Origin of the sequence: Streptomyces cirratus (assembly GCF_014650775.1) — a bacterium.
Lineage (GTDB): Bacteria > Actinomycetota > Actinomycetes > Streptomycetales > Streptomycetaceae > Streptomyces > Streptomyces cirratus.
The window spans coordinates 1-57,671 of record NZ_BMVP01000022.1 but is presented as its reverse complement, the minus strand read 5'-3'; the positions used below and the strand labels follow the sequence as shown (position 1 = coordinate 57,671).

The 57,671-nt window shown below is 73.2% G+C and carries 42 protein-coding genes and 1 riboswitch (1 of these 43 running past the window's edge); of the genes, 24 read left to right on the top strand and 18 right to left on the bottom strand.

Going from position 1 to position 57,671, the window contains the following annotated elements; all coding sequences use genetic code 11:
• The 3 genes from IE207_RS30625 to IE207_RS30615 all read left to right on the top strand — a co-directional run.
• Positions 1 to 750, top strand: the 3' portion of a protein-coding gene (locus tag IE207_RS30625) for a protein phosphatase 2C domain-containing protein (protein ID WP_229874165.1). 546 nt of this gene lie to the left of the window's left edge; 750 of the gene's 1,296 nt are visible here — the last part of the coding sequence; the start codon falls outside the window, past its left edge; it ends in the stop codon at positions 748 to 750.
• A 66-nt stretch (positions 751 to 816) separates the two neighbouring features.
• Entirely contained in the window at positions 817 to 2,559 is a 1,743-nt protein-coding gene (locus IE207_RS30620; protein ID WP_190187595.1) for a pyruvate dehydrogenase, read from the top strand.
• Positions 2,560 to 2,707: 148 nt separating this feature from the next.
• Positions 2,708 to 3,130 (top strand): ATP-binding protein, encoded by a 423-nt coding sequence (locus IE207_RS30615; RefSeq protein ID WP_373304795.1) that lies wholly within the window; start codon positions 2,708 to 2,710, stop codon positions 3,128 to 3,130.
• A 55-nt stretch (positions 3,131 to 3,185) separates the two neighbouring features.
• On the opposite strand, the gene IE207_RS30610 is transcribed toward IE207_RS30615, so the two are convergent.
• Both IE207_RS30610 and IE207_RS30605 read right to left on the bottom strand, forming a co-directional pair.
• The gene (locus IE207_RS30610; RefSeq protein ID WP_190187593.1) at positions 3,186 to 4,244 is read right to left on the bottom strand and encodes a DUF2637 domain-containing protein; all 1,059 of its coding nucleotides are present in this window, start codon (positions 4,242 to 4,244) and stop codon (positions 3,186 to 3,188) included.
• A 251-nt stretch (positions 4,245 to 4,495) separates the two neighbouring features.
• On the bottom strand, positions 4,496 to 5,335 hold the full coding sequence (locus IE207_RS30605) for a (2Fe-2S)-binding protein (RefSeq protein ID WP_190187592.1): 840 nt from the start codon (positions 5,333 to 5,335) through the stop codon (positions 4,496 to 4,498).
• Positions 5,336 to 5,465: 130 nt separating this feature from the next.
• On the opposite strand from IE207_RS30605, the gene IE207_RS30600 reads away from it, so the two are divergent.
• Entirely contained in the window at positions 5,466 to 6,179 is a 714-nt protein-coding gene (locus tag IE207_RS30600) for a GntR family transcriptional regulator (RefSeq protein ID WP_190187591.1), read from the top strand.
• Positions 6,180 to 6,863: 684 nt separating this feature from the next.
• Here the strand turns inward: IE207_RS30600 and IE207_RS30595 are convergent.
• Complete coding sequence (locus tag IE207_RS30595; RefSeq protein WP_190187590.1) at positions 6,864 to 7,622, bottom strand: hypothetical protein; 759 nt, start codon at positions 7,620 to 7,622, stop codon at positions 6,864 to 6,866.
• 202 nt (positions 7,623 to 7,824) lie between these two features.
• A complete protein-coding gene (locus tag IE207_RS30590) occupies positions 7,825 to 9,510 on the bottom strand; it encodes a PucR family transcriptional regulator (protein ID WP_190187589.1) in 1,686 nt (561 codons plus the stop codon).
• 253 nt (positions 9,511 to 9,763) lie between these two features.
• Between IE207_RS30590 and IE207_RS30585 the strand changes: the two genes are divergently transcribed.
• The 8 genes from IE207_RS30585 to IE207_RS30550 all read left to right on the top strand — a co-directional run bounded on the left by IE207_RS30585 (position 9,764) and on the right by IE207_RS30550 (position 20,243).
• Entirely contained in the window at positions 9,764 to 10,660 is an 897-nt protein-coding gene (locus IE207_RS30585) for an FAD binding domain-containing protein (protein ID WP_190187588.1), read from the top strand.
• Between the two features lie 2 nt (positions 10,661 to 10,662).
• Complete coding sequence (locus IE207_RS30580) at positions 10,663 to 11,271, top strand: (2Fe-2S)-binding protein (protein ID WP_190187587.1); 609 nt, start codon at positions 10,663 to 10,665, stop codon at positions 11,269 to 11,271.
• 2 nt (positions 11,272 to 11,273) lie between these two features.
• Positions 11,274 to 13,679, top strand: a complete 2,406-nt coding sequence (locus IE207_RS30575; RefSeq protein ID WP_190187586.1) for a xanthine dehydrogenase family protein molybdopterin-binding subunit — start codon at positions 11,274 to 11,276, stop codon at positions 13,677 to 13,679.
• Positions 13,680 to 13,991: 312 nt separating this feature from the next.
• On the top strand, positions 13,992 to 15,455 hold the full coding sequence (locus IE207_RS30570; RefSeq protein ID WP_190187585.1) for an NCS2 family permease: 1,464 nt from the start codon (positions 13,992 to 13,994) through the stop codon (positions 15,453 to 15,455).
• A gap of 78 nt (positions 15,456 to 15,533) precedes the next feature.
• Positions 15,534 to 16,697, top strand: a complete 1,164-nt coding sequence (locus IE207_RS30565; RefSeq protein ID WP_190187584.1) for an XdhC family protein — start codon at positions 15,534 to 15,536, stop codon at positions 16,695 to 16,697.
• A gap of 204 nt (positions 16,698 to 16,901) precedes the next feature.
• The gene (locus tag IE207_RS30560) at positions 16,902 to 18,140 is read left to right on the top strand and encodes a YncE family protein (protein WP_190187583.1); all 1,239 of its coding nucleotides are present in this window, start codon (positions 16,902 to 16,904) and stop codon (positions 18,138 to 18,140) included.
• A 535-nt stretch (positions 18,141 to 18,675) separates the two neighbouring features.
• Complete coding sequence (locus tag IE207_RS34390; protein WP_268250216.1) at positions 18,676 to 18,978, top strand: glycoside hydrolase family 6 protein; 303 nt, start codon at positions 18,676 to 18,678, stop codon at positions 18,976 to 18,978.
• Positions 18,979 to 19,010: 32 nt separating this feature from the next.
• Positions 19,011 to 20,243 carry a GNAT family N-acetyltransferase gene (locus IE207_RS30550; protein WP_190187582.1) on the top strand — a complete coding sequence of 411 codons (1,233 nt, stop codon included), beginning with the start codon at positions 19,011 to 19,013 and terminating at the stop codon, positions 20,241 to 20,243.
• A 51-nt stretch (positions 20,244 to 20,294) separates the two neighbouring features.
• Here the strand turns inward: IE207_RS30550 and IE207_RS30545 are convergent, their stop codons facing one another.
• The gene (locus IE207_RS30545; protein ID WP_190187581.1) at positions 20,295 to 22,511 is read right to left on the bottom strand and encodes a terpene synthase family protein; all 2,217 of its coding nucleotides are present in this window, start codon (positions 22,509 to 22,511) and stop codon (positions 20,295 to 20,297) included.
• Positions 22,512 to 22,803: 292 nt separating this feature from the next.
• Complete coding sequence (cobN, locus tag IE207_RS30540; RefSeq protein ID WP_190187580.1) at positions 22,804 to 26,415, bottom strand: cobaltochelatase subunit CobN; 3,612 nt, start codon at positions 26,413 to 26,415, stop codon at positions 22,804 to 22,806.
• 53 nt (positions 26,416 to 26,468) lie between these two features.
• Positions 26,469 to 26,547: riboswitch (cobalamin riboswitch) on the bottom strand.
• Positions 26,548 to 27,069: 522 nt separating this feature from the next.
• Between cobN and cobG the strand changes: the two genes are divergently transcribed.
• Genes cobG through IE207_RS30525 form a run of 3 tightly spaced genes read left to right on the top strand, consistent with a single transcriptional unit; the run spans position 27,070 to position 30,538 of the window.
• Positions 27,070 to 28,392, top strand: a complete 1,323-nt coding sequence (cobG, locus tag IE207_RS30535; protein WP_190187579.1) for a precorrin-3B synthase — start codon at positions 27,070 to 27,072, stop codon at positions 28,390 to 28,392.
• Positions 28,389 to 29,036: a precorrin-8X methylmutase gene (locus IE207_RS30530; protein WP_190187578.1), complete on the top strand. Its 648-nt coding sequence runs from the start codon at positions 28,389 to 28,391 to the stop codon at positions 29,034 to 29,036. The genes cobG and IE207_RS30530 overlap by 4 nt, the downstream gene beginning before the upstream one ends.
• A complete protein-coding gene (locus IE207_RS30525) occupies positions 29,033 to 30,538 on the top strand; it encodes a precorrin-2 C(20)-methyltransferase (protein WP_190187577.1) in 1,506 nt (501 codons plus the stop codon). Before IE207_RS30530 ends, IE207_RS30525 begins: the two co-directional genes overlap by 4 nt.
• Positions 30,539 to 30,584: 46 nt before the next feature.
• Here the strand turns inward: IE207_RS30525 and IE207_RS30520 are convergent, their stop codons facing one another.
• The 4 genes from IE207_RS30520 to IE207_RS30505 form a co-directional block, all read right to left on the bottom strand.
• The gene (locus IE207_RS30520) at positions 30,585 to 31,397 is read right to left on the bottom strand and encodes a cobalt-precorrin-6A reductase (RefSeq protein ID WP_190187576.1); all 813 of its coding nucleotides are present in this window, start codon (positions 31,395 to 31,397) and stop codon (positions 30,585 to 30,587) included.
• The gene (cobM, locus tag IE207_RS30515) at positions 31,387 to 32,136 is read right to left on the bottom strand and encodes a precorrin-4 C(11)-methyltransferase (RefSeq protein WP_190187575.1); all 750 of its coding nucleotides are present in this window, start codon (positions 32,134 to 32,136) and stop codon (positions 31,387 to 31,389) included. The genes IE207_RS30520 and cobM overlap by 11 nt, the downstream gene beginning before the upstream one ends.
• Positions 32,133 to 33,401, bottom strand: a complete 1,269-nt coding sequence (gene cbiE, locus IE207_RS30510) for a precorrin-6y C5,15-methyltransferase (decarboxylating) subunit CbiE (protein ID WP_190187574.1) — start codon at positions 33,399 to 33,401, stop codon at positions 32,133 to 32,135. Before cbiE ends, cobM begins: the two co-directional genes overlap by 4 nt.
• Before the next feature lie 455 nt (positions 33,402 to 33,856).
• Positions 33,857 to 34,831 (bottom strand): trypsin-like serine peptidase, encoded by a 975-nt coding sequence (locus IE207_RS30505; RefSeq protein WP_229874164.1) that lies wholly within the window; start codon positions 34,829 to 34,831, stop codon positions 33,857 to 33,859.
• 199 nt (positions 34,832 to 35,030) lie between these two features.
• Here IE207_RS30505 and IE207_RS30500 point away from each other — a divergent pair, with 199 nt between their 5' ends.
• Positions 35,031 to 36,086, top strand: coding sequence for a phosphatidylinositol-specific phospholipase C domain-containing protein (locus IE207_RS30500; RefSeq protein WP_190187573.1), 1,056 nt, complete (start codon positions 35,031 to 35,033; stop codon positions 36,084 to 36,086).
• A gap of 36 nt (positions 36,087 to 36,122) precedes the next feature.
• On the opposite strand, the gene IE207_RS30495 is transcribed toward IE207_RS30500, so the two are convergent.
• Positions 36,123 to 38,444, bottom strand: coding sequence for an immune inhibitor A domain-containing protein (locus IE207_RS30495; RefSeq protein WP_190187572.1), 2,322 nt, complete (start codon positions 38,442 to 38,444; stop codon positions 36,123 to 36,125).
• A gap of 219 nt (positions 38,445 to 38,663) precedes the next feature.
• Here IE207_RS30495 and IE207_RS30490 point away from each other — a divergent pair, with 219 nt between their 5' ends.
• Both IE207_RS30490 and IE207_RS30485 read left to right on the top strand, forming a co-directional pair.
• Complete coding sequence (locus tag IE207_RS30490; protein WP_190187571.1) at positions 38,664 to 39,332, top strand: O-methyltransferase; 669 nt, start codon at positions 38,664 to 38,666, stop codon at positions 39,330 to 39,332.
• Between the two features lie 228 nt (positions 39,333 to 39,560).
• Complete coding sequence (locus IE207_RS30485) at positions 39,561 to 41,105, top strand: hypothetical protein (RefSeq protein WP_190187570.1); 1,545 nt, start codon at positions 39,561 to 39,563, stop codon at positions 41,103 to 41,105.
• A 125-nt stretch (positions 41,106 to 41,230) separates the two neighbouring features.
• Here the strand turns inward: IE207_RS30485 and IE207_RS30480 are convergent, their stop codons facing one another.
• From IE207_RS30480 to IE207_RS30465, 4 genes are all read right to left on the bottom strand, one after another.
• Positions 41,231 to 42,466, bottom strand: a complete 1,236-nt coding sequence (locus tag IE207_RS30480) for a cytochrome P450 (RefSeq protein ID WP_190187569.1) — start codon at positions 42,464 to 42,466, stop codon at positions 41,231 to 41,233.
• Between the two features lie 25 nt (positions 42,467 to 42,491).
• Positions 42,492 to 43,883, bottom strand: coding sequence for an NAD(P)/FAD-dependent oxidoreductase (locus IE207_RS30475; protein ID WP_190187568.1), 1,392 nt, complete (start codon positions 43,881 to 43,883; stop codon positions 42,492 to 42,494).
• Positions 43,876 to 44,106 (bottom strand): ferredoxin, encoded by a 231-nt coding sequence (locus tag IE207_RS30470; protein ID WP_190187609.1) that lies wholly within the window; start codon positions 44,104 to 44,106, stop codon positions 43,876 to 43,878. The genes IE207_RS30475 and IE207_RS30470 overlap by 8 nt, the downstream gene beginning before the upstream one ends.
• Before the next feature lie 115 nt (positions 44,107 to 44,221).
• Complete coding sequence (locus IE207_RS30465; RefSeq protein ID WP_190187567.1) at positions 44,222 to 44,854, bottom strand: hypothetical protein; 633 nt, start codon at positions 44,852 to 44,854, stop codon at positions 44,222 to 44,224.
• Between the two features lie 172 nt (positions 44,855 to 45,026).
• Here IE207_RS30465 and pqqA point away from each other — a divergent pair, with 172 nt between their 5' ends.
• The 5 genes from pqqA to pqqB all read left to right on the top strand — a co-directional run bounded on the left by pqqA (position 45,027) and on the right by pqqB (position 48,230).
• The gene (gene pqqA, locus IE207_RS30460) at positions 45,027 to 45,146 is read left to right on the top strand and encodes a pyrroloquinoline quinone precursor peptide PqqA (protein WP_190187566.1); all 120 of its coding nucleotides are present in this window, start codon (positions 45,027 to 45,029) and stop codon (positions 45,144 to 45,146) included.
• Between the two features lie 82 nt (positions 45,147 to 45,228).
• Entirely contained in the window at positions 45,229 to 45,927 is a 699-nt protein-coding gene (pqqC, locus tag IE207_RS30455) for a pyrroloquinoline-quinone synthase PqqC (protein ID WP_190187565.1), read from the top strand.
• A gap of 40 nt (positions 45,928 to 45,967) precedes the next feature.
• Positions 45,968 to 46,222 (top strand): pyrroloquinoline quinone biosynthesis peptide chaperone PqqD, encoded by a 255-nt coding sequence (pqqD, locus tag IE207_RS30450; protein ID WP_229874163.1) that lies wholly within the window; start codon positions 45,968 to 45,970, stop codon positions 46,220 to 46,222.
• On the top strand, positions 46,213 to 47,334 hold the full coding sequence (gene pqqE / locus IE207_RS30445; protein ID WP_190187563.1) for a pyrroloquinoline quinone biosynthesis protein PqqE: 1,122 nt from the start codon (positions 46,213 to 46,215) through the stop codon (positions 47,332 to 47,334). Before pqqD ends, pqqE begins: the two co-directional genes overlap by 10 nt.
• A complete protein-coding gene (pqqB, locus tag IE207_RS30440; protein WP_190187562.1) occupies positions 47,331 to 48,230 on the top strand; it encodes a pyrroloquinoline quinone biosynthesis protein PqqB in 900 nt (299 codons plus the stop codon). The genes pqqE and pqqB overlap by 4 nt, the downstream gene beginning before the upstream one ends.
• A gap of 55 nt (positions 48,231 to 48,285) precedes the next feature.
• On the opposite strand, the gene IE207_RS30435 is transcribed toward pqqB, so the two are convergent.
• From IE207_RS30435 to IE207_RS30425, 3 genes are read right to left on the bottom strand one after another with little or no spacing between them, the layout of a single operon-like run.
• Positions 48,286 to 49,038 (bottom strand): thioesterase II family protein, encoded by a 753-nt coding sequence (locus tag IE207_RS30435; RefSeq protein ID WP_190187561.1) that lies wholly within the window; start codon positions 49,036 to 49,038, stop codon positions 48,286 to 48,288.
• 58 nt (positions 49,039 to 49,096) lie between these two features.
• Complete coding sequence (locus IE207_RS30430; protein ID WP_190187560.1) at positions 49,097 to 49,315, bottom strand: acyl-CoA carboxylase epsilon subunit; 219 nt, start codon at positions 49,313 to 49,315, stop codon at positions 49,097 to 49,099.
• Between the two features lie 31 nt (positions 49,316 to 49,346).
• On the bottom strand, positions 49,347 to 50,906 hold the full coding sequence (locus tag IE207_RS30425) for an acyl-CoA carboxylase subunit beta (protein ID WP_190187559.1): 1,560 nt from the start codon (positions 50,904 to 50,906) through the stop codon (positions 49,347 to 49,349).
• A 319-nt stretch (positions 50,907 to 51,225) separates the two neighbouring features.
• Here IE207_RS30425 and IE207_RS33570 point away from each other — a divergent pair.
• Positions 51,226 to 57,671: SDR family NAD(P)-dependent oxidoreductase (locus tag IE207_RS33570; protein WP_444545002.1), on the top strand; the 6,446-nt coding region annotated here is incomplete at its 3' end.

Sequence of the window (57,671 nt, the reverse complement as noted above, 5' to 3'; positions counted from 1 at the left end):
CTGGAGGGCGCCCGCTACGGCACCTACACCCTGCGCGCCGCCTCGCTGCGCGGGGACTCCGCCCGGTTCCGCGGCGAAGCCCGCCGGGACTTCCTGCTGACCGCCCGCTTCGGCAGCGGCGACGACGCCCTGGTCCTCGTGGCGCTGGCGGGCGGCGACCGGGCCGCGCCCGGGGCCCGGGAGGCCGCGGCCGAGCTGTGCCACTCCGTCGCGGCGGCCGTCGGGCGGAGCCGGCAGCGGCTGGCCGAGGACATCCGGGCCGGCAGTCGCGAGGCCCTGCGCTCCGGGCTCCAGCGGCTCACCGACCGGGGCTACGGCCGGCTGCGGGCCCACGCGGCGGAACTGGGGCTGGCGGAGGAGGGCTACACCGCCGGGCTGCGGGGACTGCTGCTCCCGGTGGACCCGCAGTGCCGCACCCGGGTGTGCTTCGGCGCGGGCGCCGGCGGGTTCTTCCGGCTGCGGGGCGGCCAGTGGCAGGACCTGGAGCCCGAGGGCACCGAGCACCCTCCGGTGGACGCGGCCGGCGGCTTCCGCTTCCGCGCCTCCGTGGCCCGGCCCGGCGACACCCTGCTGCTCTGCTCGGGTGGTCTCGCGGCTCCCATGCGCGAGGAGGGGCTGCTCCCGGCCGAGCTGGCCGCGCGCTGGTCACAGGCTGAGCCGCCCGGCCTCGCGGCGTTCCTCGCGGACGCCCAGCTACGCCTCAAGGGTTACGCCGACGACCGGACGGCCGCCGCGGTCTGGGAGGCGTAACCCGGCGGTTCGTGCGTGGATGGAAGCCGCACCCGGCAGAGCCCAACCGGAGAGGGCGCACCTTCCATGGCCAAGCAGAACGTTGCGGAGCAGTTCGTCGACATCCTCGTACGCGCGGGCGTGCGGCGGATGTACGGGGTCGTGGGCGACAGCCTGAACCCGGTCGTGGACGCGATCCGCCGGACCGGCGGCATCGATTGGATCCAGGTCCGCCACGAGGAGACGGCCGCCTTCGCCGCCGGAGCCGAGGCCCAGATCACCGGCCGGCTCGCCGCCTGCGCCGGGTCCTGCGGTCCCGGAAACCTGCACCTGATCAACGGCCTGTACGACGCCCACCGCTCGATGGCCCCGGTGCTCGCGCTGGCCTCGCACATCCCTTCGAGCGAGATCGGGCTGGGGTATTTCCAGGAGACACACCCCGACCGGCTGTTCACCGAGTGCAGCCACTACAGCGAGCTGATCTCGAACCCCAAGCAGATGCCCCGGGTGCTGCAGAGCGCCATCCAGCACGCCGTCGGCCGCAGTGGTGTCGGCGTCATTTCACTGCCAGGAGACATCGCCTCCCTCCCCGCCCCGGAGAAGACGGTGGAGCACGCCCTGGTCACAGCGCGGCCGACGGTACGGCCCGGGGACGGCGAGATCGAGAAACTGGTCCGGCTGATCGACGAGGCGGACCGGGTCACCCTGTTCTGCGGCAGCGGCACCGCCGGGGCGCACGCCGAGGTCATGGAGTTCGCCGAGCGGGTGAAAGCCCCGGTCGGGCACGCCCTGCGCGGTAAGGAATTCATTCAATACGACAACAAGTTCGATGTCGGGATGAGCGGGCTGCTCGGCTACGGCGCCGCCTACGAAGCCACCCACGAGTGCGACCTGCTGATCCTGCTCGGCACCGACTTTCCGTACAACGCCTTCCTCCCCGACGACGTGAAGATCGTCCAGGTGGACATCCGCCCCGAACACCTCGGCCGCCGTTCACAGTTGGACCTGGCCGTCTGGGGCGACGTACGGGAGACCCTGCGGGTGCTGAACACCCGGGTGCGCGCCAAGACGGACCGCCGTTTCCTGGACCGGATGCTCAAGAAGCACGCGGACGCGCTGGAGGGCGTCGTCAAGGCGTACACGCGCAAGGTGGAGAAGCACACCCCCATCCACCCCGAGTACGTCGCCGCCGTCCTCGACGAAGTGGCGGACGACGACGCCGTCTTCACCGTGGACACGGGCATGTGCAACGTGTGGGCGGCACGCTATCTTTCCCCGAACGGCAAGCGGCGCATCATCGGCTCCTTCAGTCACGGCTCCATGGCGAACGCCCTTCCGCAGGCCATCGGCGCACAGTTCACCGACCGCGGCCGTCAAGTGGTGTCGATGTCGGGTGACGGCGGGTTCTCGATGCTGATGGGAGATTTCCTCACCCTGGTGCAGTACGAGCTGCCCGTCAAAGTGGTCCTGTTCAACAACTCGTCCCTCGGAATGGTCGAGCTGGAAATGATGGTTTCCGGCCTGCCCGCCTACGGAACCACGAACCGGAACCCGGATTTCTCCGCCATCGCCCGCGCGGCCGGCGCCTACGCCGTACGCGTGGAGAAGCCCAAGCAGCTCACAGGGGCTTTGAAGGACGCCTTCCGGCACAAGGGGCCTGCTCTGGTGGACATCGTGACCGACCCCAACGCCCTGTCGATTCCACCCAAGATCAGGGCCGAAATGGTGACGGGTTTCGCCCTTTCCGCCAGCAAGATCGTGCTGGACGGAGGAGTGGGCCGGATGGTTCAGATGGCGCGATCCAACCTGCGCAACCTGCCGCGTCCCTGAGCCCGCAGGAGTGCGGATTGCCCCGGGGGGCATGCATCCCGTAGACCTGTTCGAGAGTGCGGGTCGATTCGGAAAGGCGACACGGGGGAGGTACATCGCCGTGCGGGTGGGGGCGAAGACCGTAAAGCAGTGGAGAAGGGGGCGGCCGGTGCCGCGCGAGCCGTCCGTCGAGGGCGGCGGGGCGGTGGACACGCCGGAGATAGTGCACAGCGTCCGCCGGGCGGACTTGAAGGCCGTGGGGGAGGTCCGCAGGTCCCTGCGGGAGCTGATGCGCCACCGGTGCCGGGCGGAGGCCACCGAGGTGGCCGAGCTGCTGATCACCGAACTCGTCACCAACGCCCTCGTCCACACCGAACAGGGCGCGGAGGTGTCCGCGTGCATCGCCGACACCCGGCTGCGGGTCGAGGTCCGCGACTACGCCGCCCGCCGTCCCCGTCCGCACGTACCGACCGCCGACGACGGTACGCACGGCAGGGGGCTGGTCCTGGTGGAGACGCTGGCCGACGACTGGGGCGTGGACGCGCTCGTCCCCGGAGCGGGCAAGGTGGTCTGGTTCGAACTCGACGCATGAGGGCCGGCCCGGCCGCGCCCAAGCGCTTCCGGACCGGCCCTGCGGTCGTACCCGATCAGCCGAACTGCTGTTCAAGGTCCTTGAGTTTGCGTTCCAGTGAGTCGAGCCGGGGAATCGTCTGGGTGTCGTCCTCGGCGGTGAGGTCAACCGTGCGGGGACCGGCCGGATCAGCGGACTCGGTTCCGTTCACGGCCTGCAGGGAGGGCCGGCGTCGCAGGGGCAGCTGCTCCGCTTCCGATATGGCCGGCTCCGCGCCGACCGGCGCGGAGCCCGACCCGGGGGCCAGCCCCGGCAGTTCGACCTGGCGGCCGCGCGAACGCCCGAACGCCCTGTTCTGCCGGCCCAGCGCCTTGATGCGCGCCCGGTCCAGCCGGTTCTGATCGCGCCTGCGGTGCCGGTCCTGCTCCTTCTCGCGCTTGTCCTCCCGCACTTCGTCCACGGCCTCGTCGAGGGTGCGGACGCCCTCCAGCAGCATGAGCGACCACGCGCCGAAGGTCTCCCGGGGCGCCCGCATCCAGCGGACCATCCGGATCTGCGGCAACGGCCTCGGGATCAGGCCCTGTTCGCGCAGCGCGGCCCGGCGGGTCTGCTTGAGGGCGCGGTCGAACAGGACGGCCGCCGAGAGCGACATACCCGCGAAGAACTGCGGTGCGCCGTCGTGGCCGCTGCCGCGGGGGGCGTGCACCCAGTTGAACCAGGCCGCCGCGCCCGCGAACAGCCAGACCAGCATGCGCGAGCCGAGCGCCGCGTCGCCGTGGCTCGCCTCGCGGACCGCGAGCACCGAGCAGAACATGGCGGCGCCGTCGAGACCGAAGGGGACGAGGTACTCCCAGCCCCCGGACAGGTTCAGGTTCTGCCGGCCGAAGCCGACCAGCCCGTGGAAGGAGAGCGCGGCGGCGACGGCCGCACAGCAGAACAGCAGGACGTACGAGGCCGTGCCGTAGACGGCCTCCTTGCGCCGGCGCCGCTCCTCGCTGCGCTCCCACGTGTCCTCGGCCGCGGCCTTCTCGCTCTCGCGCTTGCCCCGGGCCAGTACCGCCACTGCCGCAAGCACGCCCAGGATCAACAGGCCGCCGGGCAGCAGCCAGTCCAGCGATATGTCGGTCAGTCTCATGCGGATGTCCTTGCCTCGCGAATGCGGCGTTCCGGCGCCATAGTGGCGCAGCCGGCCGGCCGTGCATGCGGGTTTCCGGGCAAGAGGACGCCTTCGGGGGGTGGCGCGCGCCGGATAGGGTGTTGTGGTTCGAACTGACGCGCATAGATGAGGAGTTTCGTTCGAATCGACATCACCCGCAAGGGTGGGTTGATGGGACGGGGGCACACGTGCGGGGTGCTCGGTGCTGCGAGGGTTACGGGGTGACGCGGTTACGAGGCGAGGACGCCGTCGGCCGTCGCCGCGAGGCGAGTGATGCGGTCCGCGTCGCAGGTGCGGGGGCAGGTCAGGCAGGTGTCTTCGGGGCGGATCGTGTAGAAGAGGCAGCAGCCGGCCCGGTCGCGGGTGGGCAGCGGGGAGCCGTCGGGGCGCGTGAGCGTACGGAAACCCGCGCCCGCCGGGTAGGGCGCGGTCGAGCCGGGCAGCAGCGCCTCCAGCTCGGCCCTGGCCCGCTCCTCCTCGCCGAGCAACTGGCCGACGTACCAGAGGCCCTCGACGACCTCGTCGGTCACCATCCCCCACAGGGCGCGGCGGCCGCGCCGCATGCGGGGGCCGAAACCTTCCAGCACGGGCCCGAGGTGCTCGGCCACCGCGTCCCGCACTTCCCGGCGCAGGGCGTCTTCGTCCGGGACGACCCGGGCTCCGGGGGAACCGGCCGCCGGGTCGTCGGGGAGGCAGGCGAAACCGTCGAGCCGGACGGCGAGGCGGCCCGTGGTGCGGTGGAACGCCACCGCGGCCAGGCGCGGGACGCGGCGGTGCGTGAACCACGGGACGGTGACCAGGAGGCAGGCGGGCCAGGCGTAGCGGTGGAAGCCGAAGCCGGCGACGACGTCGGGCCGGCCGGGGCGTCCGTAGTCGCGCAGCACCTGGGCGGTGTCCCAGGCGAGGTGGGCGTCGAGGCCCGGACCGCCGGTGGCGAGCTCGTCGGAGCCGGTCCACCCCGGCCCGCGGGGGAGCGGCTCGTGGGTGTCGAGCGCGGTGATTTCGAGCGCGGGGTAGACCTCGGCCAGGCGTCGGTAGGCGGCTGTGACGGCCGGGGTCTGGAGGGGCATGGCGGCACACCGATCGCTGATCGTTACAAGGTAAGCCTTACCTTACTGGATCGGTGCGGGTGGCGCGTCGGGGGCTGCGCCGGGCGTGTCACCTATTCTCGGAGCAGGTCGAGACCCGGAGGAGGACCGCATGCACGGAACGGCCCACGACCGGGTGCCGGCCGAGGAGACGATCCAGGTGGTTCCCGCGCAGAAGGCGCCGAGCGCGCGGCAGGCGCGGCAGGTGCGGCGGCATTCGGTGCGCGGGCAGGTGCTGGACGCGCTGCGCGCCGCGCTGGTCGACGGCGAGCTGGTGCCCGGGGAGATCTACTCGGGACCGGCGCTGGGGGAGCGGTTCGGGGTCTCCGCGACCCCCGTGCGCGAGGCGATGCAGCAGCTGGCGCTGGAAGGGGCGGTGGAGTGCCTCCCGAACCGGGGGTTCCGGGTGCTGAGCCGCAGCCCGCAGGGGCTGGCGGAACTGGCGGAGGTACGGGCGCTGCTGGAGGTTCCGGTGATGCTGCGGCTGGCGCGGGACGTTCCGGCGTCGGCATGGGCGGAGCTGCGGCCGGTGGCCGCGGCGACGGGGGAGGCGGCGCGGGCCGGTGACCTCGCGGCGTACGGGGAGGCGGACCGGGCGTTCCACCGGGCGGTGCTTTCGCTGGCGGGGAACGACCAGCTGGTGCGGCTGGCGGAGGAACTGCACCGCCGGGCGATGCTGCCACTGCCGGGCGCTCCGCGGGTTCGGCGGGCGCAGCTGGTGGCGGATGCGGCGGAGCACGGGGCGTTGCTGGAAGCGTTGATCGCCGGCGAGGTCGGCGTGGTCGAAGCCCTGGTCCGGGACCACTTCACGGGCGCCGACGCCTAACGCCCCCGCGGACCCGCCCGGGTTCCGGGCCGGCTCGCGGACCTGTCCGTGTGCGGCGCCGCGCGCGAAGCCTGCCGGCTGCGCCGGGCTCCCCACCCGGGGCTCCGCCCAGTGTCCGGGGCTGAGGCCTGACGCCCCGGCGGGCCCCGTCCGGGTTCCCGGGCACCGGCGGACCCGTCGGTGTGCGGCACCGCTGTGCTAGGCGTGCCGTCCGCCCCGCACCCGCACCCCGCGCCGCACTGCTGCGCGGAGCGTCCCCCGCTGTGTCGGGCTCCCCACCCGGGGCTCCGCCCAGTGTCCGGGGCTGAGGCCTGACGCCCCGGCGGGCCCCGTCCGGGTTCCCGGGCTCCGGCGGACCCGTCGGTGTGCGGCACCGCTGTGCTAGGCGTGCCGTCCGCCCCCACCCGCACCCCGCGCCGCACTGCTGCGCGGAGCGTCCCCCGCTGTGTCGGGCTTCGGTGGATTCGCCCAGTGTCCGGAGCCGACGCCCAACGCCCCCGCGGACCTGTCCGTGTGCGGCGCCGCGCGGGAAGCCTGCCGGCTGCGCCGGGTTCCCCGGAACCCAGTCCCGCAACACCCGCGCCGGGCTGGGGCCCTCGCGGGCCCGTCGGTGTGCGGCGGCGCTGCGCGAGCGCCCCGGCGGTGGCGGAGCCCCCCCGGGGGCGCGGGAAAGCGGGGCCAGGGTCAGGCCGGGGTGGGGTGGAGTTGGTCCGCCAGCCAGGTCGGGATGCCGCCCAGGAGGTGGAACAGGCGGCGGGCTTCCGCGCGCAGGCGGGCGGCTTCCGGTTCCGGTTCGGCTTCGGCCAGCGCTGCCAGCGCCGGGGCCGTGCCGATCAGGAAGCCGAGTTCCTCACGGATGCGCAGGGACTCCGCGAAGCCGTCCCTGGCCTCCGCCACCTCCCCGTCCCGCAGGGAGAGCGCTGCCAGGTGCCGCCACGTGAACGACAGGAGCAGGGTGTCCCCCTGGGTCAACGCCCCGGCATGCGCCCGGTGGTAGGCCGGCCGGGCCGCCTCCGGGGCGTCCGCCAGGTGTTCGGCGACCAGGCCACGCCTGAAGTCCAGCAGCGGCCGCGTCCGGGACCCGAGGGGCAGCAGCGCCGCCGCCCGCCCCAGCGCCGACCGCGCCTCGTCCGAGCGGTCCCGGACCCCGAGAACCGTGGCCGCGTACGCCAATTGGCCCCGCTCGCACGCCGCCGCGCCCCGCTCGTCGTCCTCCTGGGCCACCGCCTCCGCGATCCGCAGGGCGTCCTCCGCCTCCGCCCAGCCCTGGCCCGTGAACAGGCAGCGCTCGACCAGCAGCGCGGTCCGCTGCACGGCGGCCCGCGCACTGCCCGCGTGCGGCGTCAGCAGGGCCGCCGCGTCGGTCCAACAGCCGCGCGAACGCAGCCGCCATATCGCCCGCTGGAGGGGGTCGTCGCCCCCCGTCGATCCCGCACCGGACATGGCGGTATCCGCCACATTGCCCTCCCCGAAGCAATCGAGCAGCACGTCGTTGAGCCCTGGGGCGAAATGAGAGCACGGATCGGCGGCTCCGGCCAAGGGGTCGGGTGAACTCTTTCACAAAGTCCGGACGGCTCGTCAGCCGTCGCCCCGGCCCCCTGGCGCGTTTCGTTCGGCGGCCGCCCGGCGGTTCGGCGGCCACGGCTCAGCTCATGCGCAGTGCCAGGAAGAAGTCGAGCTTGTCCTCCAGCCGGGAGAGGTCACGCGACGTCAACTGCTCGATTCGCCCGACCCGGTAGCGCAGGGTGTTGACGTGCAGGTGCAGCCGGGTCGCGCACCTGGTCCAGGAGCCGTCGCAGTCCAAGAACGCCTCCAGGGTCGGGATCAGCTCGGCCCGGTGGCGCCGGTCGTAGTCCCGCAGCGGGTCCAGCAGCCGCGCCGTGAAGGCGCGCCGGACGTCGTCCGGGACGAACGGCAGCAGCAGGACGTGCGAGGCGAGCTCGTGGTGGCCGGCGGCGCACACCCGTCCGGGGCGGGCGGCGGCGACCCGGCGGGCGTGCCGGGCCTCCTCCAGCGCCCCGCGCAGCCCCTCGGCGGAGTGCACGGCCGCGCTGACGCCCAGCGTGAGCCTCCCGTCGTCGGCCAGGCCGGCGGCGAGGGGCTCCCGTACGGAGGCCAGCAGCTCGTCGGCGTGCAGCGCCCGGGCGGGGCCCTTGTCCTCGCCGGACTCCCCGGGCTCCCCCGGAAGCGCGGGCAGCGGTACGAGCGCGATCGCCTCGTCACCCGCATGGGCCACCGCGATCCGGTCGGACGGCTCCGGCCCCGACAGCGACGGGTCGACCAGGATCTCCTCCAGCAGCGACTGGGCCACCGGGCCGCCGGGGATGTCCCCGTTGTCCCAGTCCACCCGGGCCACGACCACCTGCCAGTGCGGGGCCGCCGCCAGCCCGGGCAGCAGCACCGGCGCGGCCACCCGCAGGCGGGCCGCGATTTCCGCCGGCGGGGCACCCGTCTGGACCAGCTCCAGCACCTCCTGCGCCAGTCGCCGGCGCACCGTGCGGGCCGCGTCCCGCCGGTCCCGCTCGACGGCGATCAGCTGGGTGACGCCCTGGAGCAGGTCGAGCCGCTCGGCGGGCCAGTCGCCCGCGTCGGCCTCGACGGCGAGCAGCCAGTCGGAGAGCACGCTCTCGCGCACGTCACGGCTGACGGCGCCGGGGCCGCGCCCGTGTCCCCTGATCGGGAACAGGGAGTAGGTAATACCCTGGAGCGAGATCCGGTGGGGCCCCCTGCGGCCCGTCCGGACCGCCGCGAGGTGCTCGCTCGCCAGTGCCGCGCAGACGCCCGGTGCCAGCGGCTCGCCCGCCCCGGCGATCTGCCGGCCGGTCGGCGAGAGCACCCAGGCCCGGAGATCGAGGTCCGTGGTGAGCAGATCCAGCACCACGTCGGGGCCGCCACCGGCCGGACCCGATGTCATCAGGCGGCGGTGCCGGTCGACGACGGCCGCCAGGTCCCCCGCGCGCTCCCCGGAGACCTGCCGCACCACGTATTCGGTGATGGTGGCGAACGCCACGTCTTCGTTCACGGCGAACAGCGGCAGCCGGTTGCGCAGACAGGCCGAGACCAGGTCGTCGGGGATGTCCCCCAGCTCCGCCTCGCCCGCCGCGAGGCCGGCGACACCCGCGCTCGCGAGGATTCGTACGAATGGCTCGGAGTCGGCTGAATTCTTTCGCCATGCCAGGCCGGTCAGGACAAGTTCGCCTCCGGAGAGGTATCGGCTGGGATCCCTCAGGTCGGTCGTCATGACCCCGCGGACCGTCCGGTCGAGTTCTTCCTCGCCGCCCAGCAGCCGCAGCCCCAGCGCCTCGGTTTCCAGCAGTGCGCGCAGCCGCATGATGTCGCCGCCGATCTGTCTCGATGTTGCCGTTGGAAAACGGGCAGGTCGTCGCATCCTGCCTTTCATACGAATCTACAAGACGAGGGAGGCCGTCAGCCAACTCCTTCATGGTTTCGGTGACTGCACCCGGAGGACGCGCGGCTTGTGTACTGACTCCACACCGCGTTAACAGCACATGAACGACCGGTCGAGGGGCTCCGGGCCGCCTGGCTTGAAGTGAACGTCACGATGAAGAGGAAGAGAGCCGCTCATGGACTTCCTTCGCCCCGCAAGCTGGGAGGAGGCGCTCGCCGCCAAGGCCGAGTTCCCCACGGCCGTGCCGATCGCCGGTGGCACCGACGTGATGGTCGAGATCAACTTCGACCACCGCCGGCCGGAGTACCTCCTCGACCTGAACCGCATCGCCCTGCTGCGTGAGTGGGAGGTCGCCGAGGACGTCGTACGCCTGGGCGCATCGGTCACGTACACGCAGATCATGGAGAACCTCCGTACGGAGCTGCCCGGCCTCGCGCTCGCCTCGCACACGGTCGCGTCCCCGCAGATCCGCAACCGCGGCGGTGTCGGCGGCAACCTGGGCTGCGCCTCGCCCGCCGGTGACTCCCACCCCGCGCTGCTGGCGGCCGGGGCGGAGGTCGAGGTGGAATCCGTACGCGGCTCCCGGCTGATCCCGATCGACGAGTTCTACACGGGCGTCAAGCGCAACGCGCTGGCCGCCGACGAGCTCATCAAGACCGTTCGCATCAAGAAGGCGGACGGCCCCCAGCAGTACTCCAAGGTCGGCTCCCGCAACGCGATGGTCATCGCCGTCTGCGCCTTCGGCCTGGCCCTGCACCCCGAGACCCGCAGCGTCCGTACCGGCATCGGATCGGCCGCGCCGACCCCCATCCGGGCGAAGACCGCCGAGGAATTCCTGAACGCCGCGCTCGACGAGGGCGGCTTCTGGGAGTCGGGCAAGGTCATCACCCCGTCGATCGCCAAGCAGTTCGGCGACCTCGCCTCCGGCGCGGCCAACCCGATCGACGACGTCCGCGGCACGGCGAAGTACCGCCGTCACGCGGTCGGCATCATGGCTCGCCGCCAGCTCGTCTGGACCTGGGAGCAGTACCGCGGATCCGGCAACGGCCGCTCGCTTGAAGGGGCTGCGTGACCATGCGCGTCAATTTCACCGTCAACGGCCGGCAGCAGGAAGCGGACGACGTCTGGGAGGGCGAGTCCCTCCTGTACGTCCTGCGCGAGCGCCTGGGCCTGCCGGGTTCGAAGAACGCCTGTGAGCAGGGCGAATGCGGTTCCTGCACCGTCCGTCTCGACGGCGTGCCGGTCTGTTCCTGTCTGGTGGCCGCCGGCCAGGTCGAGGGCCGCGACGTCGTGACCGTCGAGGGCCTGGCGGAGTTCGCCAAGCAGCGCGAGCAGCACGGCCACGGTGGTGCCTGCGGCACCGGCGGTGCCTGCGGGGGCAAGGGCGGCGTCACCCTGGACGAGGCCAGGCAGTGGTCCGCCAAGGGCGCCGACTCCCGCACCGGCGAGGGCGTGGAGCTTTCCGCCATCCAGCAGGCGTTCATCGACGCGGGCGCCGTGCAGTGCGGTTTCTGCACCCCGGGCCTGCTGGTACAGGCCGATGCGCTGCTGGAGGCGAACGCCTCCCCCTCCGACGAGGACATCCGTGAGGCCCTGTCCGGCAACCTCTGCCGCTGTACGGGCTACGAGAAGATCCTCGACGCGGTCCGCCTGGCGGCCGCCCGTCAGGGAGAGGCGGTCTGACCATGGCGCAGCACACGCGTACGGTCCCGGCGGGCACGCCGACCAACGTCACCCAGAAGCACAACCGGGGCGGCATCGGCGAGTCGACGCTGCGGCCGGACGGCATCCTCAAAGTCACCGGCGAGTTCGCGTACTCCTCGGACATGTGGCACGAGGACATGCTGTGGGGCCAGACCCTGCGCAGCACCGTCGCCCACGCCGAGATCGCCTCGATCGACATCTCCGAGGCGCTCGCGATGCCCGGCGTCTACTCGGTGCTGACCTACGACGACCTGCCGGCCGAGATGAAGAACTACGGCCTGGAGATCCGGGACACCCCGGTCCTCGCCAACGGCCGGGTGCGCCACCACGGCGAGCCGGTCGCCCTCGTCGCGGCCGACCACCCGGAGACCGCCCGCCGCGCGGCCGCCAAGATCAGGATCGACTACCGGGAGCTGCCGGTCGTCACGGACGAGGCCTCGGCCCTCGCCGAGGGCGCGCCCCTGATCCACGAGGGCCGCGACGACCACCACGCCGGTCACGTCCCGCACCCGAACATCGTGCACCGCCAGCCGATCGTCCGCGGCAACGTGGAAGAGGCCCGCACGCGCGCCGACGTCATCGTCGAGGGCGAGTACACCTTCGGCATGCAGGACCAGGCATTCCTCGGCCCCGAGTCCGGCCTCGCCGTTCCCGCCGAGGACGGCGGCGTCGACCTCTACGTCGCCACCCAGTGGCTGCACTCGGACCTCAGGCAGATCGCCCCCGTCCTCGGTCTGCCCGAGGAGAAGGTCCGCATGACGCTCTCCGGCGTCGGCGGAGCCTTCGGCGGCCGCGAGGACATCTCGATGCAGATCCACGCATGCCTGCTGGCCCTCGCCACGAACAAGCCGGTCAAGATCGTCTACAACCGCTTCGAGTCCTTCTTCGGCCACGTGCACCGCCACCCCGCGAAGCTGCACTACGAGCACGGCGCCACCAAGGACGGCAAGCTCACGCACATGAAGTGCAGGATCGTCCTGGACGGCGGCGCCTACGCGTCCGCTTCCCCGGCGGTCGTGGGCAACGCCTCCTCACTGTCGGTCGGACCGTACGTCCTGGACGACGTGGACATCGAGGCGATCGCCCTCTACACGAACAACCCGCCCTGCGGCGCGATGCGCGGCTTCGGCGCCGTCCAGGCCTGCTTCGCGTACGAGGCCCAGATGGACAAGCTCGCCGCGAAGCTGGGCATGGATCCGGTCGAGTTCCGCCGGCTCAACGCCATGGAGATGGGCACGATCATGCCCACGGGCCAGGTCGTGGACTCCCCGGCGCCCGTCGCCGAGCTGCTGCGCCGGGTCAAGGCCCGCCCGCTGCCGCCCGAGCGGCAGTGGGAGACCGCCGGCGAGGGCGCCGACGTCCGCGCGCTGCCCGGCGGCCTGTCGAACACCACCCACGGCGAGGGCGTCGTACGCGGCGTCGGCTACGCCGTCGGGATCAAGAACGTCGGCTTCTCCGAGGGCTTCGACGACTACTCCACCGCCCGCGTGCGGCTGGAGGTCATCAACGGCGAGCCCGTCGCGATGGTCCACACGGCCATGGCGGAGGTCGGCCAGGGCGGTGTCACCGTCCACGCGCAGATCGCCCGCACCGAGCTGGGCGTCACGCAGGTCACCATCCACCCGGCCGACACACGGGTCGGCTCCGCCGGTTCGACGTCCGCCTCACGGCAGACGTACATGACCGGCGGCGCGGTGAAGAACACCTGCGAGGCCGTGCGCGAGGCCGTCCTGGAGATCGGCCGCCGCAAGAACGGGTCCTACCACCCGGCGTGGGCGACCGCCGCACTGCTCCTGGAGGGCGGCAAGGTCGTCACCGACGGCGGCGAGGTCCTCGCGGACATCGCCGAGGTCCTGGAGGGCGAGGACGCCATCGACCTGGAGCTGGAGTTCCGGCACCGGCCGACCGTGCCCTTCGACCTCAAGACCGGTCAGGGCAACGGCCACGTCCAGTACAGCTTCGCCGCGCACCGCGCGGTCGTCGAGGTGGACACCGAACTCGGCCTCGTCAAGGTCGTCGAGCTCGCCACCGCCCAGGACGTCGGCAAGGCGCTGAACATGCTCTCCGTGGTCGGCCAGATCCAGGGTGGCACCATCCAGGGCCTGGGCGTCGCGATCATGGAGGAGATCATCGTCGACCCGAAGACCGCGAAGGTGCGCAACCCCTCCTTCACGGACTACCTGATCCCGACGATCCTCGACACGCCGACCATCCCGGTCGACGTCCTGGAGCTCGCCGACCCGAACGCGCCGTACGGCCTTCGCGGTATGGGCGAGGCCCCCACCCTGTCTTCCACTCCCGCCGTCCTCGCCGCGATCCGGCAGGCGACGGGCCTGGAGCTCAACAAGACGCCGATCCGTCCGGAGGCCCTCACCGGGACCCTCTAGGACGGCGTGGTCCGGGGCCGCGAGGCCCCGGGCCGAACCCCACGGATCCTCCGGGCGGTGTGACACGGGAACGTCACACTTCCAGCCGCACCGCCCGGAGTACCAAGTCCGGAACACGCAGGACCGACCGCACCGCTCGCGGCCCGTCCCACCGGCAGACCCCCCATGCAGTACCGCAGCACCGCATCACCGCAGTAACCATCGCGTCGCCTCGGGCCGTCACCCCGGGTCGTGCAGCCAAACGCACCATCCCAAATCCCGCGTCTCCAATCCCCATGCGGGTGCCCCTATGAACCTTGGGAGTTAGGCACCATGACCCAGTCGTCTGTGGAGCCCAAGACCACCGCGGAAGAGGCCGGCGACGGCTCTCGCACCCCCGCCGGGCGTTCTTGGCTCGACCGGTACTTTCACATAACCCACAGAGGGTCCAACGTCGGAAATGAGATTCGTGGCGGCGTCACGACCTTCATGGCCATGGCGTACATCCTCCTGCTCAACCCGCTGATCCTCTCCGGCAAGGACGCCGCCGGAGACACCATGAGCCAGAAGGCCCTGATCACGGCCACGGCCTTCGCCGCGGCCCTGACCACGCTCCTCATGGGCTTCGTCGGCAAGGTGCCGCTCGCCCTCGCGGCCGGCCTCTCGGTCTCGGGCGTGCTGTCCTCGCAGGTCGCGCCCCAGATGACCTGGCCGCAGGCCATGGGCATGTGCGTGATGTACGGCGTCGTGATCTGTCTCCTGGTCGTCACCGGCCTCCGAGAGATGATCATGAACGCGATCCCGCTCGCGCTCAAGCACGGCATCACGATGGGCATCGGCCTGTTCGTGGCCCTGATCGGCCTCTACAAGGCCGGCTTCGTCGGAAACGGCGCGGAGTTCGCTCCTCCCGTCACCCTGGGCGCCGCCGGTCAGCTCTCCGGCTGGCCCGTCTTCGTCTTCTGCCTGACCCTGCTGGCCATCTTCATGCTCCAGGCCCGCAAGGTCCGCGGCGCGATCCTGATCGGCATCGTCGGCGGAACCGTCGTGGCGGCGATCATCAACGCCGTCGCGAACGTCGACCCGAAGGCCTGGAAGAACGGCGCGCCCGAGCTCTCCGGCTCCGCGGTCTCCATGCCCGACTTCTCGCTCTTCGGCAAGGTCGAGTTCGGCGGCTGGGGCGACGTCGGCGTCATGACGGTCGGCATGATCGTCTTCACCCTCGTCCTCGCCGGCTTCTTCGACGCGATGGCCACCATCATCGGCGTCGGCACCGAGGCCAAGCTCGCCGACGACCAGGGCCGCATGCCGGGCCTGTCCAAGGCGCTGTTCATCGACGGTGCCGGTGGCGCCATCGGCGGCATCGCGGGCGGCTCCGGCCAGACCGTGTTCGTCGAGTCCGCGACCGGCGTCGGTGAAGGGGCCCGTACGGGTCTCGCCTCCGTCGTGACCGGCCTGTTCTTCGCCGCCTGCCTCTTCTTCACCCCGATCACGCAGATCGTCCCGGGTGAGGTCGCCTCCGCGGCCCTGGTCGTCATCGGCGCGATGATGATGCAGAACGCCCGCCACGTGGACTGGGCCGACAGCTCGACCGCCATCCCGGTCTTCCTGACCGTGGTGCTCATGCCGTTCACCTACTCGATCACGGCCGGTGTCGCCGCCGGTGTGATCTCCTACGTGGCGATCAAGGTCGCGCAAGGCAAGGCACGCGAGATCGGTGCGTTCATGTGGGCGCTGACCGTCATCTTCGTCGTCTTCTTCTCGCTCCACCCGATCGAGGGCTGGCTCGGCGTGAAGTAGTCGGGCCCGTGACCGGCACCTGACCTCCACGCATCCGATACTGGAACCGAATACGGGAACCCTCCGAGGAGGCCGAACATGCTGGACATCGCCGAAGAACTCAACCGGTGGGTCGAGCAGGGTCGTGACTTCGCCGTCGCCACGGTCGTGGCGGTCGGTGGCAGCGCGCCCCGGCAGCCCGGGGCGGCCCTCGCCGTCGACGGCGAGGGAACGGTGATCGGTTCGGTGTCCGGTGGATGCGTGGAGGGCGCGGTGTACGAGCTGTGCCGGCAGTCCCTGGAGGACGGCGAGAGCGTCACCGAGCGCTTCGGCTACAGCGACGACGACGCCTTCGCCGTGGGTCTGACCTGCGGCGGAGTCATCGACATCCTCGTCACCCCGGTTCCCGTGGGCTCTCCCGTACGGAAGGTGCTCGCGGCCGTGGTGGCCACCGCCGCCCGTGGGGAGGCGGCGGCGGTCGCCCGTATCGCCGAAGGCCCGGCGGAGCTGATGGGCCGGGCGCTGGCCGTCCTCGGCGACGGCTCGTACGAGGGCGGCTTCGGCGCCCACCCCGAGCTGGACCGCACCGTCGCCGAAGAGACCCGCGCCATGATGGACGCCGGCAGGACCGGCGTGCTGGAGATCGGCGCCGACGGCCGGCTCTGCGGAGAGCCGCTCAAGGTGCTCGTCGAGTCCAGCGTCCCGCCCCCGAGGATGATCGTCTTCGGCGCCATCGACTTCGCGTCCGCCCTGGTACGGATCGGCAAGTTCCTCGGCTACCACGTGACCCTGTGCGACGCCCGTCCGGTGTTCGCCACGAAGAATCGTTTCCCCGACGCGGACGAGGTCGTGGTCGACTGGCCGCACCGCTACCTGGAAGCCCAGGTGGAGACGGGCACCCTCGACACCCGGACCGTCCTGTGCGTGCTCACCCACGACGCCAAGTTCGACGTCCCGCTCCTGGAGACGGCCCTGAGGCTGCCCGTCGCGTACGTCGGGGCCATGGGCTCGCGCCGCACGCACGAGGACCGCAACAAGCGCCTGCGCGAGGCCGGCGTCACCGAACTGGAACTCGCCCGGCTGCGCTCCCCGATCGGCCTGGACCTCGGCGCCCGCTCCCCGGAGGAGACGGCGCTGTCCATTGCCGCCGAGATCGTCGCCAACCGGCGGGGCGGCTCCGGCACGGCCCTCACCGGTGGCTGGATACCGATCCACCGGGACGGTTCGCAGACGGTGGCGGGCCGGATCGGTTCCGTCGCCTGACCTGCGGACGCCGTACGGGCTCGCTCCGGCGTGCCCGGCGTGCCGCAAGAGGCGTGGCGCGAGGACGGACCCCGGCGCTGCGTGGTGGCTGTGTGGGGGTTGCGTGGAAGGTCGCGCGGTGGCTGCGTGGGGGTTGCGCCCTTCCGGGGTTGCACCTATTTTTACCGGCCGGTAACAGCGCCTTCCCGTAACGGAGTTGAGCGAATGCCCCGGTTCCCCGCACGTACCCTGCTCGCCGCCTGCGTACTGGCCGCGGCCACGCTCGGCGCGGCGCCCGCACCGCAGCCCGGCTCCGCGCCACGAGAGGTGCTGTTCGTCGGGAACAACTGGGAGGGCACCGCCGACGTGCTCGCCTCCACCGGCGACCTCGCCAAGGTCGGCCGGATCAACGTGATCCCCGACAAGGACGAGCGGCTGCGGGAGATCTACCTCAACCCGGTGAAGCTCGGCTTCTTCCTCGGGATCCGCGCCACGGCGGGCGAGGGCCACGACCAGTTCGTGGACGACATGTACACCACGCCGGACGGCTCCGCGGTCGTCGCCTCCCGGCCCAGCTTCGCCGACGTGGTCTCCATCGACGTCCGCACCGGACGGATCAACTGGCGCTTCCCCGTGGCCGGGTACCGCGCCGACCACATGGCGCTGTCTCCGGACGGCACCCGCGTCGCCGTCTCCGCCTCGACCGCCAACACCGTGCACGTGCTCGACATCGCCACCGGCCGGCAGGTCGGCTCCTTCACCACCGGGGACAAGCCGCACGAGAACACCTTCACGCAGGGCGGCCGTTACCTGTGGAACAGCTCCATCGGTGACGTGACCTCCGCCCTGGACGCGCCCTGGCTGGACTGGACGAAGGGCGACCGGAAGATCACGGTCGTCGACACCCAGACCTTCCGCACCGTCCGGGTGATCGACATGCGCGAGCGTCTGGACGCCTTCGGCCGCCCGGACCTCTCGGACGCCGTGCGGCCCATGTCGTTCAGCCCGGACGAGTCGAAGCTCTACTTCCAGGTGTCCTTCTTCAACGGGATGGTCGAGTACGACGTGGCCACGGACCGGATCACCCGGATCAAGGAACTGCCGGGCAACCCCGCCACCAGCACCGACCGCACCACCTGGGTCAACGACTCGCGCCACCACGGCCTGTCGATGAGCCCCGACGGCGCGAAGCTCTGCGTCGCCGGCACCATGGACGACTACGCGACGGTCGTGGACCGGGCCACGCTCACCGAAGCCCCGCCCGTGGCCGCCGTGAAGCCGTACTGGGCCACCGTCGACGGTGACGGAAGCGCCTGCGTGATCTCCGAGAGCGGCGCCGACCGGGTCACCGCCATCGACTTCGCCACCGGGACCAAGCGGGTCTCCGTCCCGGTCGGTGACCATCCGCAGCGGGTCAGGCTCGGGCACGTCCCGGCCGGCTGGAGCGGACCGGCGGCGCGCTGACGCGTACGTACCGCCGTACGCCCGTGCGCCCGTACGCGGAGCCGGGGCGGCACCCGGGCGGGTAGCGGTACTTGACCCGGCCTCGCCCGCCGAGCCGGCGTCCGAGTCATGCGCCGCCGACTGCTCGTACGTACGGCCCTGTTGGCGGCCGCGTGCGCCGCGCCGGCCGCCCCCACCGCCGTCATCGGGGCGGCCGCCATCGGGGCCGCCGCCGAGCCCGGCCCGCCCGGCGCCGAGCGGGCGCTGTTCGTACCCGCCGCCAACCCGGCCGCGGCCGTGCAGTGCCGGCGGCCGCCGGCCCGGGCGAGCGCCCGGGTGAGCTCGCCCGGGCGCGTACCGATGCCCGCTTCGCGGAGATCCGGTACGCGGTGGACGCGCCGGAGGCCGGCCCCGGCACCGACGTGTACCTCGACACCGGCCACGCCGGCCGGCGCACCGTCAACAGCATCGTGCCCCGCCTGCGCGACGCGGGGATCGACCGCGCCACCGGCTTCGCCGTCAACGTCTCCAGCCACCACCCCGACGGGGCGAACTCCTGGTTCGCCGTGCTCGTTTCGGCCCGTCTCGCCTCCACCGAGGCGGGTACCGCGAGCCGCAGGACCGGTGCAGCCCGCCCGGCCGGGGCCTCGGAGCCCGCCCCACCACCCCCACCGGTGACCGGCTGCACGACGCCAAGCCGTGGATCGAGACCCCCGGGGGAGTCCGACGGCGCCTGCCTGCGCGGAACGGCCGGTCCCCGGGACCCGGAGCGCGGCACCGTGGCCCCCCGGCCGGTACTGGGTTCCCCGAACAGGCACTGGAACTGGCCAGACCGGCGAATCCGGCCATTATGAGGTGAGCGGTCCCCGATGACCGATTAGTCTGCGGATCATGGTGGACATCCGTGCGGTACCCGAGGCCGACATCGACCGCGCGCTGGAGCTCGCGTACCTCGCCTTCCACGACCGTCCGGGGAAGGAGGCGCGCGAGCGCCACCACACGCTGCTGACCCGGTGCGGGCGGATCGGCGCCTACGACGGCGACGCCCTCGTCGGCTTCATGGCCGCGCACGACTTCCGGCTCTCGGTGCCCGGCGCGGACCTGCCCTGCCCCGGACTCACCTTCGTCGCCGTCGCCCCCACCCACCGCCGCCGCGGCGTGCTCAGCGCGCTCATGCACGAGCAACTGTCCCGTACCGCCGCCGAGGGCGCCCCCATCGCCGCGCTGTGGGCCTCGGAGGCAGCCATCTACGGCAGGTTCGGCTTCGGCAGCGCCACCCACGGCGCGACCGTCGAGATCGACTCGACGAGGCCGCTGGCCCTGCGCGTCGAGCCGGACCGGCGCCCGCTGCGGCTGGTCGACCCGGCCGACGCCCCCGACGTGATCGGCCCGTACCACGAGGCCGCCCGCGGGACCCGGGCCGGCCGCCCCAGCCGCAGCCCCGAGCGCTGGACGGACGGGTGGCTCTGCGAGGAGGACGAGGAGGACGAGGGGTTCAGCCCGCCCAGGATCATCGCCTCGGGCGCCCCCGGCGAACCGATCGCGGGCTACGTGCTCTACCGCACGAAGCCCGTGCAGGACGGCGGCCCGCTGCGCAGCCCGGGCGAGGTCCGCGTGGACGAGCTGGAAGCCGACTCCCCGCAGGTCGCCGCCGCCCTGTGGAGCTGCGTCGCCTCCCTCGACCTGACCGGCACGGTGCGGGCCTGGGGCCGCCCGCCGGACGACCCGCTGCTGCACTTCGCCGCCGACCGGGACCAGGTGCGGGTGACCGGCCTGTTCCCGGCGCTGTGGCTGCGCCTGGTCGACGTACGGGCCGCGCTGACCGCCCGGGCGTGGGCCGCCCCGGTGGAGGTGGTGCTGGAGCTGGCCGACGTACGGCTGCCCGCGAACGCCGGACGGTTCCGGCTCAAGGCGGGGCCGCAGGGGGCCGCCTACGAGCGGTCCGGATCCGGCCCGGACCTGACCCTGGACGTACGGGAGCTGGCCGCGGCCTACCTCGGCGGCACCCGGCTCACCGAACTGGTCGCGGCCGGGCTGGTGGGGGAACACACCCCGGGCGCCGCGGCGGCACTGGACGCGGCGCTGCGGACATCGCTGCTGCCGCACACCGCCGACGAGTTCTGACAGGGCCCGGGAGCGGGGGCGGGCGAGCGGTCCGCCCCCGCTCCGCGGGGGTCAGGCGGGCAGGGAGATCCGGGCCGCCGACATGCCGAACGCGGAGTCCCAGACCCCCGTGGACAGTGCGTCCGGCAGTCGCCGCAGGTCCTGCGGGCGGTAACGGCGGATCTTCCGGTGCCAGTTCAGGATGCCCGCGTGCCAGTCCTGCAGTTCACGTACGTACGCGTCCATGGCGGCCCGGGCCTCCTCGCCCAGCCTCCAGTCCTCGTAGAGCAGCGGCAGTTGGCCGGCGACGATGTGCTCGAACTCCTCCGTACGCCGGGTCATCAGCTGGTGGCAGATGTGCAGTGCCTCCGGATAGCCGATGCCGAAGAAGTTCCTGGTGATCACAATATAGTTGTGGGCCTCCCCCTCGAACTCCACTTCCTTCTGGTACGAGAAAATGTCGTTGATCAGGCACGCCGCGTCCGCGACGGCGTTCTCCAACGACCGGATGGTGCCCGAGGAGTAGATCTCTTCCGGGACGCCCCGCCCCTGGTGGCCGAGGCGGCACAGGTACATCGTGAGGTGCGAGCCGAAGGTGTGGCGGCGCATCTCGGCGTAGTCCACCGGGTCCGGGACGCGGTTCTGGATCTGGTTGTCCAGCTCCCACAGCCAGCCCTCCAGCATGTCCACGAGCGCCGCCCTGAACTCGGTGCGCTGTCCGGCGGACATGCCGGCGGCGGTGCGCACCCACAGGTCGGCGAGGCCGCGCTCGATGGCGGTGACCGGCTCGGGCTGCTCGACGAGGTCGACGGGGACCATGGAGATCAGACGGGCCGTCGTGGCTTTGGCGGCGGCCGGGTTCTTGCCGCGCCCGAACACCACCGGGTAGTAGTCGTCTCCGTACGTGCCCCAGGTCAGCCACGAGGCGTTCAGCGCCAGCGCCTCGGCGGTGGCGTCGGGGTCGATGCCGGCCGAGCACAGGGCGAAGTCGTAGCCGCGCAGCTTCTCCTCGGTCCAGATCGCCGAGCCGGGATCGCCCGGCTGGGGGTCCAGCAGGCCCGTGCGCCGCGCCCACGCCACCGACGCCTCCCGCGCGTGAGCCAGGTGGGGGCTGAGGCTGAGCCGGTGCGGCATGTAGATGTCCGGGATGACGGAAGGGCCCGTCCGCTCGTACGGGACACGGGTGAAGCTGCGCCGGCGCAGCTCCATCGCGCGGGGATCCAGCACCGAGCGGACGTCGAGGGCGGTGGTGCCGAGGCCGCTCGGGAGGAACGGCAGGGAGAGCGGGGCGGTGGCCCGGGCCTCCTTGTTCATGTAGCGGCTGGAGACCATGTGCCACTCGTGGCCGCCGGACTGCCAGTCCTGGAGGCCCTTGGCGTAGGCGAGTACGGCCGCGATCTCGGCGGGGTCCATGGCGTGGTCGGCGAAGAGCTGGGGGAGTTCGGTGAGTGCGGTCTGCTCGAACTGCTGGAGGCGGGAGGTGAGGAGGTCGTTGGCGGATTCGGCGGCCTCTTGGGTGGTGCAGCCGAGGAACGTCTCCAACACCAGGATGGCGTTGGACAGTTCGCCTTCGTCGCCGACCTCGCGCTCGTAGGAGAAGATGTCGTTCCTGATGTGCACGGCGTCGGAGAAGGCGTCCCGCAGCACACCGAGGGCGCGCGAGTGCGCGACCCGCGCCGGGACTTCGGCGGACACGTACTCGATCAGTCCGGCAGACCAGGGGGCGCCGCCGACCTTGCGGCGCATCTCGATGTATTCGAGCGGGTTCGCCACCCTGCCGATGTCGATGTTGGCGAGTTCCCACATCGACTCGTCGAGGAGGTTCTTCGTCGAGCGGGAGAATCGTTCCCGCCAGTCCATCGACATGGCGGGCACGGTCCGCAGCCATAGGTCCCGCAGCCCCGCCTCGACGGGATTGGCCGGCTCGGGGAAGCCGTCGGCCAGGTCCATGGGCATGAAGGCGGCCAGGCCGTCGAGGTACTTCTTGGCGCCCGCACGGTCCTGGGAGCGCTTGTACGTCTCCAGGAAGTGGTCGTCGAAGAAGAACACCCACACGTACCAGTCGGTGATCAGACTCAACGCGTCGCTGTCGCAGTCGGGGTGGGTGTAGGCGCACAGCAGCGCGTAGTCGTGCGAGTCGAGGTCCCTTTCCTCCCAGACGCCGGACCCCTCCAGCATCTCGAAGTCGCGGGCCCACTGCTTGGCGTGGGCTCTGGCGGCCTCCAGGTGCGGGTTCAGTCGCGCCGGATAGGGCACGTAGAAATCCGGCAGTCGAAACGGCTGTGTCACGGCGGGTAGGACCTTTCCGTCCGAGGGCGCGGAGGGCCCTCCCAGACCCGGCCCCCCGCACGAGATCAGCACTGCCCTACCCCGCCCGCCCACCCGCCAAGTCCCGGTTCACCGCATCAGGTGACGAAGTCCCCGTTCACCGAACGCCCAGGCCGTACGGCCGTTATGGAGGCCGTGACACCGCGGATCCATCCGGCGCTGCATCCCTCTCGACGCGGTGGTGCCTTCCCCGAAATGGGGCGGGCCCCGGGCGGTGGGACGTCCGGGGCCCTTGAGGGAGTGCGGGTGGGGGTTATTCGGAGTCGGCTTCGAGGGTGCCCTCTGTGGAGAGGTAGACCTCGCGGAGGGATTCGAGGATCTGGGGGTCCGGCTTTTCCCACATGCCGCGGGATTCGGCTTCGAGGAGGCGTTCCGCGATGCCGTGGAGGGCCCAGGGGTTGGCCTGTTCGAGGAAGGCGCGGTTCTCGGGGTCCAGGACGTAGGTTTCCGTGAGCTTGTCGTACATCCAGTCGGCGATGACGCCGGTGGTGGCGTCGTAGCCGAAGAGGTAGTCCACCGTCGCCGCGAGTTCGAAGGCGCCCTTGTAGCCGTGGCGGCGCATCGCCTCGATCCACTTGGGGTTCACGACGCGGGCGCGGAAGACGCGCGAGGTCTCTTCGACCAGGGTGCGGGTCTTGACGGTCTCGGGGCGGGTGGAGTCGCCGATGTAGGCCTCGGGGGCCGTGCCGCGCAGGGCGCGGACGGTGGCGACCATGCCGCCGTGGTACTGGAAGTAGTCGTCGGAGTCCGCGATGTCGTGCTCGCGCGTGTCCGTGTTCTTCGCGGCTACGGTGATCCGCTTGTAGGCGGTCTCCATCTCGGCGCGGGCCGGGCGGCCCTCCAGGCCGCGGCCGTAGGCGTATCCGCCCCAGACCGTGTAGACCTCCGCGAGGTCGGCGTCCGTGCGCCAGTCGCGGGAGTCGATCAGCTGGAGGATGCCGGCGCCGTACGTGCCCGGGCGCGAGCCGAAGATACGGGTGGTGGCGCGGCGTTCGTCCCCGTGGAGGGACAGGTCCGCTTGGGCGTGGGCGCGGATGTAGTTCTCGGAGGGCGGTTCGTCCAGCGAGGCCGCCAGCCGGACCGCGTCGTCCAGGAGGGCGATGACGTGCGGGAACGCGTCGCGGAAGAAGCCCGAGATGCGCAGGGTGACGTCGATGCGGGGGCGGCCGAGTTCCGCGAGGGGGATGGGCTCGACGCCCGTGACGCGGCGCGAGGCCTCGTCCCAGACCGGGCGGATGCCGAGCAGGGCCAGGGCTTCCGCGACGTCGTCGCCCGCCGTGCGCATCGCGCTCGTGCCCCAGAGGGAGAGGCCTACGGAGGCCGGCCACTCGCCGTTGTCCGTGCGGTAGCGGGTCAGGAGCGAGTCGGCCAGGGCCTGGCCCGTCTCCCACGCGAGGCGGGAGGGGACGGCCTTGGGGTCCACCGAGTAGAAGTTGCGGCCGGTCGGCAGGACATTGACCAGGCCGCGGAGCGGCGAGCCCGAGGGGCCCGCCGGGATGAACCGGCCGTCGAGGGCGGCGACGACGTGGGCGATCTCGTCCGTGGTGCCGGCCAGGCGGGGGACCACCTCCCGGGCGGCGAAGTCCAGCACCGCCGCGACGTCCGCCGAGTACGGTGCGGCGACCGGAGCCACCGCCGACGGGTCCCAGTCCGCGTCCTCCATCGCCTGGACCAGGGCGCGGGCCTGCTCCTCCACCGCGTCCGCCGAGGTGCGGGTCGCCGCGGACTCGTCCAGGCCGAGTGCCTCGCGCAGGCCCGGCAGGGCCGTCGTGCCGCCCCAGATCTGGCGGGCGCGCAGGATCGCCAGAACCAGGTTGACGCGGGCCTCACCGGTCGGGGCGCCGCCCAGGACGTGGAGTCCGTCGCGGATCTGCGCGTCCTTGACCTCGCAGAGCCAGCCGTCGACGTGGAGGAGGAAGTCGTCGAAGCCCTCGTCGTCGGGGCGCTCTTCGAGGCCCAGGTCGTGGTGGAGCTTCGCCGCCTGGATCAGCGTCCAGATCTGCGCGCGGATGGCGGGCAGCTTCGCCGGGTCCATGGCGCTGATCTGCGCGTACTCGTCCAGGTGCTGTTCGAGGCGGGCGATGTCGCCGTACGACTCCGCGCGCGCCATCGGCGGCACCAGGTGGTCGACCAGGGTGGCGTGCACGCGGCGCTTGGCCTGCGTGCCCTCGCCCGGGTCGTTGACGAGGAACGGGTAGACGAGGGGCAGGTCGCCGAGGGCGGCGTCCGGGGCGCAGGAGGCGGAGAGGCCGGCGTTCTTGCCCGGAAGCCATTCGAGGTTCCCGTGCTTGCCGAGGTGGATCATCGCGTCCGCGCCGAAACCGCCGTCTTCCGCGCGGGCCTGGATCCAGCGGTACGCGGCCAGGTAGTGGTGCGACGGCGGCAGGTCCGGGTCGTGGTAGATCGCGATCGGGTTCTCGCCGAAACCGCGCGGCGGCTGGATGAGGATCAGGAGGTTCCCGCGGCGCAGCGCCGCGAGGACGATGTCGCCCTCGGGGTTGGCGGAGCGGTCCACGAACATGTTGCCGGGCGCCTCGCCCCAGTGCTCGTTGACGCTGTCGCGCAGGTCGGCGGGGAGCTGGGCGAACCACCGCTTGTAGTCGGCGGCCGGGATGCGTACGGGGTTGCGGGCCAGCTGCTCTTCGGTGAGCCAGTCCTGGTCGTGGCCGCCGGCCTCGATCAGGGCGCGGATCAGCTCGTCCCCGTCGCCGGAGACCAGGCCCGGGATGTCGGCGGCCGGACCGAAGTCGTAGCCCGCCGCGATGAGGGTGCGCAGGAGCGCGACGGCGCTGGCGGGGGTGTCCAGGCCGACCGCGTTGCCGATGCGGGAGTGCTTGGTCGGGTACGCGGAAAGGACCAGCGCGACCTTCTTGTCGCGACGCTCGATGTGGCGCAGCCGGGCGTGGCGTACGGCGATTCCCGCGACCCGGGCGGCTCGCTCGGGGTCGGCCACGTAGGCGGGCAGGCCGTCGTCGTCGAGCTCCTTGAAGGAGAACGGGACGGTGATCAGACGGCCGTCGAACTCGGGGACGGCGACCTGGGTGGCGGCGTCCAGCGGGGAGAGGCCCTCGTCGTTCTCCTCCCACGTGCTGCGGGAGCCGGTCAGGCACAGGGCCTGGAGGATCGGCACGCCGATCGCGGCCAGGGCGCCGGCGTCCCACGACTCGTCGTCGCCGCCGGCCGAGGCGGTGGCGGGCTTCGTGCCGCCCGCCGCGAGGACGGTGGTGACGATGGCGTCCGCCGACTCCAGGGCGGTGAGCAGTTCCGGCTCCGGGGCGCGCAGGGAGGAGACGTAGAGGGGGAGCGGCTGGGCGCCGTGGGCCTCGATGGCCTCGCACAGGGCGTGCACGAAGGCGGTGTTGCCGCTCATCTGGTGCGCGCGGTAGTACAGCACGGCGATGCGGGGACCGGTGGTACCGGCCGGGGTGCGCTCCAGGGGGCCCCAGGTGGGGGCGGCGGCGGGGGGCTCGAAGCCGTGGCCGGTGAGGAGCACGGTGTCGGAGAGGAAGCGGGCCAGCTGGTCGAGGTTGGCGGGGCCGCCGTGGGCGAGGTAGCCGTGGGCTTCGGCGGCGATGCCGATGGGGACGGTGGAGGCCTCCATCAGCTGGGCGTCCGGGGCCTGTTCGCCGGTCAGGACCACGACCGGGCGGTGCTGGCCGGGGGCCAGGAGCAGGTCCAGGCCGTCCTGCCAGGCGCGCAGGCCGCCGAGGAGGCGTACGACGACCAGGTCGACTCCGTCGAGGAGGGCGGGCAGGTCGTCGAGGGGAAGGCGGGAGGGGTTCGCGAACCGGTACGGGACGGGGCCGTTGGCGGCGGCGCGGGCGCTGAGCAGATCGGTGTCGGACGTCGACAGCAGCAGGATCATGCGGCGGCAGGCCTTCCTCGGGGTTTCCGCGCCCCGGGCAGTGTGGACGGCGGGAGTTCCTGACTCACCCTGTCGGTTGTTCCGCGGGGTTCACAGTGGCGGGACCGCGCCGGAATCGCACCGGGCTTCCTCCCATGTCGCCGTCCTCGGCGGTGGCGGGCCGTGTGGCTCCGCCGGGGGTCATCTTAGGTGGTGGTGGCGGGGGGTGCGGGTGCGGGTGCGGGTCCGCGGGCGGGTGCGGGTCGTTGCGGGGGCTCTGCCCCCGGCCCCCGCGCCTCGAACGGCGGCGGGGCTGGGGTTGGCGGCGGGCGGCCGGGGGGCCGGGGGCCTGGGGGTGCGGGTCCGCGGGCGGGTGCGGGTCGTTGCGGGGGCTCTGCCCCGGGCCCCCGCGCCTCAATCGCCGGCGGGGCTGGGGTTGGCGGCGGGCGGCCGGGGGGCCGGGGGGCGGGGGGTGCGGGTCCGCGGGCGGGTGCGGGTCGTTGCGGGGGCTCTGCCCCCGGGCCCCCGCGCCTCAATCGCCGGCGGGGCTGGGGTTGGCGCCTCGAACGGCGGCGGGGCTGGGGTTGGCGCCTCGAACGGCGGCGGGGCTGATTTCGGCCCGGGCTGGGGGGCGGGGTGGCGGTGGACACAGGTCGGGGGTGGGGAAACGTAGGTATGCTCGCGGCCATGTCACAGCCGCCTTCCGCCGCATCGCGGGATGAACCCGTCATACGGGATCGCGGCGACGCATGTCCCGGTGCGTTGCGGCTGCACCCGGCGGACGACGGGTTCCTCGCCCGGGTGCGGATACCCGGCGGGATGCTCGGGGCGCGGGCGGCCGGATTGCTCGCCGGTGCGGCGGACCGGCTCGGTGACGGGCACATCGATCTCACCTCGCGCGGCAACGTACAGCTGCGCGGGCTGGGTGCGGTGTGCGGAGGGGAGCTCGCGGGCGTATTGACCGACGCCGGACTGCTGCCCGCGGCCTCCCACGAGCGGGTGCGCAACGTCGTCGCCTCGCCGCTGACCGGTCTCGACCGCAGCGGGCTGCCCGATGTGGCGCCCTGGGTCGCGGAACTGGACCGGCTGCTGTGCGGGGACGAGGAGGCCGTCGCGCTGTCCGGGCGGTTCCTGTTCGCCCTGGACGACGGACGCGGGGACGTGAGTTCCCTCGACGCCGACGTGAACCTGCTGGCGCGGGGCCCCGAACACGCCCTGCTCACGACCGCCGGAGCCCGCGACGGGCTGCTCGTGTCCGCGACGGACGCCCCCCGGGCCGCCCTGCTCGCCGCCCGCTACTTCCTCGACGCCGCACGGCAGGCCGGGACACGGGCCTGGCGCGTTGCCGAGCTGGACTCTGAACATGCTCTGCAAATCGGGGAGTTGGCCGCGAGACTGGACGGCGCCGCAGTGCAGGCGACCGTCGTGTCCGACGTCCCCGCGCCCCGGGGAGCCGCGCCGGAGCCCGGCCTGGTCGAAGGGCACGGGCCGAGCGTCGCGCTTTCCGTACTCGCGCCCCTGGGACGCCTCACCACCGCCCAGTGGAACCTCCTCGCGGGCCTCGCCGGCCTCGCCGGGCAGCTGCGCCTGACCCCTTGGCGCGGCATCGTCGTCCCCGGACTGACCGCCACCACCGCACCGGACGCCCTCGCCGTCCTCGCCGACGCCGGGCTGATCACCACTCCCGCCGACCCCCGGCGGTCCGTCACCGCCTGTACGGGGCGGCCCGGGTGCGCCCGCTCCCACAGCGACGTGCGCGCCGACGCGCGGGCCGTCACGGCCCTCGCGGCCGGACCGCTGCCGGTGCACTGGTCGGGATGTGAACGGCGCTGCGGACACCCGCGCGGCACCGGCTGGGCCGACGTGCTCGCGACCCCCGACGGATACGACCTCCGCGCCCCGGGCCGCGCCCCGCGCCACGGCCTACAGCCCTCCGACCTTGCCGCGGCCCTCAGCGACGCACGCCGCACCACCTCCCACGACGCAGCGAAGAAATGAGCGAGTACACAGTGTTCGAGTACGAGAAGGACGGCGCGGCGATCTACCGCCAGTCCTTTGCCACGATCCGCGCCGAGGCGGACCTCTCCGGGCTGCCCGCCTCGGTCGCCCAGGTCGCGGTGCGCATGATCCACGCCTGCGGGATGACCGACCTGCCGCAGGACCTGGGCTACACGCCCGACGTCGTGCTGCGGGCGCGGGCCGCCCTGAACGCCGGCGCGCCGATCCTGTGCGACGTACAGATGGTGGCGAGCGGCGTCACCCGCAAGCGGCTGCCCGCGGACAACGACGTCATCTGCACCCTCTCCGACCCGGCCGTCCCGGCGCTCGCCGCCAAGATGGGCACCACCCGCAGTGCCGCCGCGCTCGAAGTCTGGCGCGACCGCGGCCTGTTGGAGGGCTCCGTGATCGCCGTCGGCAACGCGCCCACCGCGCTGTTCCGGCTGCTGGAGATGATCGATGAGGGCGCGCCGCGCCCCGCCGCCGTGATCGGAGTCCCGGTCGGCTTCATCGGGGCCGCGGAGTCGAAGGACGCGCTCGCCGAACACCCGTCCCGTCTGGACCACTTGATCGTCCGTGGCCGGCGCGGTGGCAGCGCCATCGCGGCCGCCGCCGTCAACGCGATCGCGAGCGAGGAAGAATGAGCACCGCGAACAGCACCGGCGCCGGAAAGCTCTACGGCGTGGGGCTCGGGCCCGGGGACCCCTCCCTGATGACCCTGCGGGCCGTCGAGGTGATCGCCGAGGCCGACGTCGTCGCGTACCACTCCGCGCGCCACGGCCGGTCCATCGCCCGCTCGATAGCCGCGAAGCACCTGCGCGCCGACCACGTCGAGGAACCGCTGGTCTACCCGGTCACCACCGAGACCACCGACCACCCCGGCGGCTACCAGGGCGCCATGGAGGAGTTCTACGAGGCCTCCGCGGCCCGCCTCGCCGCGCACCTGGACGCCGGCCGGACCGTCGCCGTGCTCGCGGAGGGCGACCCGCTCTTCTACGGCTCCTACATGCACATGCACAAGCGGCTCGCCGACCGCTACGAGGCCGAGGTGATCCCCGGGGTGACCTCCGTGAGCGCCGCCGCCGCGCGGCTGGGCACCCCGCTGGTGGAGGGCGAGGAGGTGCTGACCATCCTGCCCGGCACCCTGCCCGAGGAGGAGCTCACCGCCCGGCTCGCCGCCACCGACTCGGCGGTCGTCATGAAGCTCGGGCGCACCTTCCCCGCCGTGCGGCGGGCCATGGAGGGCAGCGGCCGGCTCGCCGAGGCCCGCTACGTCGAGCGCGCCACGATGGCGGGGGAGCGTACCGGTGTCCTCGCCGACACCGATCCGGACAGCGTGCCGTACTTCGCCGTGGCCGTCGTGCCCAGTCGCGTCGGCAACCCGGGCAGCGTGCCGTCCGGCCCCGGCGAGGTCGTGGTCGTCGGGACCGGGCCGGCCGGGCCGCTGTGGCTGACCCCGCAGACCCGGCGGGCGCTCGCGGACGCCGAGGTGCTCGTCGGGTACACCACGTACCTGGACCGGGTGCCGGTGAAGCCGGGCCAGGTCCGGCACGGCTCCGACAACAAGGTGGAGTCCGAGCGCGCCGAGTTCGCCCTCGACCTCGCCCGGCGCGGGAAGCGGGTGGCCGTGGTCTCCGGCGGTGACCCCGGGGTCTTCGCCATGGCCACGGCGGTCCTGGAGGTCGCGGGGCAGGCCGAGTACAAGGACGTGCCGGTACGGGTCCTGCCGGGGGTGACCGCGGCCAACGCGGCCGCCGCGGCGGCGGGGGCCCCGCTGGGCCACGACTACGCCACCATCTCGCTGTCCGACCGGCTCAAGCCCTGGGAGGTCATCGCCGAGCGGCTGCGGTCCGCCGCGCAGGCCGACCTGGTGCTCGCCCTGTACAACCCGGGCTCGCGCAGCCGGACCTGGCAGGTGGCGCAGGCCCGCGAGCTGCTGCTCGAACTGCGCCCGCCGCTGACCCCGGTGGTCGTCGCGCGTGACGTGGGTGGCCCCGAGCAGTCCGTCCGGATCGTCACCCTCGGCGAACTGGTGCCGGAGGAAGTGGACATGCGGACCATCCTGCTGATCGGGTCGTCACAGACCCAGGTCACGGAGCGGGCCGACGGGAGCCGTGTGACGTGGACCCCGCGCCGCTACCCGTGAGGGTGATCGGCTGAGGCGCCGGGGGCCGGGACGGACGTCCCGGCCCTCATGCCGTTGCGGGCGGGGTCCGGCGGGACGGCTCGTGGGGCTGCTCGCCGGCCAGCCACCGCAGCACCGCCGCAACCGCCCCGGTCTCCGCCACCCCCTTCGGTACGGGGGGCCTGCGGACCACCACCACGGGGATCCCGGCCTCCCGGGCGGCGGTGAGTTTGGGGGCGGTGGCGGCGCCGCCGCTGTCCTTGGTCACCAGGACGTCGATCCGGTGCCGGGCCAGCAGCTCCCGTTCGTCGTCCAAGGTGAACGGGCCCCGGGCCAGCAGCACTTCGAGGCGCGGGGGAGCGGGCGGACCCGGGGCATCCACCGAACGCACCAGGAACCAGGGCTCGGTGAGGTGTGCGAAGTGGTGCAGGCCCAGCCGGCCGGTGGTGAGGAAGACCCGTGCGCCGAGGCCCGGGAGCAGCGCCGCCGCCCCGGCGAGGGAGTCCGTGGAGCGCCAGTCGTCGCCGGGCCCCGCCGTCCAGCCGGGACGGCGCAGGGCCAGCAGCGGAACCCCCGAAACGGCCGCCGCCCGGGCCGCGTTGAAGCTCATGCGCTCCGCGAACGGGTGGGTGGCGTCGACCAGGTGCGTGACCCCGTGGGCGGTGATCCAGGCCGCCAGGCCGTCCGGGCCGCCGAAGCCGCCGATCCGCGTCCCGCCCGGCGGCAGCACCGGCGCGCCGACCCGGCCCGCCAGTGAGGTCGTCACCCGGTACGGGCCCGGCTCCAGGGCCTCCGCGAGGCGGCGGGCCTCCGTCGTGCCGCCCAGGATCAGGACGTGCCGCCCGGGAGCGGGTCCGGCATGCATGCCGTCAGCAGGCATGCCGGTCGCGCTCGGCGGAGTACAGGTGGCTGTCGCGGAACTGCTCGGCGCCGAGGGTGCGCCCCACCAGGATCACCGCGGTGCGCACCAGCCCGGCCGCCTTCACCTGGTCCGCGATGTCGGCCAGGGTGCCGCGCAGGATCAGCTCGTCGGGGCGGCTGGCCATCGCGACGACCGCCGCCGGGCAGTCGGCCCCGTAGTGCGGCAGCAGTTCGCCCACGACGCGCTCCGCGTAGCGGGTGGCCAGGTGCAGGACGAGCAGGGCGCCACTGCGGCCGAGCGTGGCCAGGTCCTCGCCGGGCGGCATCGGCGTGGCCTGCTGGGCGATCCGGGTCAGGATCACGGTCTGGCCCACGGTCGGGACGGTCAGCTCCCGCTTGAGCGCGGCCGCGGCCGCCGCGAAGGCCGGTACGCCGGGGACGACTTCGTAGGGAATGCCGGCCGCGTCGAGGCGGCGCATCTGCTCGGCGACGGCTGAAAAGACGGACGGGTCCCCGGAGTGGAGCCGCGCCACGTCCTGGCCGGCGGCGTGGGCCCGGACGAACTCGGCGACGATCTGGTCCAGGTTGAGCTGCGAGGTGTCCACCAGGCGGGCGTCCGGCGGGCATTCGGCCAGCAGCTCGTCCGGGACCAGGCTGCCCGCGTACAGGCAGACGGGGGCGGCCGCCAGGGTGCGGGCTCCGCGCACGGTGATCAGGTCGGCGGCGCCGGGGCCGGCTCCGATGAAGTACACGGTCATGTCTGTTCCCTCGTCTCTGTCGCCGCCGGCCACGGCTTGGTCACGGTCCACTGGGTGACGGGCATCGCCTGCCGCCAGCCCGTGAAGCCGCCGACCGGCACGGCGTGCGCGACGGCCAGCTTCACCAGTTCACCGCCGTGCCGGCGGTAGCGGTCGGTCAGTGCGGCCTCCGACTCCAAGGTGACCGTGTTGGCCACCAGCCGGCCGCCGGGCGCCAGCGCCGCCCAAGCCGCGTCCAGCAGGCCCGGCGCGGTCAGGCCGCCGCCGATGAACACCGCGTCGGGGGCGGGCAGCCCGATCAGCGCCGCCGGGGCGGCGCCGGTGACCACCCGAAGGCCCGGCACACCGAGCGCCGCCGCGTTGCGGGCGATCCGCTCGGCCCGCTCCGGGACCCGTTCCACGGTCACCGCGCGGCAGGAGGGGTGCGTACGCATCCACTCGATGCCGATCGAGCCCGAGCCGCCGCCGATGTCCCACAGCAGTTCACCAGGCGCCGGGGCGAGCGCGCACAGGGTCGCGGCGCGGACGTGCCGTTTGGTGAGCTGGCCGTCGTGTTCGTACGCGGTGTCGGGCAGGCCGGGGGTGGCGCCGAGCCGGGGCGCCTCGGCGCCCGGGTCGCGACGGCACTCCACGGCGACCACGTTCAGGGGGTCGCCGGGCGCGCGGTCCCAGGTGTCGGCGTGGCCCTCGTACGCGCTCTCGTCCTCGGAGCCGAGCTGTTCCAGCACCCGCATCCGGCTGGGGCCGAAGCCCCGCTCCCGCAGCAGGGCGGCGATCTCGCCGGGGGAGGCCGCTCCGGCGCTCAGCACCAGCAGCCGTCGGCCCTCGTAGAGCGCGGCCGCGACCCGGGCGACCGGACGGCCGACGACCGTGACGACCTCGGTGTCCTCCACCGGCCAGCCCAGGCGGGCGCACGCGTACGAGACGGAGGAGGGGTGCGGGTGGACCAGCAGGGCGTGCGGGCCGAGCTCCTGGGCGAGGGCGCGGCCGATCCCGTAGAACATGGGGTCGCCGCTGGCCAGTACGGCGATCCGGCGGCCGGCGTGCTCGGCCATCAGCTTCGGCACGGCCGGGCGCAGGGGGCTCGGCCAGGCGACGCGTTCACCGGGGCACTCCCCGGCCGGCAGCAGGTCCAACTGCCGGGGCCCGCCGATCAGCACCTCGGCGGTGGCCAGCGCGGAGCGCGCGGCGGCGGTGAGCCCGGTCCAGCCGTCGGCGCCGAGGCCGACGACCGTGACGGGATGGGGGGGTGCGGCGGAGCTCACTGCGCGGAACCTCGGGGACGGGAAGCGGGTGGACCCGCAGCCTACTGGGCGGGGCGACCCGGCCCGGGACCAGGGTGGCACCGGGTGCCGCGCAGGCGTGCCCGTGCCGTGGCCCGGCCTGCCACTGCGGTGTCCGGCGTGCCCGTGCCGTGGCCCGGTCTGCGCTCCAGCGTCCGGCGTGCCCCTGCCGTGGCCGGTCTGCGCTGCGGTGTCCGGCACTCCGCGGTCCGTCCCGCAGCTGCCGGCCCGCGTGCACGCGTCGGTGCCGCGGGCCGGCCCGCGCCCCCGTGCCGCCGGGCGCCCGCGTGTGAACCCCGTCCGCCCCGTCGCGCCCCCGGGCGCCCCGGGTGGACCCTGCTCCGGCGCCGGGCCCGGACGCAGACTCTGCGGCATGGACGACGACGCTCCGGACAACCACCCAGCCGCCTGCCGCCGCAGCACCCCGCCGCCGGCGGTCAGCTACCTCCGGTGGCCCGGTCGTAGAGGCCGCGCACGGAGTCGTCGAACCAGCTGCTGTACGAGGTCGTCTCGTCCCCGCCCCCGTCGCGGCCGCCGATGACCCCGATCAGGGTGTGCCCGTCGGTCAGCACCGGGCCGCCGCTGGTGCCGTTGGGTACGTCCGCGCAGTCCAGCCGCAGCTGCGTGGGCCCTTCGGCGCGGGCGGTGTTGTAGCAGTCCAGCGGCTGCTCGGTGTCGTTCGGATAGCCGACGAGCCGTGCGGGCAGCGGAAGTCGGGGGCGGAACCGGATCGTCAGCGCGCCGGTGACGTCCTCCAGCCGCTCACCGGGGTGCCCGGGCCGGCGCAGCCGCAGGAAGGCCACGTCGTGGTCCGGGTCCTCGCCGCTCGTCCAGCGGGGGTCCACGTCGATACGGGTGGGCACCCACACGCCGTACGGGGCCTTCCCGTCGCGGTAACCGGGGACGAAGGCCAGGTTGGTGCGGAAGCCGTCCTGGTACACGCAGTGAGCGGCGGTGGCGATGAGGTCGCCGTCGCGCGAGTGCACCACGCTCGCCGAGCAGTGGTGGTCGGAGTCCCAGTCGTTGCCGGGGGAGAACAGCGCCCCGATCGCGGGCTCGGAGGGGGCCGTCCGGGCCCGCAGCGGCGACGAGGGCCGCCAGCCGCCTTCCGCCCACCGCACCGGGTCCGGGGACCCGGACGCCTCGGAGCCGGACTCCGTCCCCACGAAGGCCGCGGCGTCGGCCGGCAGGTCCTCGCCCTCGGAGACGATCCCGTCCAGGACGTCCCCGGCGGTACGGTCGGCGCGTTCCGGGTCCTGGAGGTAGCTGCCCCGCTCGGGGTCCCCGTCGGCGCGGCTCGAGGCGACCGCGCGCAGCTGCCCCCACACCAGGGCGCCGCCGGCGACCAGGGCGAGGCAGATTCCGAGCAGCACTGAGGCCCGTACCGCGCCGTCCCTCACCTTGCCGACCATGTGGCGCTCCCCGCCCCCTGACGTTCCTCCGACGTCCCGTCCGACGGCCCGCGGGCGGTGGGAGTTCCGCAATCCGGTGTGTCGGTGCTCACAACCGGACGGCCGCGCCCCCTCCCGACATCCCTCGTCCTTCCGTACGTCACCGAACTCCCCTAGCCTCCATCCGACTTGAGCGACACGGACCGAGGGGAGCCGAAAAATGCGGAGACTGCGCAACGGGTGGAGGGACACGGCCTTGGCCGGTCTGGCCGCGGCGGCGCTCGGCCTGGGCCTCGCCCTGGGCGCGGCGGCCCCGGCCGGAGCCGAGGGCGGCCCCTCGTACGTCGGGTCCACCGGCGTCGGCGTCCACAACGCCTACGAGAAGGCCAAGTACCCGTACTTCGCGGACGCGCTGGACTCCGGCGCCGCCATGCTCGAACTCGACGTGTGGACCAACTTCTTCGGCAGCTCCTGGAGGGTCTCGCACGACAACCCCTTCGGCAACAACAGCAACTGCGAGAACGCCACCAGCCCCGCCCAGCTGCGCACCAAGTCCCGCGACCAGAACCTCGCGGGCTGTCTCTCCGACATCCGCAGCTGGCACGACGCACACCCCGGCCACCGCCCGGTCGTGCTCAAGCTGGAGCTCAAGGACGGCTTCGCCGCCAACCTCGGGCGTGGTCCCGCCGACCTCGACGCGCTGCTCACCGCCAAGCTCGGCGACGCCGTCTACCGGCCCGGGCAGCTGGCCGCCGGCTACCCCGACCTGGACACCGCGGCCCGCGCCGGGGCCTGGCCGAGCCGCGCCGCCATGGCCGGGAAGTTCCTGATCGAGCTGATCCCCGGCACGGTGGAGGAGGGCAACGCCGCCGACACCCTGTGGACGGACCGGGAGTACGCCACGTACCTGCGCACCCTCGCCTCCACGGGCAGGCTCGGCAGCGCCGCCGCCTTCCCGGCCGTGCACCGTGCCGAGGCGGGTGATCCGCGGGCCCGCTATGCCGACGCCTCGCTGCGGCCCTGGTTCGTGGTCTTCGACGGCGACGCGAGCGCGTACGCGGGCGGCTCCATCGACACCGGCTGGTACGACCGCAACCACTACCTGCTGATCGCCACCGACGCCCAGAACGTGGCGCCCGCCATCGACGCGGTCCACCCGACCGAGACCCAGGCGCTCGACCGGCTCGCGCTGATGGCGGGGCACCACGCCTCCATAGCCTCCGCGGACTGGTATCCGCTGCCGAAGGTCCTGGCCACGGTGGTGCCCCGCGGGTAGGCCGGCGGCCGGGCGCCCGGGCGGGCGCCGGCCGGTTCAGGGGGAAGGGCTCACCTGGACCGTCGTCAGCGCGCCGCCCGAGGCCTCCTTCACCACGGCGATCCGCGTGCCGGTGTCCGGGACCTTGACCCCCAGCTGCGGCAGTTCCGCGTTCCAGTAGGAGCCGTGGCGGTCGTCGAAGACCGCGACACCGGGCCGCGACGGGATCACCAGCGGGGTCCCCGCCTTGTGCAGCACGATCCGCTGGCTCGCACGGAGCGAGAAGGGGGCGTCGAAGGTCTGCGCCCGGGCGTTGAGGAGGCTGCCGTCGGTGAACCTCAGCGGCTCCGGCCGGGCGTCCACCGGCAGCAGCAGACCGCCGCCCGGGTGCGCCTTGGTGGTGTTGTCGCTGAACGCGGTGTCCCAGAGCCAGACGAGCACACCCTGCTGGTACGGGAAGAACTCCACCCGGTCGCCCGTGAAGCCGAAGTTGTACGGGCCCGTCTTGAGCAGGCTGCCGTAGCCCGTGTAGCGCCGGTTCTCCACGAAGTAGGCGCGCGGGTGGTCCTCGGTGCCACTGCGGCCTTCCGTGCGGGACCACTTGAGCGCCGTCCAGCCGTTCGCGCCCTGTTCCGCGCCGTCGTGCAGCAGCTCACGGCCGCCCGCGGTGATGTGGATGTCGTCGAAGGCGACGCCCCGGCCGTGGGTGTTGCCGTCCGAGGTGACCCGCAGCCGCAGCCGGACCTCGCGGCCCGTGAAGGCATCGAGCGGGACGGACAGCCGCGTCCAGCCGGCCGAGGTGCCGGAGACGCCCTTGGCCGGGATCGGAGTGCCGTCGACGGAACCCGGGAGCGGGGTCCAGGAGGCGCCGCCGTCGGTGGAGGCCTCCACCGTCAGGAAGTCGAAGTCCTTCTCGGTGTCGTACCAGACGCGGGCGTCCAGCAGGGCGGGCCCGGTCGTGCCGGTGAGGTCGACGGTCCGGCCGAGGGTGTTGTCCATGAAGTCGCCGGTGCCGCTCCACCACTGGCTCGCGCCCTCGTACGGGTCGGTCAGCTCGGTCGTGGTACGTGACGGCGGCAGGTGCACCAACAGGGCCTGCGGATCCTCGGTGTTGTACCCGGACACGCCGAGGGTCGCGCGCGTCTTGCGGCCCGCGTCGGCCTCGGTGTACTCCAGCCAGCCCAGTTGGAGCTTGCTCCACGGGTCGAGGTCGCCGGGGAACTCGCCGGTGCCGCCGGGGCGTTTGCCGAGGTAGGAGGCCGACGACATCAGCGACCAGAAGTTGACGCTGTTGTCCCCGTCCGAGCTGTAGAGGTCCGGTAGTCCCAGGTCGTGGCCGAACTCGTGGGAGAACAGGCCGGCTCCGCTGTTCTCGCCGCCCGTGAGGTAGTCGCCCGCCCAGATGCCGGTGTCACCGACGGGGGTGCCGCCCGCCTTGTTGCCGGCGGGACCCGCACTCCCGGCCTGGTCCCAGTAGGCGAACCAGCGGTGCGCCCAGACGGCGTCCTTGCCCTGGGCGCCGCCGCCCCAGGTCTGGTCCTTGCCCGCGTGGACGATGACGAGGTGGTCGATGTAGCCGTCGGGCTCGTTGAAGTTCCCGTCGTGATCGGCGTCGTAGCGGTCCCACTGGTCGTACTCGGCCAGCTGCGCCTTGATGTCGGCGGCCGGACGGCCCTTCGCGCGCTCGGAGTCGTACCAGGCAGTGGTGGCGTCGCGGACCAAGTCCCAGTTGGTGCGGCACTGGCCGGGCTCGGAGCAGTTGTCCGTGCCGTACCGGGCCTCGTTCCAGGGGAGCTTGACCCAGTCGGTGACGGTGCCGTCCATGTCGTAGCGGCCCGAGGACTGGAGCCGGTAGTAGGCGCGCATGCTCGCCGACTCCGGGGCGTCGGAGAAGAACTGCCGCTGGTAGGACGACCGGTCGAAGTCCCTGCGCCACAGCGTGTGGTTGTCGTCGGCCGCCGGCTTGCCGATGGTGTTGTGGCGGGGCCCGGGCGTGCCGCCGAACCGCGGCTTGCCCTCGTACTGGGTCGTGGTGTCCACCTGGTCGCCGAACTCGGCGAGGATCACGAAGACCTTGTCCTTGCGTTCCTGCGCGAGTTCGACGTACCGGTCGCCGACCTTGGCCTGGCGGGGGAGGGTGCCGTCGGACTCTGCGCGCAGGGCGCCGGGGCCGCTGCCGCCGCCGGCCGCGATCCCTTCGAGGGCCTGGCGGCGCAGGGCCTGGCGCTGCAGTTCCAGCGGTGCGGGCGGTGGGGCGGGGGCTTGCTGGGCCTGCTGTCCGGCTGCCACCGGGGGTGGCGGCGGTGAGGCGGCGAGTGCGGGGGTGGCGGCGAGGAGGGCGATGGATATCGCCGCTCCGGCCACGGCAAGTCTGCGCAACGCGGTTGTCCTTCCCGTGCGTCGGCCGGGAGTCGGCCAGGGAGCGCAGGTAATATTTCACATGTGACAGAGCATCGGTAGACGGGTGGCGACGCCGTTTCCGAGTGACCGGCGCCGTCGTTGCCCTACCGGACATCCAGGTGTGCGGGTGCGGGGCGGCCGGACGTGGTGGCCGCCGCGCGCAACGCGCGTCCCCCTACCGAAGGACCAGGCAACTCCATGACCCGTAGCCCCCACGAAGTGAAGACCGTGCCCCTCACTCCCGAGGTGTACGCCTACCTGGTCGACCAGGCGGAGCCCCCGACCCCCGTACAGCGGCAGCTCATCGAGCGCACGCACGCCCTCGGCGGCCCCTCCGGGATGCAGGTGCCGCACGAGCAGGGCGTCCTCCTCACCCTGCTGGCGAAGCTCGCCGGAGCGCTGCGCATCGTCGAAGTCGGCACTTTCACCGGCTACTCCACGCTCGCCCTCGCCCAGGGCCTCCTCCCCGGCGGCAAGGTCCTCACCTGCGACGTCTCCGAGGAGTGGACGAGCATCGCCCGGGAGGCGTGGAAGGCGGCCGGGGTCGCCGACCGCATCGATCTCAGGATCGCCCCCGCCCTGGAGACCCTGCGTGACCTGCCGCCCGAGCCGGTGATCGACCTGGTCTTCCTGGACGCCGACAAGAGCGGGTACCGCGCCTACTGGGACGAACTCGTGCCCCGCGTCCGCCCGGGCGGCCTGCTGCTCGCCGACAACGTCCTGTATGGCGGCGAGGCGGTCCGCCCCGACGCCACGGGCAACGCGCTGGCCATCCGGGAGTTCAACGCGCACGTACGGGCCGACGGGCGGGTCGAGTCGGTGACGCTGCCGATCGCGGACGGCCTCACGGTGGCGCGCAAACGCTGAGCGCGGGCGGCTGCCACGGCGTCGACGGCCGCCGGGCCGCCCGGGGAGCGCTCTGCCGCGCCGCCGAGGTCACCGGGGACGGGGCCGGGGAGGTCCGGCCGGGCCGGGAGGAGCCTCCGCCTGATCCCCGGGCATCTTCGATACACGCCCTGACCGCAAGGTCACTCCGGATCGTTCCGGGTTAGCGGCGCACCACGCGTATGGGTGACTGGGCGCATGAAGAGCCCTATGAAGAGAGCGGCGAAACTCCTCGCGGCGCCGGCTGTTGCCGTGGCCCTCTTGGCGCCCGTCCTGGCCGCCACGCCGGCGAGCGCCGCGACGACGGACGCCTACACCTTCACCAACCCCGACGGCACCCTCAACGCGACGGGCAACGGCGACGGAAACCAGATCTCCGTCACCCCCGACGGCACCAACTACACGAACTGGCGTCTGATCAAGCTGGGCGATCCGGGCACGTTCGACATCGCCAGCACCTCCTCCGGGAGGTGCATCTACGCCTCCCAGCCCGCCGTGCAGCAGTCCTGCGGCAAGGACGGCGAGCAGTGGCACTTCCGCCCGGTCGACGGGAAGCCCAACACCTTCGGCATCGTCCGGCGCGACGACAGCAGCGGCGCCGAGTACTGCATGGACAACCGGGGCGGCCTCCACCTGTGGGGCATCCTCGCCCAGCCGAACCGGTGCGACGGCAGTGCGGGCCAGGAATGGACGGTCCCCGCCGCGAAGGCGGCCGAGGCCAGGTCCCTCGCGCTCGACTACTACAGCGACCTGTGCTCCAAGAAGACCTCCACCTGCTCGTGGACGCAGAAGTCCGAGGGCCGCCCCGAGGTGCTGCCCCGCCAGCCCGCCTCGTCGGTCTGGTACAACGACACCAGCACCACGATGAAGCAGATCTTCACCACGATCTACCACTCCGGCTGGGCCCAGTCCTTCTCGGTGGGGCTGTCGTCGTCGGTCGGTGTCTCCGCCCCGGTCCAGGCCATGATCAGCAACCAGCTGACCGCGACGCAGACGTACACCTCGGACGAGTCGACGATCAACGGGATCGCGGTCGAAGTCCCCGCCAAGAACTACGCCTGGGTCGACTTCGCGGCCGTCGGCAAGAAGGTCACCGGCACCTGGACCTTCGACACGGACAACCAGCCGTGGACGACCGACGCCACCGTCACCGTCCCCGTCATCAACTCGGCGGCCGGCTCGACGATGTACGTCGCCCACACCAGCGCCACCCCGCCGGGCGGCGACGCCACCGGCCCCGACGTGAAGCCCGCCGCCCTGGCGAAGACCGCTTCGGACACCGTGGCCCTTCCGGCAGGGGCGAAGCTGACCGCCGTGCAGGGCGGCGTCCGGGTCAGTGACGCGGACGGCGCCACCATCGCCACCGTGCAGCCCGGCACCGTCACGGACACGGACGGTACGGCCCACAAGGTCACCCTGGCGGTCAGCGGCACCACCATCACCCAGACCATCGAAGGCGTCACCGGCGACACCGTCACCGGCACCGTGTCGCCCCCGACCTTCTCCCTGGGTTCCGCCGCCTCCCCCGCCGCCGCGAAGCAGACGGCGGAGACGGCGACGGTGGCGTCCCTCAGCGCCTCGCCCGCTTCCGCGAGCAGCGACGCCCACGACAAGTGCATGGCCAAGCACATCGGCAGCGGCATCATCGGCGGGGCCGTCAGGGGCCTGTGGGGCGGTCCCGAAGTAGCGGCCGGCGGGATGCTCATCGGTGCGGTCACGGGCATCGGCGAAGGCCTCGTCAACTGCCCCAAGTAGGGCGCCGACCACCCGGGAATGCGGCCCGGACCACCCGGCCACTGGTCGAGGACCGGGCAAGACGGCGGGGCCCGTTGCCGTGAGGCAGCGGGCCCCGCTCTCGAACGGACCTGCTGGATCGCTTCTCAGGCGCGCACCTCGTCGCAGGCGATGCGGAGGTGGCGGGGGCCGCGGAGGACGGCGTTCTGGCGGTACGGGGGCGGGTCCTCCAGGAGGCGGGGGTTGTGGAGGCGCCGGGCGAGTTCGGTGAGGGCGAGCTGGGCCTCCAGGCGGGCCAGGGGAGCGCCGAAGCAGCTGTGGATGCCGCTGCCGAGGCCCAGGTGCTGGACGTCCCGGCGGTCCGGGTCGAAGCGGTCGGGGTTCTCGAAGCGCTGGGGGTCCCGGTTGCCCGAGGCGAGGATCAGCCACATCGAGGAGCCCTTGGGGATGGTCACCCCGCGCACCTCGATGTCCACGAGCGGGGTGCGCTGCGGCAGCAGCTGTACCGGCGGTTCGAACCGCAGCAGCTCCTCCACCAGCGGCGCCGCGATCGTGGGCTCCCGGCGCAGCCGTTCCAGCACATCGGGGTTGCGCAGCAGCGTCAGCATCCCGTTGGTGATCAGGTTGACCGTCGTCTCGTGCCCGGCGATCAGCAGCAGGGCGGCGGTGCTGAGCAGCTCCATGGTCGACATGGACTCGTCCTGCCCGTGTCCGGCGGCCAGTTGGGACAGCATGTCGTCACCGGGGTTCTTGCGCCGCTCCTCGATCAGGCCGGCCAGGTACATGCCCAGTTCCATGCGGGAGTCGTGGGTCTTGCGCTGCCGTTCGGCGGGGTCCGCGTCCGGGTCGGGGTCCAGGCTCGCGGCGAGGGTGTCCGCCCAGACGTGGAAGCGGGGCTCGTCCTCGCGCGGCACCCCGAGCAGCCGGCAGATCATGGTGACGGGGAAGGGGTAGGCGAACTGGTCGACCAGGTCGATCTGTCCGGGGTCCCCGAGGTCGTCGATGAGCCCGGTGACGATGGCGCGCAGGTCGCCCCGCATCCCGTCCACCCGGTGCGGTGAGTGCGGCGGGCCGAACGGCCTGTTGGTCATCCGGCGGAGCCGGTCGTGTTCGGGCGGGTCCAGCTTGAGGAAGCTGGGCGGCAGGGCCGCCTCCTCCTCGGCCTCCCCGGCCAGCGGGTCCTTGGCCGTGGCGGCCAGGTTGCGGGAGTCGGAGCTGAGCCTGGGGTCGTGCAGCAGGCTCTGGATCTCGTAGTAGGTGCTGACGACGTACGGCCCGCTCCCGTCGTGGAAGACGGGAGTCTTGCGCAGCTCCTCGTACAGCGGGTACGGGTTCGCACGGTTGGCGTAGTCCAGGATGTCGCTCAGGATGCCGTGGGTCATTGCGGGTCCTCCGGGGGCCTGCGGGTCAGTGCCCGGCGGGGGTGAACGTCATCCGCCGGTCGGCCGGCGAATATCCGCTGAGGGTGATGGTCGGCCCGTGCGTGGGCACGGACGGGTCGGGGAAGTCGGCCGGTACGGGCCGGTGGCCGTCGGGGCGCCGGTCGACCGTCGGGAACGGCACCGGGAAGGGCGCGGTGGTCTCGATCTGCTGCTGGTAGAACTGCAGCCACCGGGAGTTGTCGAAGGTGACGGCCCCGATGACGCGGCCCTGGTACCCGTACACACCGGTGAACCGGCGCTCCGCCCGCGACCCCTGGGTGATCATGATCTCGGTGCCCATCGACGGCACGCCGACGGACTTGATGTTCACCCCGAACTGCGAGGACCAGAAGGCCGGCACCCAGATGTGCGGCCTCCGGTCGGTGCTCACGCTGAGCATGTTGTGCGCGGCGGTCTCCGCCTGGGAGACCGCGTTGCCCCAGTGCTCCAGCGACAGGAACTGGTACCCGAACAGGGGGTGCGGGGAGCGGGCCACGTCGCCCGCCACGTAGATGTCGTCGGTGACGATGCCCCGGATGTCGAAGGCCCGGCAGCCCGCGTCGCAGGCGATGCCGCGCGGGCCCGCGCCGAGCCCCGAACCGGCCAGCCATTCGGTGTTGCGCTGGGCGCCCAGCGAGACGACGACCACGTCGCACTCGAGCGTGGTGCCGTCGGAGAGGTGCGCGGCCCGCACCCGTCCGGTGGAGTCGCCCTCCAGGCCGGTGACCATGACGCCGGTGCGCAGGTCGACTCCGTTCTCCCGCTGGAGCTCGGCGGCCACCGCCCCGATCACCCCGCCCAGCGCGCCGACGAGGGGCGCGTCGCCGCGTTCGGCGACGGTGACCTCCAGCCCGCGCTCCCGGCACGCCGAGGCGATCTCCGAGCCGGTGAACCCGGCGCCGATCACCAGGACCCGGCGGGGTCCCGCGTCCAGCCGCCGCGCCAGCGCCGTGCCGTCGTCTCGGGTGCGCAGCACGAACACCCCGTCCAGCTCGCCCTCCGCCGCGTTCGGCCAGGGCCGGGCCCGTACGCCGGTGGCGATCAGCAGCCGGTCGTACGGGACCTCTTCGCCGTCGGCCAGCTTCACGCGCCGGGCCGCCATGTCCAGGCCGGTGGCCGCGGTGCCGAGCCGCCACTCGGCGTCGATGGCGCGACGGCGGGGCAGCGCGGTGCGTTCGGCGGTCGACTTGCCGAGCAGGACGCCCTTGGAGAGGGGCGGGCGGTCGTAGGGCTCGTACGGCTCGTCGCCGATCATGGTCAGCGAGCCGGTGAAGCCCTTGTCGCGGATGGTCTCGGCGGCGCGCAGGCCGGCCAGCGAGGCTCCCACCACGACGATCCGGCCCTCGCGCTTGAGGTGCTCCAGGGTCACTTCATGCATCGCGGGCCTCCGCGACGCCCGCCAGGTCGCGGTCCAGGTCGTCGACGAGGATGGCCTGTACGGGGCAGGCGGCCGCGGCCTGCGCCAGCCGCTCGCGCTGGGCCTCCTCGGCCTGCGGATCGTAGAGGAGCCCCTCGTCCCCGTGCATAGCGAAGACGTCGGGCGCGAGGAACGCGCACTGCGCGTATCCCTGGCACCGGTTGAGATCGACGACAAGCCTCAGCAACGTGCGGTCCTTTCGGTGACCCCCTCGGCTCCCCGGACCAGCGTGCCCTGCGCGCGCCGTTCCGGCCCGTCCGGCGGGACCGTCGGGGTGACGGACGCGCGGTCGGGGGTCCTCACGGGGCGGGGCGGGCGGACCGCAGGATGTACAGGCTGATCAGGAGCGCCCAGGCGGGGAACACCAGCTCCGACCACGGCACGGAGGAGCCCACCACCAGCAGGACCAGTCCGGCCACGATCCCGGCCAGGCTCAGGGCGCGCGGGAAGACCCCGAGCTTGCGCCCGATGGTGGACGTCGCGAAGACGAAGACGGCGGCCATCCGCATGCCGTACGTCGTGAGCAGCTCGTAGGCGAAGTGGCGGCCGAAGTCCTGGGGCTGGTGGGCGGAGAGCACGGTCCCGGCGGCCGCCGCGGCGCCGAAGAGGGAGGCGACGAAGACCAGCCCGCTGCCCAGGAACACGGTGGCGACGAACCGGTCCTCGGCCTCTCCGGTGTGCGCGCGCACGGCGCCCATGAACCACAGGAAGGCGATGCCGGCGAAGGGCACCAGTTCCACGGCCGTGCTCAGCTCGCCGCGCTGTCCCGCGTCCAGCGCGACGGTGGAGCTGCCCGCTCCTTCCGGCAGCCCGAGACGGGCGAGCACGATGGCCGCGCCCAGCAGGACCGCGAAGACGATGCCCGCCACCCCCGCCGCCCGGGGCGTCTCCAGGTTCTGTGTCCGGGATGCGCCCGGTGATCGCTGCCTCATCCGTCCAGCAAGCCCGGCCGGGGGCCCGACTGCCAACGGGGTCACCCAGCCGGGTGACGCCCGTGACAGGGGTGCCGGCCGGCGGTCAGGGGTGATTAGGGGATCGGCGGCGCCCGCCGGCGGCCGTAGGTTTCTGCCGGAATCGGCACGGCATCGAGCGAAGGAGCACACCATGGCTGAGATCACCGAGACCCCCGAGGCGTGGACCACCGAGGTGTGGACGACCCCGGACTTCGTCGCCTTCGAGACCGCTTTCGAGGTCACCGCGTACGCCGCGCGTCTGGAGAAGTGAACCGGCCCTCGGGACGGCGGGAGCCGGCGGACACCGGCCCCCGCCACGGCCGCAGACAACGGACCACGGGCGGGAAACTGATATGACCACACTTCTGGGTGAGTCCGAGTTCATCGGCGCCCTGCGCGGGCTGTCCTCCTCGTACTGGGGCGCACACCCCTTCCACAAGCGGCTGCACAGCGGCGCCCTGGACCGGCGCGAGCTGCGGCTGTGGGCCGCGAACCGCTGGTACTACCAGCGCATGCTGCCGCAGAAGGACGCGGCGATCATCAGCAACTGTCCGCTGCCCGAGGTCCGGCGCGCCTGGGTCGACCGCCTCGCCTACCACGACGGCACCCCCGGCGACGAGGGCGGCATCGAGCGGTGGATGCGGCTGTGCGAGGCCGTGGGCCTGACCCGCGAGGAGGTGCTGGACGAACGGCACCTGCTGCCCGGGGTGCGGTTCGCGGTCGACGCGTACGTCACCTTCGCCCGCACCAAGCCGTGGACCGAGGCGGTCGCCTCGGGCCTGACGGAGATGTTCGCCGGGCACCTGATGACCCGCAGGGTCACCGACATGCTCGCCCACTACGACTGGATCCGTGCCGAGGACCTCGCCTACTTCACCGACCGGATCGAAGCGGTCTCCGGGGAGGGCAAGGGCACCCTCGACATCGTCGTCCGGTACGCCACCACCCGCGAGCAGCAGGACGCGGCCGTCGCCGCGCTCCGCTTCAAGTGCGAGGTGCTGTGGCTGATGCTCGACGCCATCGAACGCGCCGCCGTCACCGTGCACGGGTGACCGGGAACCGAACCTGCGAGACCTGCGAGAAGGAGTGGCCGTGGACCGGCCCGTACTCGGCCGCGGTGTGCGGCTCATCTACGACAAGACCCGGCAGACCCACGTCGTCCTGCACCCCGAGGGGGTGCTCGTGCCCAACCGCACGGCCGTGTCGGTACTGGAACTGTGCGACGGGGTGACGACCGTCCCGGGGATCGCCGAGGCGCTGGGCGCCACGTACGCCGGGGTGCGCGAGGAAGAGGTCGGCGCCGTGCTGACCCGGCTCACCGAGAACGGGGTCGTCCGATGGACCTGACCCCCGCACCGGCACCGGAGGCCGCCCCGCCGCTGGGGCTGCTCGCCGAACTCACCCACCGCTGCCCCCTGCACTGCGGCTACTGCTCCAACCCCCTCGAACTCATCGAGAGGGAGAAGGAGTTGAGTACCGAGCAGTGGACGCGGGTGTTCACCCAGGCTCGCGACATCGGCGTCCTCCAGGTGCACCTGTCCGGCGGCGAGCCGCTGGCCCGGCCCGACCTGCCCGAACTGGTCTCCCACGTGAGCGGCCTCGGTGCCTACGTCAACCTCGTGACGAGCGGCCTCGGCCTGACCGAAGCACGCCTCGCGGACCTGGCCGATCGCGGACTGGACCACGTACAGCTGTCGGTGCAGGGCGCGACGGCCGAGCGGGCCGACCTGCTCGCCGGCGCCAGGGCCCACCACCACAAGATCACCGCCGCGGCGCTGGTCCGCGCACGCGGCTTGCCGCTGACGGTCAACGCCGTCCTGCACCGCGGCAACCACGACCAGCTCGCCGGCCTCATCGAACTCGCCGAAGCCATGGGCGCGGACCGCCTGGAGCTCGCCAACACCCAGTACTACGGCTGGGCGCTGCGCAACCGGGCCGCCCTGATGCCCACGCCCGAACAGCTGGCGGCGGCAGAGCCGGTCGTCCGGGCCGCCATCGAGCGGCTCAAAGGCACGATGGAGATCGTGTACGTCCTCGCGGACTACTACGAGCCCTACCCCAAGCCGTGCATGCACGGCTGGGGCGCGCTCCAGCTCACGGTCGCCCCCGACGGCACCGTGCTGCCCTGCCCCGCGGCCAGTGCGATCACCACCCTCACCCTCGACAACGTCAAGGACACCCCCCTCGGCGACATCTGGTACAAGTCCGGCTCTTTCAACGCCTACCGCGGCGAGGAATGGATGCCGGACCTGTGCCGCAGCTGCGACCGGCGCGCCCTCGACCACGGCGGCTGCCGCTGCCAGGCGTTCCTGCTCACCGGGGACGCGGCCGCCACCGACCCCGTCTGCTCCAAGTCCGACCGGCGCGGCGTCGTCGACCTGCTGCTGGCCACGCCCGGCGCGGCTCCGCCCGAGATGGTCATGCGCGGACCCCGTCCGGTGGCGGCGGTGCACCGATGAAGGTCGTCCTGCTCGGCACCGCGGCCGGCGGCGGCTGCCCGCAGTGGAACTGCGCCTGCCCGGTGTGCACCTCGGGCGCGCCCGCCCGCTGCCAGGACGGCGTGGCCGTCAGCGCGAACGGCTGCGACTGGTACCTCGTGAACGCCTCGCCCGACGTGCGTACGCAGATCCTCGCGACCCCGGAGCTGGCGGCCGGCCCCGGCCCCCGCCAGACCCCGGTGCGCGGGGTGCTGCTCACGGACGCCGAACTCGACCACACCCTCGGCCTGATGATGCTCCGCGAAGGCGGAGGGCTGCGGGTATGGGCGAGCCGGACCGTGCTCGGGGCACTGGACGAGGGCTTCCCGGTGCGCCGGATCCTGGGCGGCTACAGCGGCTGGGAGTGGTCCGAACTGACCGCGGGCCGGGCCCGGGACATCGGGGGTCTGCGGGTCACGGCCTTCGCGGTCGGCGACAAACGCCCCAAGTACGCACGGGCGTCGGCCGCAGAAGGCCCCTGGGTGGTCGCCTACCGCTTCGACGACCCGGCCACGGGCGGCGCCTTCGTGTACGCGCCCTGCCTGGCCGGCTGGCCCGACGGCTTCGACGCCTTCACCGCGGGCGCCGGCTACGTGCTGCTCGACGGTACGTTCCACACGGCGCGGGAGTTCGGCGGTGCGACGGGCGCCGCCGGGACGACGGCCCCGCAGGCGGCGATGGGACACCTTCCGGTGGCCGGGGAGGGCGGCAGCCTGGAGCACGTGCGGCGGCTGCGCACCACACGGCCGGACACCCGGTGGGCGTACACGCACCTCAACAACACCAACCCGATGGCCGATCCGGACTCCAAGGAGCACCTGGAAGTCTGCGAGGCGGGAGCGGAGATCCCGGCGGACGGGACCCGCCTGGAACTCTGAGCTCCTGCACGCGACAGGGTCCGGCTGCCCCGACGGCAGCCGGACCCCTGCTCGTTCAGGACCGTGCGAGGCGCCGCCGCACCAGGCCGATCACCTCGGCGGCGTGCTCGTTCAGGTAGAAGTGCGAGCCGGTGAACCAGTGGAAGGACACGGGGCCCCGCGTGTGGTCGGTCCAGCCCTCGGCCTCCAGGGCGGTCACCTCCGGGTCGCTGTCCCCGTTCAGCACCACCACCGGGCAGTGCAGCGGCGGCCCCGGCCGGTACCGGTAGGTCTCCGCGGCCTTGTAGTCGCCGCGGATCGCCGGCAGCACCGCCCGCAGCAGTTCGTCGTCGGCGAGCACCGCGGGGTCCGTACCGCTCATCCCCTTGATGGTGGCCAGCAGCCGCTCGTCCGGGCCGAGGTGGATCCGCTCGTTCTCCCGGTGCCGGGACGGTGCCCGGCGGCCCGATGCGAACAGCGCCACCGGCGTGTGCCCGGCCTCCTCCAGCCGCAGCGCCACCTCGAAGCCGAGGGTCGCGCCGAGGCTGTGCCCGAACAGCGCCACCGGGCGGTCGCACCAGGGCAGCAGTTGCGCCACCACGCGGTCGGCGAGCTCCCGCACGTCGTCCAGGCACGGCTCGTGGCGGCGGTCCTGGCGGCCCGGGTACTGCACGGCCACCACGTCGGCCTGCGGGGACAGGGCCCGCGACACCGGGAAGTAGTAGCTGGCCGAGCCGCCCGCGTGCGGCAGGCAGACCAGCCGTACGGGTGCGTCCTCGGCGGGGTGGAAGCGGCGCAGCCAGGCGCCGGCGGTCGTGGTTGCGCTCATGTCGTTCGGCGTCCCGTTTCGTGAGGTGTGGTGCGGTGTCGGTGGGCCGGGGGCCGGCTCACCGGGCGGTCCAGGTGCCGGGCGGGCGCCAGCCGCGGGCCGGTCCCCAGGCCGCGGCCCGGGGTCCGTGCGCGGCGTCCGCGCCGGGGAGCTCCCGCTGCCCGCCGGCGGCGAGCAGCACGAGGCAGAGCGCGGCGAGTTCGCTGCTGTCGGGTGCCCCGCGCTCGATCCTCATCAGTGGTTCGGCCCGTTCGGCCCGTTCGGCCCGTTCGGTCATCGGGCGTGCTCCTCGCTCTCGCGTGCGGCGGTCAGAACGGCGGGTTGCCGTGCTTGCGTTCGGGCAGCGGCACGTGCTTGGCCCGCAGCGCCTCCAGGGCGTCCACCAGCACCTGCCGGGTCGTGGCCGGGTCGATGACGTCGTCCACGAGTCCGCGTTCGGCCGCGTAGTAGGGGTGCATCAGCTCTTGGCGGTACTGCTTGACGCGCTGCGCCCGCGCCGACTCCGGGTCGTCCGCGGCGGCGATCTCCCGGCGGAAGACGACGTTCGCGGCGCCCTCCGCACCCATGACCGCGATCTCGTTCGTGGGCCACGCGAACGACAGGTCCGCGCCGATCGAGCGCGAGTCCATGACGATGTACGCGCCGCCGTACGCCTTGCGCAGGATCACCTGCACCCGCGGCACCGTGGCCGCGCAGTACGCGTACAGCAGCTTCGCACCGTGCCGGATGACCCCGTTGTGCTCCTGGTCGCTGCCCGGCAGGAAGCCCGGCACGTCCACGAGCGTCACCAGCGGGATGCTGAAAGCGTCGCAGGTCTGCACGAACCGGGCGGCCTTCTCCGAGGCGTGGATGTCCAGCACCCCGGCGAGGGAGGCGGGCTGGTTGGCGACGATGCCGACGACATGCCCGTCCAGCCGGGCCAGTCCGCAGATGATGTTGGTGGCCCAGTTGGCGTGGACCTCGAACAGGTCGCCGTCGTCGACGATCTCCTCGATCACGGCGCGCATGTCGTACGAGCGGTTGGGGTCGGCCGGAACCAGGTCCGCCAAAGACCCGTTGCGCCGGTCGGCCGGATCGTCCGCCGCCACCGACGGCGGAAGCTCCCGGTTGTTGGAGGGCAGCAGCGACAGCAGGTGGCGCACCTCCTCCAGGCACTCCTCCTCCGTGTCGTACAGGAACGCGCTCGCGCCGGACACCGACGAGTGGACCTGCGCGCCGCCGAGGTCGTTGTGGCTGATCCGCTCGCCCGTCACGGCCTGCACCACGTCGGGACCGGTGATGTACATCTGCGCGATGTCACGGACCATGAACACGTAGTCCGTCAGGGCGGGCGAGTACGTCGCTCCGCCCGCACACGGCCCCAGCATCACGCTGATCTGCGGAATCACCCCGGAAGCCGCGACATTGCGGCGGAAGATCCCGCCGTAGCCGGCGAGCGCGGTCACGCCCTCCTGGATACGGGCCCCCGCGCCGTCGCTCAGCGAGACCAGCGGGGCGCCCGCAGCGACCGCCAGGTCCATCACCTTGTGGATCTTCTGCGCGTGGGCCTCGCCGAGCGAGCCGCCGAATATCCGGAAGTCGTGCGCGTACACGAACACCCGGCGGCCGTCGACCTTGCCCCAGCCCGTCACCACACCGTCGGTGTGCGGCCGGCGGTCCTCCAGCCCGAACCCGGAAGCCCGGTGGCGGCGCAGCTGCTCGATCTCCCGGAACGTACCCGGATCGAACAGCAGGTCCAGCCGCTCGCGCACCGTCAGCTTGCCCCGGGCGTGCTGCGCCTGCGACGCGCTCGGCGACGGGCCCAGCTCGGCTGACTCCTTGATCGCTCCCAGTTCGGCCACTCGGACGTTCACATCGGCAACTGTCATGCTCCACCCGTCTCTTCGCCTTGGGGGCCCGCGGGAGGCGGCGCCCTGGGCAGTGCGTGCCATTGAAGGCGCCCAGGGAGCGCACGGAGAACACCGACCACCCCCCTGACCGCGCCCGTAGCGCCCCGCACCCCCGCCCAGCAGGCACGTCGTCCCACCGGGCCGCGCGGCACGAGGCGCCGGACGCCGGCCGGACCGGCAGCGGGCAGGGTCAACACCTGGGGGGATAGGGGTGTCGCGCCCGTTCGCGACCGACCTAGCGTGCGATCACCCCGTGGCCGGAACCGCGCCCCGGGGCAATCGATACCGAGCTGGGAGCGTGCAGATGTCCGCGGGCTTCGATCCTGTCGCTGATGAACCGTCCGGCGCGGACGTCCGCCCGGGGGCCGAGCAGGCCGGCCGGCTGGCCGGACTCCCGCACAGCGAGCAGACCAGGCTGCTGCTCGACCTGGTCTGCGCGCAGACCGCCGAGATCCTCCGCAAGGCCAGGCCCGGCACCGAGCCCGCGGTCACGACCGGGACCTCCTTCAAGGAACTCGGCCTGGACTCCATCGGCATGGTCGACCTGCACGCCCGGATCAACGCCGCGACCGGCCTGGCCCTGCCCGTGACCGCCGCGTTCGACCACCCGAGCCCCGAACTGCTCGCCGCGTACGTACGCACGGAACTGCTCGGAGCCCCCGACGGAGCCCGCGCGCCGCGCACCGCCGAAGCCCCGAGCGCCCCGCGCCACGACGGCGAGCCCATCGCCGTCGTCGGCATCAGCGGACGGTTCCCCGGCGGTGTGCGCTCGGCCGAGGAACTGTGGGACCTCGTCTCCCGGGGCGCGAGCGCCGTCGGCCCCTTCCCCGACAACCGGGGCTGGGACCTCGACGCCCTCTTCGACGACGACCCCGCCACCCCCGGCACCTGCTACACCCGCACCGGCGGCTTCCTCCACGACGCCCCCGACTTCGACGCCGAGTTCTTCGGGATCGGGCCGCGCGAGGCGCTCGCCATGGACCCCCAGCAGCGGCTGCTGCTGGAGACGGCCTGGGAGGCCCTGGAGCGGACCGGGCTCGACCCGACCTCCCTGCGCGGCACCCGCACCGGCGTCTTCATCGGCGCCGGCCCCTCCGAGTACGGGCCCCGCGTACAGGACGCCCCCGACTCCCTGACCGGGTACCTCGTCACCGGCGGCGCCCTCAGCGTCACCTCGGGCCGGGTCGCCTACGCGCTCGGCCTGGAAGGCCCGGCCCTGACCGTCGACACCGCCTGCTCCGGGTCGCTGGTCTCCCTGCACCTGGCCGTGCAGTCGCTGCGCCGCGGCGAATGCTCGCTGGCCCTGGCCGGGGGTGTCACCGTACTGAGCACCCCCGGCCTGTTCACCGAGTTCAGCCGGCAGCGCGGCCTCGCCCCCGACGGACAGATCAAGGCCTTCGCGGCCGGCGCCGACGGAACCTCCTTCGCGGAGGGCGTCGGCCTGCTCGTCGTGGAACGCCTCGACGACGCCCGGCGCAACGGCCACCAGGTCCTCGCGGTCATCCGGGGTACGGCCGTCAACCAGGACGGCGCCAGCAACGGCCTCACCGCCCCCAGCGGCACCGCCCAGCAGCGCGTCATCCTCCAGGCGCTCGCCGACGCGGGCCTGTCCGCCGCCGAGGTCGACGCGGTGGAGGCGCACGGCACCGGCACCACGCTCGGCGACCCCATCGAGGCCCGGGCGCTGATCGAGACCTACGGCCGGGAGCGGCCCGAGGACCGGCCGCTGTGGCTGGGCTCGGTCAAGTCCAACCTGGGGCACACGCAGGCCGCGGCCGGTGTGGCCGGGCTGATGAAGATGATCATGGCGATGCGGCACGGTGTACTGCCGAAGACGCTGAACGTCGACGAGCCCACCGGCAACGTCGACTGGTCGGCGGGCACCGTCCGCCTGCTCACCGAGCCGGTGCCGTGGCCCGAGGACGGCGAGAGGCCCCGCAGGGCGGGCGTCTCCGGCTTCGGCATCAGCGGCACGAACGCCCACGTGATCGTGGAGGAAGCACCGCGCGGACCGCAGGACGGTGCCCGAGCCGCGCACGCTCAGGCCGCCGGGGCGGACCGGGAGGCCGAGGGGGCTCCGGACGTCGAAGTGCCCCCGACCTCCCCCGCGCGGCCCGCCCTCGTGCCCGTCAGCGCCCGCTCCGACGACGGCCTCCGCGCCCAGGCCGAGCGCCTGGCGGCCTTCCTCGCCGACCGCCCCGACCTCACCCCCGACGATCTCGGCCACGCCCTCGGCACCGGCCGCGCCGCCCTCGAACACCGCGCCACCGTCCTCGCCGCCGACCGCACCGAACTCCTCGACGCCCTGCACGCCCTCGCCGCCGGCCAGGCCACCCCCGCCACCCGCACCGGCACCCTGCCCGCCGGACGCCTCGCCTTCCTCTTCACCGGCCAGGGCAGCCAGCGCCTCGCCATGGGCCGGCAGTTGTACGACACCCACCCGGTGTTCGCGGACGCCCTGGCCGACGCCATCGGCTGGCTCGACCTCCAGCTCGACACCTCCCTGTGGGACGTCCTGTTCGCCGCCCCCGGCTCCGACGCCGCCGCACTGCTGGACGAGACCCGCTACGCGCAGACCGCCCTGTTCGCCGTCGAGGTCGCCCTGTTCCGGCTCGTCGAGTCCTGGGGCGTGCGCCCCGACTTCGTCGCCGGCCACTCGATCGGCGAGATCACCGCCGCGCACGTCGCGGGTGTCCTCAACCTGGAGGACGCCGCCACCCTCGTCGCCGCCCGCGGGCGGTTGATGCAGGAACTGCCCCCGGGCGGAGCCATGATCGCCGTCCAGGCCAACGAGACGGAACTCCTGCCCCTCCTCGGCGAACACCCCGAAGTCGCCGTCGCGGCCGTCAACGGCCCCGACGCCCTGGTGATCTCCGGCGAGGAGAACGCCGCACTGGCCCTCGCCGGCCACTTCGCCGCCCTGGGACGCAAGACCAAGCGGCTGCGCGTGAGCCACGCCTTCCACTCCCCGCTCATGGAACCGATGCTGGCCGAGTTCCGCCGCATCGCGGGTATCCTCGCCTACGCCCCGCCCGCGATCCCCCTCGTCTCCACCGTCACCGGCAGCCCCGCCACCTCCGAACAGCTCTGCTCGCCCGACTACTGGACCGGCCACGTCCGCGAGAGCGTCCGCTTTTCAGACGCCCTCGCCTGGCTGGCCGCCGACGGCGGCGTACGCACCTTCCTGGAGCTGGGCCCCGACGGCGTCCTCAGCGCGCTGGGCCGCGACTGCCTGCCCGAGGAGCGGGAGGCCGACACCGTCTTCGCGCCGCTGCTGCGCGCGGGCAAGGACGAGGTGCGCGAGGCGTTCGGCGCCGCCGCCCTCGCCCACGCCCGCGGTGCCCGGCTGGATTGGGAAGCCCTGTACGCGGGCCGCCCCACCCGCCGCGTGGACGGCCTCCCCACCTACGCCTTCCGCCCCAAGCGGTACTGGCTGACCCCGGACAAGACCATCGGGGACCCCTCGGGACTCGGCCAGCTCGCCGCGCAGCACCCGCTGCTCGGCTCGGTGGTCGCCCTCGCGGGCGCCGGCAGCACCGTACTCACCGGCCGCCTCTCGCTGCGCACCCACCCGTGGATCGCGGACCACACCATCGCCGGCACCACCCTGCTGCCGGGCACCGCCTTCGTGGAACTCGCCCTGCGGGCCGGCGCGGAAACCGGCTGCGTGCTAGTCGAGGAACTGACCCTGCACGCGCCGCTGGTACTGCCCGAGACGGGCGGCGTCGCCCTCCAGGTGCTGATCGCGGCCCCGGACCCGGCGGGCCGCCGGACCATCGAATGCCACTCCCGCACGGACGGCGCCGACGCGGCCGAGGACGGCTGGATCCGCCACGCCACCGGCGTCCTGGCCCCCGCGGCCCCCGCCGCCGAGGACACCAACCCCGGCGGGGTGTGGCCCCCGGCGGGCGCCGTGCCGCTGGACGTGTCCCACCTGTACGGCGACATGGCCGCCGAGGGCTACGGCTACGGGCCCTCCTTCCACGGCGTCCGCGCCGCCTGGCTCCTCGACGGCGAGGTGTTCGCGGACGTCGAACTCCCGCGGTCCGCCCGCGCCGAGGCCGCCGCCTTCGGTCTGCACCCGGCCCTGCTGGACGCCGCACTGCACCCCGCCGACCATGCCCTGGCCGCCCTCGGCAACCGGCCCGAAGGCACCTGGATCCCGTTCTCCTGGAACGGCGTCACCCTCCACGCCTCGGGCGCGGCCTCCGTACGGGTACGGATCACCGCCCGGAGCCGCGAGGAACTCACGGTGGACGTCACCGGCCCCGACGGTGCGCCCGTCGCCCGGGTCGAATCCCTGCTGCTGCGTGCCGTCACGGCGGCCCAGCTCGCGGGCGACCGCCCCGACCCGCTGCTGCACGTCCAGTGGAACCCGCTGGAACTCCCGGCGGAACGAGCAGGGTTCACGGCGCTCGCCGAAGGCGTCCCCGCACCGCTCGTCGTGTACCGCACCCTGCCGACCCCGGCCGGGGACCTGCCCGCCGCCGTCCGGGCCGTCACCGCCGACGCGCTGGCCGCCGTACAGGAGTGGCTGGCCGACGACCGGTACGCCGACTCCCGCCTCGTGGTCGTCACCCGCGGGGGCGCCGCCGTCCCCGGCACCGACGTCGACCTCGCGCAGGCGCCCGTCTGGGGGCTCGTGCGCTCCGCCGAGGCGGAGAACCCCGGCCGCTTCGTCCTCGTGGACACCGACCCGGCGGGCGAGGAAGCCCTCGGCCGGGCACTGGCCGCCGCCGGACGGGAACCCGAACTGGCCCTGCGCGGACACCGGTCGTACGTTCCACGGCTGGCCCCGGTCCCGGCCCCCGCCTCCGCCCCCGCCTCCGCCTCCGCCTCCGCAGAGGACCGGCCCTCCCCCTGGGACGGCACCGGAACCGTACTGATCACCGGCGGCACCGGCGGCGTCGGCGCCGCCCTCGCCCGCCACCTCGTCCGCCGCCACGGCGTGCGCCACCTGCTGCTCACCAGCCGGAGCGGCCCCGACGCCCCCGGCGCACGCGAACTCCTGGCCGACCTCGCCGAAATGGGCGCCGAGGCCGAGGTCAGCGCCACCGACGTCGCGGACCGGGACGCCCTCGCGGCGCTGCTCGCCGGCATCCCCGAGCAGTACCCGCTCAGCGCCGTCGTGCACGCGGCCGGAGTCATCGACGACGGGCTCGTCGGCTCCCTCACCCCCGCCCGGCTCGACACCGTGCTGCGCCCCAAGGTGGACGCCGCCTGGAACCTGCACGAGCTGACCGCGGACCTCGACCTCACCGCGTTCGTCCTGTTCTCCTCCGCCTCCACCGTCCTCGACGGCGCAGGCCAGGCCAACTACGCCGCCGCGAACCTCTTCCTCGACGCCCTCGCCGCCCGCCGCGCCGCCGCCGGGCAGGTCGTCACCTCCCTCGCCTGGGGCCTGTGGGCCGGCGACGCCGGCATGGGCGCCACCCTCGACGCCGCAGCCCTCACCCGCATCGAGCGCCTCGGCCTGGACTCCCTGTCCTTCGAGGAGAACCTCGCCCAGCTCGACGAGGCGCTGAGGGGACACGCACCGGCCGTGGTGCCCGTACGGGTCAACCACCGCGCCGTACGCGGACGCGGCGACGGCGTACCGACCCTGCTCCGGGCCCTCGTGCGCACCGCCGTGCGCCGCCCCGCCGCCGCGGCCGGTCCGGCCGCCACCGGCCCGGCGACCGGAGCGGCACCCCTCGCCGCGCAGCTCGCCGCACTCGGCGTCGCCGACCGCCTCGCCACCGTCCTGCTGCTGGTCCGCACCGAAGCCGCGGCCGTCCTCGGCTACCAGAGCGCCGAGGAGGTCACCGCCACCCGCGCCTTCACCGAGACCGGCTTCGACTCCCTGGCCGCCGTCGAACTGCGCAACCGCCTCTCCACCGCGACCGGGCTGCGGCTCAGCGCCACCCTGACCTTCGACTACCCCACGGCCACCGCCCTGGCCGAGCACCTCGTCACCAAGCTCCTCGGCGCGGCCGCCGCCCCCGCCGTCGCCCCGGCGCCGGGGCCCCGCCGGGAAACGTCCGACGACCCGGTCGTCATCGTCGGCATGGCCTGCCGCTACCCGGGCGGCGTCACCTCGCCCGAGGAGCTTTGGCAGCTCGTCGCCGAAGGTGCCGACGCCATCGGGCCCTTCCCGACCGACCGGGGCTGGGCGGGCGACCTCTACGACCCGGAGATCGGCAAGCCCGGCAAGACGTACTCCACGGACGGTGGATTCCTCTACGACGCCGCCCACTTCGACCCCGCCTTCTTCGGGATCAGCCCGCGCGAGGCCCAGGCCATGGACCCGCAGCAACGGCTGCTCCTCGAAGTCGCCTGGGAGACCTTCGAGCGCGCCGGGATCGACCCCCGCTCCGTCAAGGGCAGCAACACCGGTGTCTTCGCCGGCGTGATGTACCACGACTGGGGCCTGCGGCTGGGCCCGCTGCCCGAGGACGTGGCCGGCTACCACGGCAACGGCAGCCTCGCCAGCGTCGTCTCCGGCCGCGTCGCCTACACCCTGGGCCTGGAGGGCCCGGCGGTCAGCGTCGACACGGCGTGCTCGTCGTCCCTGGTGGCCCTGCACATGGCCGCGCGTTCCCTGCGCTCAGGGGAGTGCTCGCTGGCCCTGGCCGGCGGTGTCACCATCATGTCCACCCCCGACACCTTCCTGGACATGAGCCGCCAGCGCGGGCTGTCCCCGGACGGCCGGTGCAAGTCGTTCGGTGCGGGTGCCGACGGTACGGGCTGGGGTGAGGGTGCGGG

Coding starts and splice junctions, on each gene's coding strand:
- IE207_RS30620 (WP_190187595.1), top strand. CDS start 817: ATGGCCAAGCAGAACGTTGCGGAGCAGTTCGTCGACATCCTCGTACGC.
- IE207_RS30610 (WP_190187593.1), bottom strand. CDS start 4,244: ATGAGACTGACCGACATATCGCTGGACTGGCTGCTGCCCGGCGGCCTG.
- IE207_RS30605 (WP_190187592.1), bottom strand. CDS start 5,335: ATGCCCCTCCAGACCCCGGCCGTCACAGCCGCCTACCGACGCCTGGCC.
- IE207_RS30600 (WP_190187591.1), top strand. CDS start 5,466: ATGCACGGAACGGCCCACGACCGGGTGCCGGCCGAGGAGACGATCCAG.
- IE207_RS30595 (WP_190187590.1), bottom strand. CDS start 7,622: ATGTCCGGTGCGGGATCGACGGGGGGCGACGACCCCCTCCAGCGGGCG.
- IE207_RS30590 (WP_190187589.1), bottom strand. CDS start 9,510: ATGCGGCTGCGCGCACTGCTGGAAACCGAGGCGCTGGGGCTGCGGCTG.
- IE207_RS30585 (WP_190187588.1), top strand. CDS start 9,764: ATGGACTTCCTTCGCCCCGCAAGCTGGGAGGAGGCGCTCGCCGCCAAG.
- IE207_RS30580 (WP_190187587.1), top strand. CDS start 10,663: ATGCGCGTCAATTTCACCGTCAACGGCCGGCAGCAGGAAGCGGACGAC.
- IE207_RS30575 (WP_190187586.1), top strand. CDS start 11,274: ATGGCGCAGCACACGCGTACGGTCCCGGCGGGCACGCCGACCAACGTC.
- IE207_RS30570 (WP_190187585.1), top strand. CDS start 13,992: ATGACCCAGTCGTCTGTGGAGCCCAAGACCACCGCGGAAGAGGCCGGC.
- IE207_RS30565 (WP_190187584.1), top strand. CDS start 15,534: ATGCTGGACATCGCCGAAGAACTCAACCGGTGGGTCGAGCAGGGTCGT.
- IE207_RS30560 (WP_190187583.1), top strand. CDS start 16,902: ATGCCCCGGTTCCCCGCACGTACCCTGCTCGCCGCCTGCGTACTGGCC.
- IE207_RS30550 (WP_190187582.1), top strand. CDS start 19,011: ATGGTGGACATCCGTGCGGTACCCGAGGCCGACATCGACCGCGCGCTG.
- cobN (WP_190187580.1), bottom strand. CDS start 26,415: ATGATCCTGCTGCTGTCGACGTCCGACACCGATCTGCTCAGCGCCCGC.
- cobG (WP_190187579.1), top strand. CDS start 27,070: ATGCTCGCGGCCATGTCACAGCCGCCTTCCGCCGCATCGCGGGATGAA.
- IE207_RS30530 (WP_190187578.1), top strand. CDS start 28,389: ATGAGCGAGTACACAGTGTTCGAGTACGAGAAGGACGGCGCGGCGATC.
- IE207_RS30525 (WP_190187577.1), top strand. CDS start 29,033: ATGAGCACCGCGAACAGCACCGGCGCCGGAAAGCTCTACGGCGTGGGG.
- IE207_RS30520 (WP_190187576.1), bottom strand. CDS start 31,397: ATGCCTGCTGACGGCATGCATGCCGGACCCGCTCCCGGGCGGCACGTC.
- cobM (WP_190187575.1), bottom strand. CDS start 32,136: ATGACCGTGTACTTCATCGGAGCCGGCCCCGGCGCCGCCGACCTGATC.
- IE207_RS30505 (WP_229874164.1), bottom strand. CDS start 34,831: ATGGTCGGCAAGGTGAGGGACGGCGCGGTACGGGCCTCAGTGCTGCTC.
- IE207_RS30500 (WP_190187573.1), top strand. CDS start 35,031: ATGCGGAGACTGCGCAACGGGTGGAGGGACACGGCCTTGGCCGGTCTG.
- IE207_RS30490 (WP_190187571.1), top strand. CDS start 38,664: ATGACCCGTAGCCCCCACGAAGTGAAGACCGTGCCCCTCACTCCCGAG.
- IE207_RS30485 (WP_190187570.1), top strand. CDS start 39,561: ATGAAGAGAGCGGCGAAACTCCTCGCGGCGCCGGCTGTTGCCGTGGCC.
- IE207_RS30480 (WP_190187569.1), bottom strand. CDS start 42,466: ATGACCCACGGCATCCTGAGCGACATCCTGGACTACGCCAACCGTGCG.
- IE207_RS30475 (WP_190187568.1), bottom strand. CDS start 43,883: ATGCATGAAGTGACCCTGGAGCACCTCAAGCGCGAGGGCCGGATCGTC.
- IE207_RS30465 (WP_190187567.1), bottom strand. CDS start 44,854: ATGAGGCAGCGATCACCGGGCGCATCCCGGACACAGAACCTGGAGACG.
- pqqA (WP_190187566.1), top strand. CDS start 45,027: ATGGCTGAGATCACCGAGACCCCCGAGGCGTGGACCACCGAGGTGTGG.
- pqqC (WP_190187565.1), top strand. CDS start 45,229: ATGACCACACTTCTGGGTGAGTCCGAGTTCATCGGCGCCCTGCGCGGG.
- pqqE (WP_190187563.1), top strand. CDS start 46,213: ATGGACCTGACCCCCGCACCGGCACCGGAGGCCGCCCCGCCGCTGGGG.
- pqqB (WP_190187562.1), top strand. CDS start 47,331: ATGAAGGTCGTCCTGCTCGGCACCGCGGCCGGCGGCGGCTGCCCGCAG.
- IE207_RS30435 (WP_190187561.1), bottom strand. CDS start 49,038: ATGAGCGCAACCACGACCGCCGGCGCCTGGCTGCGCCGCTTCCACCCC.
- IE207_RS30430 (WP_190187560.1), bottom strand. CDS start 49,315: ATGACCGAACGGGCCGAACGGGCCGAACGGGCCGAACCACTGATGAGG.
- IE207_RS30425 (WP_190187559.1), bottom strand. CDS start 50,906: ATGACAGTTGCCGATGTGAACGTCCGAGTGGCCGAACTGGGAGCGATC.